The sequence below is a fragment of the Paenibacillus tianmuensis genome, from assembly GCF_900100345.1.
Classification (GTDB): Bacteria; Bacillota; Bacilli; order Paenibacillales; family NBRC-103111; genus Paenibacillus_G; species Paenibacillus_G tianmuensis.
This window is the reverse complement of sequence record NZ_FMTT01000033.1, coordinates 1-57,671: the sequence shown is the minus strand read 5'-3', so window position 1 is coordinate 57,671 and position 57,671 is coordinate 1. Positions and strand designations below refer to the sequence as shown.

Below are 57,671 nucleotides of genomic sequence, written 5' to 3'. Positions count from 1 at the left end.
GTACGCGCTGGACTTGCTGGAGGAGCGGTGCTCGATGCTCCGGCGTTCCGGTCTCCAAACGGTGTTTGCTTCCTATGAAGAGCTGGAGGCTTCGCTGCGGGCGGATTATTTGGTCGAAGGCGCGGATACGGTCGTCTTGTGCGCCGGCGGCGGGGGCGCGGAGCTGTTGAACCAGTCGCTGGGCTGGCTGCGGGACCGGGGCCGCATTGTCATCGTGGGGGACATGCATGCGGAATTATCCCGGGAGCTCATGTTCGTCAAGGAAGCGGAGCTGCGCATCTCGCGTGCGGGCGGCCCGGGGCGGTACGACGCCGCTTACGAGCAGGATGGCGTCGATTACCCGATCGGCTTCGTGCGTTGGACGGAAGGGCGCAACATGTACGAATATATCCGTTTGCTTGGCGAACGGAAGATCGACGTCATGCCGCTGATTTCCAAGAAGCTTCCGGTGGACCGAGTAGGGGAGGCGTACGAATGCTACCTGCGCGCACCGAAGGAAACGCTTGGCGTACTGCTAACTTATTGACCTAAACATAGCGAAGCGGGCGGCATGAGCAAAGCCGGTTCCGGGTTCTTCCGAAGAAGAGGCCTGGAGCCGGCTTTGGTGTTATACAGAAGGATTGTTGCGATTATTTGAAGGCTACGCTTTTCCATGCCTCACCGTTCCAGATTTCGAGCATTTCGGTGGTAATATTATAATATTGAACCCCGACTCCCATATGCCCATGATTCGGACGGTTTTCCGTCGATCCCACCGCGTTAAGCGGCGTGAAGCGGATATTAATTTTTCGATCTCCGGCTTTGTTCACAATCTTGTATGTCTTCTCACTAAGGTGACAATGAATGATATGCGTTTCATTGAATACTTCAATGCAGGTCGGATTGGCTTTCTCATACCCTTTGATGATCGAATCTTGAATCATCGTTCGGTAGCCTCCTGCAGAAATGGCGATCTCATTATCCGAGCATGTAAAGGCGCAGCGGTAAAATCCATTAAGCGATTGATTGTCGCCAAAGTCGATCTTTACTTTTGCAAGTCTTCCGGCGACGATGTCGCAATTCCAAAATACGTTTCGGTATCCGCTCTTGATGTGAACTCCGTAACCAGCGGTTGTGCCTCTCTCGATAATGCATTTATTGAACTCGTTTCCGGTGGATTGATTACTGAAGGCATTTTTGCCATAACCGGTAAGGGATTCATCCGAACCAAACAATATCCCAACGTCTCCGGGTTCGTTAATCTCGCAGCGGTAGAAGGCGTTATTGCCGGCTCCGTTAAGCAAGACGATGCCCTGCTTGCAGTGTTCGATGTTGACGGACACGAACGTATTGTTTTGGGAAGTATCCATTCGTATGGCCGGACCGGATACATTTTCGATTTGAACGGCTTGAAATAATCGCTCCACGACGACATAGGCCAGTTCCAGTCCAATTGTCGCAATCTGATTGCCATTGATATACAATCCGGACATTTCTCCGTATCGATTTCCTTTCTGGTCTGTGCCTTGGCTTGCAAATTTAAACATGCTGATAGGGGCTGTCGCTTTAATTTCGGAGGCATGTCCCACGCCGTAAAAGCTCACGTGCAACGGAACGTTGATGGTTTCTTCTATTAGATAGGTTCCGCCTGGGAAAAATACGGCTTTCTTGTTTTGAGCAGCAAAGGCAAAAGCATCGTTTATCGCTTTCGTACTATCTTTGTCCCCGGTGGGGTCGGCTTTGAAAGAAGCATCAGTGACATTTACGAAATTTGTGCTTGGGACATTTAGCGCGGCGGAGTCGTAAACGGCATTGGTCACCGAACTTCCGTAAACTTTGTCAACGCCGCTTAAAAGACTGGCTCCTGCGACGCCGACTCCGAGCGTTCCTAGGGAGGTTAGCAGCTTTCTTCTACTGATTTGTTTATTGTCGTGTCTGTTGTCGTTATTCATGATTTTAACCTCCAAGCTATACAGTATGTATCTATTATACGAATTTCACTGAAGTATAGATACGAATAGCATCTAAAGAATAGTTAATATTAAGAATATTTAAGGTAAAGATGATTTTCGCGCTATAAATAACAAAACAAGCCTTGCAGCAATGATGCGGCAGGCTTGTTTTACGACTCTCCCTATGAACAATAATGACGATGGATTATACCGTAAGCAATAGTAAAATGATCGAGGTTAGGCTAAAGCACGTATTGATCAGGTAAAGAAACAGCACGACTTGCTTCGGATTCAAGCCGCTGCGCAGCAGCCGGTAATGCGCTTGGCTGGCGTCGGCCTGGTAGATCGGCTTGCCGTTCATCATCCGCTTGAACACGACGAACAGGTTGTCGAAAATCGGTACGCCGAGCGCCAGAATCGGAACGAGCAGCGACAGCACGGTCGCGCCTTTGAACGCCCCGTCCAAGGCGATGACGCCGAGCAGAAAGCCGAACAGCGTCGCGCCCGCGTCGCCCATGAACACTTTGGCCGGGGGCTTGTTGTATTTCAAGTAGGCTAGCGCCGCTCCGACCAGGATGATGGCGATCATTGCCGAATCGGACTGTGCCTTGGCCAGCGCGACAACGAACAGCGTGACCGCCGAAATCGCCGATAAGCCGCCGGCCAGCCCGTCCATGCCGTCCGTAAAGTTAATGACGGTCGTCACCCCGAAAATCCACATGACGGTCAGAAAAAATTGCAGCCAGACCGGCAGGATGACATCGCTTCCGGTGAACGGATTGTTGAACCCGTAAAAGATGACGCCGGAGCTGTACACGATGACGGCTGCGGAAAGCTGCACGATCAGCTTCGGCCACGCGGCAAGTTCCTTGCCGTGGGTTTTGTACCAGTCATCCACCATACCGATGATAAGAATCAGCAGCGATCCGGCCAAAATGGCGGCAGACTGCTTCCAATCGTTCCGCACGAAGCACAAGTAAGTGATCACAAACCCGGCGAAGATCGCGAGGCCGGCCGTCAATGGTATCGGTTCTCTATGTATTTTCCTCTCGTTGTCGACTTTGGGCTTGTCCACAAAATCGATGCGAAACGCCAAGCGGCGCAGCGGGGGGATGAGCAGGAATACGATGGTAAATGACATGAGAAACGCTGCCGCGTAAAGAATAAAAATCCCTCCACATTCCGTCAATATTCGATTAGTTATGATTTCCCATTATATCACACGCCTTGACCGAGACAAAGCGTAGTCATCGGTTTATCAGGATTGCGTCAGGCAGTTTCTTTCTTCTTTTATAACTACTACGCCGGGGGCGAGCTGGACGGTAAGCTGGACGAAATAAAATAGGCCTGTGATGCTGGCAGCTTCTTATCAAAGCTGCTGGTCACAGGCCGTTCTTTTGCTCGTCGGATTATTATTAGCCGACCGCCCGTCCAAGCGGGAAGATGGCCGCCAAGCGTTCGTATTCGCCGATTTGCTCGTCAAAGAGTCCTTGTCCAATCGGCGTCCACACCGCATGCGAGCGGAGAACGTCGATCGCCTCGCCCGTTTGACGTAAGACGACGGTTAATCTCCTTCTTACTTCGCTGTGTTTCTCCCCGGAAGCCAGAAGCTGCTCGTACCATAAGGCAATGCGCGCGAATACGAACAAGCCATGGACGATCCCTTTCACCGGACGGGGGTCGTCCCGCCATGGAGACCGGTAGCGCTCCTTTTCCCCATTGCCGATAAGATCGTCCAGCTCGAACAATTGATCCAAACGCGAATGGCCAAATTCATGGATCAAATTTTCCGCCGTCCACATCAGATCATCCCGGTGCGTCAGAAATAGGCCTCCTTGGAAGCAGGAGTGCGTCAGCCCGCCAATGGAATCGCCCTTCAGCAGCGCGATCATGCGGATATGTCCGACCGCCTCCCCGTACATTTTCGGCCAATACTGCTTGATAAGGCTCATGGCTTTGGCGTAATACCATTGCTGTCCAAGCGAGAGAGAGGAAATCAGCTCGAAAGGCGCAGCCTGCTTGCCGTATTCCTGAATCAGCCGGGGCAGCCCTCCGCCGAGGAATTCGTCCATTAGCGGATCGGCTCCTCCGAACATGACGGTCCGCTCGCTCCACACGTCCAGCCGCCTCAGCCACTTAGACTCTCCATAAGCGGTATCCAGCAATTCCGGCAGCGGCACGGCGGCATCAAGGCGATTCGTGCGGAGGCGGACCGTCTGGCCTGCAGTCTCGAGTTCAACCGTGACCTTCGCGTATTCTTTTCCAAGCGCAAGATGGACGGGATGTCCCGGAAAATACAGACTGCCTCCTTCATCGAGCCGAACGCGAAGACGAGGCAAAGCAATCCCTCTGCTCCATAGCGGAATCAGAAAAAAACGGGGGAATTGTTCAAGCAATGTCCGCGCTTCCTCCACCGAAGGCGGGCCGCCTTGAAAGGCGGGAAGCAGCCTTGTGCTCATCCAATAAATGAGCACCGGATGATTCGCCTCGTGCCAGAGCTCCTCGGTCAGCAGTACTTCCAGATCCCCATTTCCATCTTCTTTCGCCGCTTGCCTGCACGCGATCAAATGCTGTTTTAGCGATTCCAGCCGCTTTTTGCTAACGAAGGCGTAGACAAAATCATTTTTCATCTCCGATGGCGCCAAATACTTAAACATGATTACTGTACCTCCTTCACGGCCGAATTGTCGCCGATGATCCGCCCGGGCTTCGGCTCATCCTGCTCCTTGCGTATGCTGCGATTCAGCACCATTGTAACGACCAACAGTACGCCAAACAGTCCCATGATCCCGAAAAATAACCGGACGGGAATCCATGCGAGCAATGCCCCGGTCAACAGCATAGCGAGGGGCCGGGACGATTCCAGAAGCACCTTCATGAGACTGGAAGCTCTTCCGAGCACCTCTTTGGGCACTTTGAGCACAAACAGCGTTTGCAGCGTCACGTTCGCCAGCGGGCTACCCAGACCGGCGACAAAAACGCACAATAACCCCGCGTACAGCCCGTGCACCCAAGTCAACAGCCCTAAGCCGACAAGCATCAAGCCGATGCCCGTGGCCAGCGCGGCGATGCGCCGCCATTTTTTCACCAAGCCGATAAGAAATACGCCGGCGGTAATGCCCACGAAAAACGCGATTTGCAATAGCGCCAGCTCGGACGAATCGTCCACAATGAGCGGAAATAGCAATGTGGTAGGCGCCAGCATAAAGTTGATGAGCACAATATATTGAATCAGGCTTCGCAGCAGAGCGTGGGAAGTAACGGCTACGATGCCTTCCTTGAAGTCCACGACGAAGCTGCGGCGATTCAAGGTCGTGACGCGGGTTTCGGTCAACCGCTCGTTCCGAATGAGCCAAATAAACAGAAATGAAGCGAAGAACGTCGCCGCGTTGAATATAAAAGCATAGGATGTGCCGAAATACAGAAGCCACGCCCCTATCGCCGGAGCGCTCAGGCCAACGACCGTCTGAACAAGCTGCGCCAAGCTTTGCGCCTGCACCATGTGATCCTCGGGCACCAGCGTACGGATGGCCACGACACGCGAAGGGCCGAAGAAAGCGCTGAATGACGATAACAATACCGCCGCGATGATGAGCATGTAAGGCAGAAGCCAGCCGTTCACCCATAGCAGAACCAGAAGAGCAACAATGCTTCCCCTGGCTATATCGCATAGCATCATGATTTTTTTCTTGCTTCCCCGGTCGACGATAACGCCCGCAAACAAGCCAAACAACAGCAGCGGCACTGTTTCTGCGGCAAGCAGAATCGACATCAGAAGGGCGCTGCCGGTAAGAGTTTTCATTAGCCAAATGAGAGCGATAGCATAGACGCCATCGCCGATGGCTGACACAATCTGGGACAACAGCAGGAGCCGGTAGTTGGGAAGCGCCAGCAAGCTCCGGTAAGAGGGCTGATTGCTCGAATCCTCTTTCGCATGTTCATTGGAAACCAAACGGATCAATTCCTTTCATCCAGGTTAAGGCTCGGCGTCGGACCATGAAATAAAGAAACTGCCATGGTATACCATCTGCAATCCGGGTCGTCGGAAACCAGATTCTCGTCATCGAATTCCGCCTGCAGCTGCCGCAGCCGCTCCATGTATTCCCGAGCTCTTTCCGGAGGAATCTTCGCGTGGACCATGCCCAGGTGAAACGAATCCTGGTTATTTAAGTTGACTATCAAGTTCGATTTCATCGTATCGAGCATATATAAAATGGCGGATACTTTATCCGCCTCGCTGTTATCCCGTCCGAAAAACAGATGAAACGTGTTTGCGTTGGAGGTGTAACATTTTTCGACTACGGAGCCGTTCACCTTTTCGGAATGCAAAGCTATAAAATCTTGTTTCAGCATCGTATCGAGGATATAATTGATCTTCGCCCGGGAAAAACCGAGACGGTCCGACAATTCGCCGGCCGTTGCCGGTGCTTCCATCAAATTCAGAAACACTTCCATTCCGCGGTCTTTGATGAGCCTTTCGGTAAGTTCCGAATTTTGCGTTGTTTTCATGCGGGTTGAAACCTCCTTCAGAGTAACATGGCTAATTCTTCAGAACTGGCTCCAATGGCTGACAACGCCATACGGCTTTCCGTAAACAGATCCCGAGCGAATGTCTTCAACTCCTCCGCGGTCAACGCTTCAATCTCCACTTTCTCCAGATCGACAAAAAAATCTTTGTTAAGCAGCGCATACCGGCCCGTAATTTGCAAGTGCTTTGCATCATTCCCGGGAATTTGCATGAGATTAGTTATCCTTGCCGCTTTCGCCCGCTGCAATTCTTCCTCTCCGACCTCTTCGGTTCGCAATTCCTCCAAAATGGAGCGGATCACTTTGTATACTTCCGCCAACTGATCCTTGCGGCAGTTGACGTTGATCGTCAAGTATCCGCTAAGCGCATAGCTCTGCGCGTAGGCATACACAATATAGGCCAGCTCCTGCTTCTCCCGCAGCTCCACATGCAGCCGCGACTTCAGTCCGGTACCGAGAATGTAAGAAAGCATGCTCATCGCCTGCCGCTCGTGAGAATGAAACGGAGCTCCGACAAAGGAAATGCTTAAGTCGACCCGCGAATGACCGGTCGGGAGACCGACAACGCTCGGTTCGATTTCAATCAGCACATCTTTCTGACGCCCATCGTGCTTCCATTTCCGGAAATAAGAACCTATTTTGTAAATAACCTCTTCCGGCTCTACGCTCCCCTGCACGATAAGCTGGGTATTATTCGGTATGTAATACTGATGTATACGTTCCTCGAGCTGGTTGAATGTAAACTTCCTGATGTTTTCAAGGCTGCCGATCACGAATTGGCCGAGGGAGCGGTTGCCCCAGAGCGCTTGCTCTACCAGTTCTTCCTTGACTTTGCCGGAAGAAAAATACATTTCAGCTTCATGCAAAATAATGGCGCGTTCATGCTCCATACTTTTTTCACTTACATTGTAATTCATCATGATTTGACTAAGCGTCTCGATCATGAGCGGCATGTGCTCCCTTTGCGCCGACAAGGTGCACCGGGTCATTTCCTTGCCTGTGAACGCCTCGTACAAAGCGCCGTTATCCATTAAATTCCCAAGAAGGGAACGGACATAAGGGCTCATATTCGCATAATTAAACGCAATATGCTCAATGAAATGGGAAATTCCGTTGACGTGATTTTCTTCATCCTTTACGCCGTGATTAATAAATAAGCCAATATTCAACGTCCTGGCGTGTGGAATTTTGCGAATGGTGACTTGAAGACAATTTTCAAAGACGGCCTTCGTTACAAGTTCGGAGAACATCTGACCTAACTCCACCCCTTTCCGACGATCTGCTGCTTGCTTTATTGCGGGCCCGCCCATCATAGGGAGAAAGAGCGGCCAGCCGCCTGCCGGCGGCTGACCGCTCCTGCCATGTTCTAGAAGGATACGGAAACGCTAACCTGTACGCCTTGTTCCCCGACTTGATTGGTCTCGGTCGTCTGCATAATCGCTTTAGCCAGCTCCGCGTTACTGATGACGACTTCACCGTTTTCGTTAACCGTAAATGCATCGGGATTCAATTGCAGTTGCTTTTTTTCATTTGCCATTTCGTTCACTCCTTCATCAAATTTAGAAACGCAATGAAAAGACAGACGACGCTACTCGTGCTCCGCTCTCGACCTCCTGTCGGTTTAAACTATTCGCACAATGTATGATGTAAACAAGATCATGAAGACTATGAACTTGTACGAACAACAGCCTGCGGTACGGGGCTCGTGATGTCCATCAGACGCTGCAATCCCGCTTTTTTCGGGGAGTAGTTCCCAAGAGGAATGGCCAGACTCAAAAAGACGTCGCCTTCGGTTAACATCCAACTCCTGCGAACGAACTTCATCAAACATTGATGAACGTCCTCTTTGCTGACATCCATACCCTTTTCTTTAAGGCGGATGGTCACATTCAGACTGGAAATCATATTGTCGCATTCCAGATATACAGCGGTCTCAAACGGAGACAGCAGCGTGGTCGACTGAAGGGCCACCGATCGGGTGTCGACCAGAATCAGGCTTCCTTCTTTCATCACGGAGAAAAACTCGCTCTGCTGGTATTCGGACTGCCATTTCCGGATAGCTTGAGTAATACGCTTTGTGTAGACAGCTGGATGTTGTTCATGGACATAGTCAAAGTCGAAATGATAGGCAATATTCATGCGGTCTTGTGAGGACAAAGAAGGGTAAATGAGTTCGTAAGAACGTAAGGGACGAATATTATGAATCCCGTATTGGTTTGCCGAGGTGTAGTAAGGACTGAAGCGGTCGAGCCGGATCGGGCTGACGCTGCCTGGTGGCATGAGATGGGTCAGGCTGGGAATAAGGTAGGAAGTCTCATCATACTCTTGCGCATTCTCACCGGGAAAACCGTATAGGAAATTCCACAATGGGGTGATTGAAAATTCTGCGCACCATTTGAGCAGCCGTACATTCTGAAGCATGCTCACTCCCTTCCTCATCAGCTTGAGCACGGAAGTGATAACGCTTTCAATACCGGGTTGAACGTAGTGGAAGCCTGCCTGTTGAAAGAGCTGGATCTGTTCTTTGGTCAGATTCGCTTTCGTTTCGTAGAACATATCCAAATCCAGATTCCGGTCTCTGATTTCCGGAAGCAGCGTTTTGAAATAGTTCATGTCGATGATATTGTCCACGGCGGTCATCTTGTTCGTGTGAGCCTGGTACCGTTCCCGCAAGTACAAAATTTCCTCCAGCGCTCGCTCGGCGGACTTGCTGCGGAATTTCAAGGTGGAGCCGTTCAATCCGCAAAACAGGCAATGGGATTTCTGCCCCCACCAGCATCCGCGCGAAGCTTCGAACAGCAGACGCCTCTTTCGCTCGCTCTCGGGCAAGTCGAAGGATTCAAATTGCTCAAAATAGTCGTCGTAGTCGGGGTAAGGAAGGGAATCCATGTCATGAACAGGCACCGCCGAGGACGGTTCCGGGGGAAGCGCCGCACCGAAGTCGGCGCGCAGCGTAATGCCGGGCACCCGGCAAAGAGAAGGGTCACGCTTCTCCCTCAGTGCTTCGATAAATGCAATAAACGAATTGTCGCCTTCGCCTGAACAGACCGCATCCACAAAGTCGTAGGCGTTTAATGTGCCGAGTCCCATAGGCCCTTCCACGTTAGCTCCGCCGAAAATAATAAATTTATCGGGAAATCTCCTTTTCAGACGTCTGGCGAGACTAAGCGCAGCCGTATTTTGCTGAAACACGGTAGTAAATCCGATGACATCATACTTGTGCCAATCGTATTTTTCGACAGCTTGTTCAAGAAAAGCTTCCACACGGCTGCGTATATCCAACAGTCTTTTGAAGGAGCGGTCTGGGGCATCCGGCTTTCTGCGAGCATGAGGGAAGGTTGTAAGAAGATAGTCGCGGTACTCGTCAAAGTTGTCGATGTCGAACAGGGACTGGGTGAATATCCAATCTCCCGCCAGCGCATTGGTCGGGTAGGAAGTATATTCGGAGAGGTGATCATAGGCTTCCAACCCGATGATCGAAGCGAATTCAAGATTCAAATAAAGGCTTTGACATGCGATCCCCCGCTTCTCAAGCGCGGATTGAAGAAGGCCAATTCCGATTGAAGGTCTGTACACGGATGCGAAAGGCATATTAATAAGAACAATTCGCATAGGTCTCACCTGACTTTTACATTATTTACTTTTTACTAAATTGAAACCTATATTATGTTATTTTCTAATGTTGAGAATTATCATAACCCTTATTGTAAACGCTGTCAATAATGTTTTTTAGTGTTAATGGCTGGCGTTTGCCCCATATTTTCCGGCGGCAAGGGCATAATAGCGATGACGAAAGGAGGGATCGCACAGATGAGAGACGACTTGGCCGGCGATACGGAAGCCTGGCTGGACAAGCTGCACGAAACGCAGGAGAAGGATGAGAAAAACCGGGAGCATCAAGGGAAAGGCCATCCCGGGAAGCAGCTGCCGACAAAGCGGAAAAGCAACCAAGACTGATTCCGTACCTGAAAGCCCGCCGGAAGCAACGCTCCGTCGGGCTTTGCGCTGTCGCAGCGTATGATAAGGACGTCAGCTTAGTGTCAGTCAGTTGTCAGATGGTTGTCAGCCGGTACGAGCGCAACCTCCTCTCTCTTCGTGGCGTATAACTTTACGCTACCATGAGAGAGGGGAAGACGGAATGATGAAGAAAATGGCGCTGCTTGCGGCAGGCCTGCTGCTCGCGGCTGCAGGAAAGGCCTCCGCTTACGAGGCGCAGTTGAAGCCGTTCGCGGATCTGGCGCCCAAGGACTGGTCCGAGGACGCCGTATACTCCTTGTCGGCGCTCGGGGTGATCGAGGGCTACGAAGACCTGACGTACCGCCCAAACGATTCGTTGTCCCGGGAAGCGTTCGTCAAGCTGCTCGTGAACGCGGCGCGTCCGGATGCCGGGAAGGTTCCGAGCGAAGCGGGCGCGAAGCTGACGGATGTGCCGGCGGAGCGATGGTCTTATCCTTACATTACTGCGGCGCTGAATAAGCAGTGGATCGATTTTATGCCGGATACGTCGGGTGCGCTCCGTCCGGAACTTGCGGTGAAGCGGGAGGAAGTGGCCGCCGCCATCGGAAAATATTTGCTGAGCCTGGAAACGTCCGATGTCGCGAAGCGCTGGACGGAAGGCGAATGGACGAAGGAGCGGGAGCTGCGACGCTTTTCCGATCATGGGTCCATAAGTCAGAGCTTGGCGCCTTACGTTTATTTTGCCGTCCGTCAAGGGATCATGGAAGGGGACGCGAGCGGGTTTCGTCCCGCAAGCTCTTTGACGCGCAAGGAAGCTGCCGCGACGATTTACCGGCTGCTGAATGCCGGAATCGCGCAGCGAAAGCTTGAAGTGACCGGCTTCTATGCGATCCGTTCGTACCCCGCCATCCAGCGGATGCCGCTGCTCGATCGCGTCGCGTTCGGCTGGTCCCGTTTATCCTACGAGGGCGGCGGAAGCGCGAAGCTGGATACGAAGTCGACGGAGTACCGGTTTCCGGACGGTTGGCAGGAGCCGGTCGATGCCGCCGCTCGGGCGAAGCTCGGCAAGGAGCTGATGATCTTCGCGACCGAGCCGCGCGACCGCGTGCAGGAGTTTCTCCGGGATGCCGCGGCGAGGAAAAGCTTCGTCGAATCGCTGAAATCCGTGCTGTCCGAGACGGGAGAGGCGTTCGCGGGAATTTGCCTCGACCTGGAGGGGCTGAAGGAAGCAGACGCTGCTGCGGACTATGTGGCGTTTTTGCGTGAAGTGAAGGCGGGCCTCGGGAGCAAAACGTTAACGGTAGCCGTGCCGCCGACGTACTACTATAAAGGGTACGACCTGCGAGGAATCGGCGAGGTCGCGGATAGTATCATTTTGATGGCTTACGACTTCACCCATCAAGATTCCGGGCTGCCTTCGGCGCCGCTGCCGCTGGTCAGCGATACGGTGAAGCAAGCGCTCCTCTCCGTTCCTAAAGAGAAGCTGGTGCTGGGCATCTCGAAACAGGCGAATCAGTGGGTTACGACGGGAGGGAAGGTTGCGCTGGCGCAGCCGGATATCGCGGAGGTGGAGAAGCGGATGGCTTCCCCGGGCATTGCATTGAACCGCACTTATCCTTATTTTCTGAAGCAAATCGCTTTTCAAGACGAGCGCGGCAGCCATACGATCTACTACGAGGATGCAGACAGCATCGCCAAGAAGCTGTGGCTGGCCAAGTATTACGGACTCAAAGGCGTCTCGCTGTGGCATATGGGGAATGTGACCGCATCCGATTGGGATACGATAGCGAAGCGCTAAGACGCAATAAGGCAAAAGGCTGCACGCCTGACGGACAGATCGTCGGGCGGCAGCCTTTTTGGCTTGCGCGGGGCTAGAGCCGAGCTAGAGCCGAGCTAGAGCCGAGCCGGGGGCCGCTCTTCTTTTTGCTTTTTACTCACATTCCGCACCCTTGTTTATTTATTCAAAGGATTTTTATTTTTATGCAAAATTTTTACTTTAGTTAGGCTTTAAACAATACATTTCCTGTTATTAAACCCCATAATTGGATTGATTTTAGATGAAAAAATGCTTGAAAATTAATGTATTTCGAATTTCCACGAAGGGTGCGGAATGTGAGTTTTTAATAAAGTGAGAGGGTTTACCGTCGTTTCGGAGAAATCCTCTTTTTTTAATAATACCTATAAGTTTAGTTATGTTGCGGAATTATTAATAAAAACCGTGAACTTTATGATCAATTAGTATACAATATACAAATAAATAGTGTACAATAAATAAGGAATGACATGAAGATAGAAAGGGTTGGGGCATTTCATGAAAACGTCGGAGTACAGCTTCGATACTGCGGCGCTTCTGGCCGGGGGGAACGTTCATTATAATTTGCCGGTTCCGGTTTTGGTTCAAGTCGCGTTGAAGCGGCAGGAGGGGGAGCTGGCATCCAGCGGGGCGCTGCGGGCCTTCACCGGAAAATTTACGGGCCGTTCGCCCAAGGACAAATATATCGTGCAGGAGACTTCCGTCGACGGGCACATCGCTTGGGGAGCCGTCAACCAGCCGATGGCGGAGCAGCACTTCGATCGTTTAATAGCCAAAGCCGCACAATATATGAAGGAACGCGACCTGTACGTGTTTGACGGCTACGCCGGTGCTGACGAAGAATACCGGCTGCCGATTCGCGTCGTGAACGAATATGCATGGCACAATCTGTTCGTTCGCCAGCTGTTTATTCGCCCGACGGCGGAGGAATTGAAGGAGCACCGCGCGGAATTTACGGTAATTGCGCTGCCCGGCTTGCAGGCCGATCCTGCCATAGACGGGACGAAATCCGGCACGTTCATCGCCGTTTCGCTGGAGAAGCGCATCGTACTGATCGGCGGCACGGAATATGCGGGCGAGATGAAGAAGTCGATCTTCAGCGTGCTGAACTATTTGCTGCCTTTCCACGGTGTGTTTCCGATGCACTGCTCGGCCAACGTCGGAGAAAAGGGCGATGTGGCGCTGTTCTTCGGACTGTCCGGCACGGGCAAAACAACGCTGTCCGCCGACCCGAACCGCCGCTTGATCGGCGACGACGAGCATGGGTGGTCGGACCGCGGCGTGTTTAACTTCGAGGGCGGCTGCTACGCCAAGTGCATCGGGCTTACCGAAGAGAAGGAGCCGCAAATTTGGAATGCGATCCGGTTCGGAGCCGTGCTGGAAAATGTGGTGCTGCGGCCGGGCACACAGGAAGCGGATTACCATGACGGTTCCTGTACGGAAAATACGCGGGCCGCTTACCCGCTTGAATCGATTGCGAATGCGGTGATCCCCGGTACGGCGGGGCATCCGGAGGCCATCGTTTTCCTGACGGCCGACGCGTTTGGGGTGCTGCCTCCGATTGCGAAGCTGACGAAGGAGCAGGTGATGTATCATTTTCTGTCCGGCTATACGTCGAAGCTAGCCGGGACGGAGCGTGGCGTGACGGAGCCGGAAGCGACGTTCTCCACTTGCTTCGGGTCGCCCTTCCTGCCGCTGAGACCGAGCGTTTACGCCGAGATGCTGGGACGCAAGATCGACCGGCACGAAGCCCGCGTCTACCTGGTAAACACCGGCTGGTCCGGAGGACCTTACGGGGTGGGCAAGCGGATGAATTTGGCGTACACCCGCGCGATGGTCACGGCCGCCTTGGAAGGCACGCTGGAGCAAGCGGAGTTTACCCCGGACCCGGTATTCGGCGTGCTGGTACCAAGCCGCGTTCCCGGCGTGTCGGATGAAGTGCTACAGCCGCGCAGCACGTGGGAAGACAAACAAGCTTACGACGCCAAAGCCCGGGAGCTTGCCGAACGGTTCGTCAGCAACTTCGGGAAGTTTGCGGATGCGCCTGAGGCGGTTCGCGCCGCCGGTCCTCGTTTGAGTTAAAGCTGAATTTTGAATACACCAGCACCAGCCTGCATCAACGATTTTGTCGTTGCTGCGGGCTTTTTGGCGTTCCTTCTTAGCAGCATCGGGCAGCCGCTCTCACTTTAAGTTGGGATTAAGCGACATTTCACTTTTTTTTCACAAACGGTTGCTACATTGAAAGGGGTAAACCAAGCTACATCGATTTAGAAAGGAGATACGCGGATGGCGTGGCTGCGCTACAAAAAATGGATCATCGGCATCCTTGGCCTCTTGGTGGTCGGAGCCGGAACGTATGTGGTTTTGCAACAAAAACCGAAAAAGTCGGCCGCCAGCGTACAGGACAAGACGGTTGAGGTCAAAAAAGGGGAAATCCGGTCAACGGTATCCGGCACTTCCCAGTTCGAGGCAAGGGACATGCAGAACATTATCGCTCCTGCGGACGGTACGATCAAGACGATGAACCTGACCCGGAACCAGCCGGTGAAAAAAGGGGACGTGCTGGTGGAAATCGCCGATCCGACGCTCGAAACGAACCTGCAGGAGGCGCAAACGAGCCTTCGGCAGATGGAAAATGATTTGAACGATCTGCGGACCCAGCAGGGGAATATGCGGATTACCGCCCCGATCAGCGGCAAGCTGACGTTGCCCGGCAATCTGGACACAGGATCGAACACGACCAAATCGAGCCGTGTGGGCACGATTGCGGACTTGTCCTCGCTCACGGCGAAGCTGCCGTTTTTGCTGGAGGATGCGGCGCAGCTGAAGAAGGGCGACATGCTCGATCTGGCTCCCGACGGCTTCCTGTTGACGAAGACGGGAACGATCACGTCGGTAGGGACATTAACAAGAGCGGACAGCTCCGGCGGCAAGCTGGTCGATGTCGAAGTGGCCGTAGCGAACGACGGGACGCTGGATGCCGGGATGAAAGTGAAAGGGACGGCATCGATCGGTGGACGCAGCGTCGACTCGCAGGAGAAGGGAACGCTCGAATACATAAAAACCGAAACGGTGTTCGCTGGGGCGAACGGCAGCATCCGCGAACTGAAGGTAAAGTCGGGAAGCCATGTGGACAAAGGCGAGCTGCTCGCCGTGATCGGCAGCGATACGCTGCCCGGCGATATTTTAAACAAGCAGTCGGCGATCGAGCGCCAGAAGGCGACGATTGCCAGCCTGGAAGACAAGATAAACAAGCTGACGCTCAAGGCGCCTTTTGACGGGGTATTTTCCACCGATTTTGCCAACAAGAAAACGAATGTGCTGGCGAGTTATCCGGTAGGGGCCAAAGTCGAAGGGACGACTTTGTTCGGAGCGGTGGCGAGCCTTGATTTCATGCAGCTTCCCATTCAGGTCGACGAGCTCGATCTGCCGAACGTGAAGAGCAGCATGAAGGCGGAAGTGACCGTCGATTCGCTACCGGGGCGCAAATTCGAAGGAGAAGTGGCCCAGGTGTCCACAGTCGGAACGACGACCAACGGAGTGACGTTCTACGACGCCGTCGTGGCGGTCAAAAATACGGGCGACCTGCGCTACGGCATGACGGGAACGGCGAACATTTTGATCCAGGACAAAAAGAACATTCTCGTCCTGCCGATGGAGGCGCTCCAGCAGCAAAAAGGCAAACGGCTCGTTACCGTGGAACGGGCGGGCGGCACGCGGGAGGAGAAGGAGATCAAGATCGGCATCCGCAGCAAAACCGATGTGGAGATTACCGAAGGGCTCAAGGAAGGCGACAAAGTCGTCGTGCCCGTGCGGCAGCAGCGGCAAAATTTAAGCCAGACCGAGATCGACAGGCTGCGCCAGCAGTTCCAGGGCGGCCAAGGCGGCGGATTTCCGGGCGGCGGCACATTCCAGATTGCCCCGGGCGGAGGCGGTGCAGGAGGCGCAGGCGGCTCAGGAGGTGGGAATACCGGCGGCGGGAACCGCTCTAACGGAGGCGGCGGTCAGGGCGGCAGATAACGGCGAAAGGAGGAATCCCGGCATGGAACCGATGATTGAGCTAAAGCACATTATAAAGGAATACGAACGGGGCGCGGAAAAGCTGCGCATATTGAACGACCTGTCGCTCACGGTGGAGCGGGGGGACTTCGTTGCCATCGTCGGGCCGAGCGGCTCCGGGAAGTCGACCCTGATGAACACGATCGGCTTGCTGGACGTGCCGACCTCCGGCTCTTACAAGCTGGACGGCGTAGCTACCGAGAAGATGACGGACAACCAGCTCGCAGAGCTGCGGAATAAAAAAATCGGATTTATTTTTCAACAGTTCAATCTGCTTCCGAAACTGACAGCGCTGGAAAATGTGGAACTGCCCTTGCTTTACTCGGGCGTGCAGGCCAAGAAGCGCCGCGAAACGGCGTCCCGGATGCTGGAGCTGCTGGGGATGGGCCAACGCGGCCACCATAAACCGAGCGAGCTGTCCGGGGGACAGCAGCAGCGGGTGGCGATTGCGCGCGCGCTGGCGGTGTCGCCGTCGCTGATGCTGGCCGACGAGCCGACGGGAGCACTGGATTCCAAGACCGGCAAGGAAGTGCTGGAGCTGATTATCCGGCTCAACGAGCAGGGCAATACCATCGTTCTGATCACGCACGATTTGCATATCGCCGAGAACGCCAAACGCGTGGTGTCGATCCGGGACGGCTTGATCGTCCGTGACGAGCGACTGGCGGAAATTCCGGCCGGAGCGGCGGGTGTAACGGCATGAGAACGACGGAACTGATCACCATGGCGTTGCGAACAGTGCTTTCCAATCCGATGCGCACCATGCTCACCATGCTCGGCGTGATTATCGGCGTCAGCTCCGTCGTCACGCTCGTTGCGATCGGACGGGGCACGTCCGACCAGATCGAGAAGCAGTACGAGAATCTGGGCACGAATATGCTCGTCGTCAACGTGCTGGGGACGGGGCGGGCGCAGCAGCTCGATTACAACGATCTGATGCAGTTGGAGCAGCTGCCGGAGTTTTTCTCGATCGCCCCGACGATCAATAAAGCGAGCTCCAATATCAAGTACGATCGGACGCAGGAGAAATATACGGTGACCGGCACGAACAACCGGTACTTGGACATTATGAAAGGGCAGCTTGAGACCGGACGCTTTATCGTCGATGCCGATCTCGAATTCCGCAACCCGGTTGCCGTGCTTGGCAGCGAGGTGTCGAAAACGTATTTCGGCACGCTCGATCCGACCGGCGAGCAGGTCAACATCGACGGCGTCGTCTTCACGGTGGTCGGCAAGCTGAAAAGCAAGGGCACCGGAGCGGGCGGCACATCGATGGACAGCGCGGTATTCGTCCCGCTCACGACGGCGCAGCGCGCTTTCAAGCTCGGCAATATCCGGACGACCTATGTCGATACACCGACGAAGGAAGACATCTACAAAGCGCAGGATACGATGAAGCAGTATTTGACCTATAAATTCAAAAGCGACCAAGGCTTCAATCTCATCAATCAGGATGAGCTGATGAACGCGCGGGTCGCCGCATCGAGCACGCTGACGAATCAGTTGATCAGTGTGGCCTGCATCTCGCTGCTGGTCGGCGGCATCGGCATTATGAACATTATGCTGGTCACGGTCAGCGAGCGGACGCGGGAAATCGGCATCCGCAAGTCGATCGGGGCGAAGCGGCGCAACATTCTGATGCAGTTCCTCGTCGAGGCGACGGTCATCAGCGGCATCGGCGGCCTCATCGGGCTGCTGTTTGGCAGCGGTCTGGCGCTTGTCTGGCCGATGATCAATCCGAACCAGACGACAAAGCTGTCGATGGATATCGGCTTGTATGCGTTCCTGTTCTCCGTGCTTGTTGGCGTCGTGTTCGGCTTGTACCCGGCGAACAAAGCGTCCAAGCTTCGTCCGATCGACGCGCTCCGCTTCGATTAATCTTGTCATCCGGTTTTTACTAAAGGAGGAAGCAGCTTTTGAAAAGCTTAAAATTGTTAACGAAACCTTCCCGTACGGCTTGGCTCGGAGCGCTGGCGATAAGCGCCGTGTGCCTGTCGGCTTCCGGGCCGGCCGTTTATGCGGGAAAGCCGGGCGTTTTTGTAGCGAACGACACTTACTTTACACTGGAGAACGCATCGCTTGCTGCGGGCGGCGATTCGCCCTTGATGCAGTTTTCGCTGAAGCTTCATAACGGCGGCAGCGGCGCGGTCGATTTCAACGGCTACGGCGTCCGGGTGGTGGACGAAGCGGGGAACCGTTATCCGGCGCGTCTGGGCAGCAAGCAAAGCGCCCGCGTCCAGCCGGGCAAGGAGCAGACGTTCGATTTTTACTCCCAGCTTGCTCCGGGCGTCAAGGCCGAGGGGCTGAAGGTGGACCTGTACGCCTGGGACGGCAGCGGGGCCGATCAGACGCGCGACATCGGCGCGCTGCCTGTGGCGGGCTCGCTCCACGGGGGAGTATCGGCGGCTTCGCAGACCGTCGTGCGGCTTAAAGACGCAGACCCTGCAGCGAAAGAGGATGCATTCCTTTCGTTCGTGCAAGGGGACGGCTTTCGCGTCGTCGAGAACGGCAAGACGTATCTGTATGTGAATCTGTATGTGACCGGCAGTGGCAAAACGGGCATAACGCTTCCGTCAGGCCTTCAATACCGGCTGCTGACGTCCGACGGACGAACGATTGCCGCGGGCCTTTCCGGCTCGGACGGTTCTTCGCTGCTGCCGAACGAAACCGTTCAGCGGATGGTAAAGGTCGAGCTTCCCGAACCTTCCGTCGGCCCGTTGACCTTGCAATTGGTTGTGTCGGATGCGGGCGAGGATAAGGTGCTTGGCAGCTTGCGGCTCGGCGCGCTTCCTCTGGCGGTTAAGCTCGGCAGCGAGAAGCCGCTGGCCCGATATGGAACAGGCAGCGGACTGACGCTCATCGCCGAGAAAGCGACGGCCACCCGTCAGGAAGACGGCATGCTCGTACAATCCGCCGTGACGGTGCGCAGTGACAGCGATCGGATGATCGCGATACCTGCGCTGACCGGAGCTTACCAGTTCGGTAAATACGGCTCCATAGCGGCTTCGGAAGCCCGCTCCTCGCGCGACGCTTATTTGGCGCCGAAAGCCGCGATAACGTTCAGCTACACGGCGCTGCTCCCGTCCGGCGTCGAGCCGGACGCAGCGGAGCTTGTGGTCCGCGTGAAGGAGGACGCGGCTGCGGCAGGGACAAGCGCCGCTTCGGGAACGGCAGCATCCGGCAGCGGCGCTTCCTCCGCCAGCAGCGGGAGCACGTCCTCTGGCGCGAATACGGCCAATAGCGAGGCTGCCAAAACTGCCAGCAGCACGGGAACAAGCGCAACCGTCACAACGTCAGGATCGTCCGCCAGCGGCTCTGCTTCGGGCTCGTCCTCTGCCGGAGGAAGCACGGGTGGCACCAGCGCCGCAAGCGGCACGAGCGGACAGACGAAGACAGGGACAAGCGGAAGCGGTACGACAAGCTCCCCGTCCAACACGGCATCCGGCTTGAAGACGGACGGGCGGCCGGTTATGGTCGTCGGCCTCCAAGGCATTGCGCAGCAGTACAATCCGACTCTGGCGGCCAAGAACTACGAGTACGGCACGCCGCTGCCCCTTGCGGCAAGCAGCCTGATCGACTCCAAGCTGGACATGTCGCTTGTTGAGCTGCATTTGCACGAAAATACCGATTACGGGTACAAAACGGCTATAGCCAAAGTGAAGTACACGAACCGCGGCAGCTCGGTCCTGACGCTTCCGGACATCGGCACGGAGCTGCTGAACTTGCAAGGGCTGGCGTTCCCCGGTGTCCGGCAAACGTCCGCGGCTTCCACCATTATGCCCGGAACGAGCTATGTCGTAGCTTATTCGTTCATGGTGCCGGCGGACGAAAAAGGGGACAGTATCGCCTTCCGGGTGACGGACCCGAAAGTGATCGCGCCAGCCAAGCTGAATCTTGGCACGTTTCGTGTCGCCGCACAGCGGGAAGAGGAGTACGGCAAGATCAGCTTTTATCCGTTCGACGTCAACATCGATGCGAACAATCTGGCGACGACTTACAGCCAATCGGCCGGCTATTCGTATCATCTGAACGTGTCGCTAACGATCGAGCAGCGGGAGCCGGTGATCGTCGACCAGAACTTTTCGAAGATGGAGTTCGAGCTAGTCGACGGACTCGGCCGGGTACTCGGCTCTCAATCCGCCGGCTTCACCGGCACGCAGAAGCTGATCTCCGGCACACAGCGTATTTCGTTCACGAACATCAAGGCGGAGCAGATCGAATCGGGTGTGACGATCCGCGTATATGAGACAGTCGATACGCCGAACGGACCGGCCAAACGGCTCGTACGGGAGTTTCAACCGTAAATAGATTCGCCCCCGTGTCGGACAGAGGGTAAACAAAAAAGGCATCACCAGCCGTGCCTACCACAGCTGGAGGGATGCCTTTTTTTCAGCGACCGGGTGGATACTCGCCCGCGTTTATAAAAAATCACAAAAAAATAACTTGAATCAGACCGAAAAATCTGTTTTGATGGAAAAGTGACTACCAAATATACCCTTTGCTTACAAAAAAGGATTGATTTCGACTCGTGCCTGCAAGTCCGAACGATTCATCCGCTTCGCTGCGGAATGAAGAAGACAAGCTATTTTTTTCTGCGGAACAGACGGGCGGCTCCTTTGCCGAGCTCCGTAAACAGGATCATGACCGACAGCGCGCCGAGCATATACGGGACGACAAGCGGAATGGCGCGCAAATCGGTAATATGCACCCAACGCAAAAAAAGGGGGTACAACAGCAGCAACGCAACCAGGATTACAATTTTCACGGGCATTCGCCTCCGGGGCTGACATCGTTTTCGACAATGAAATAAATTTCGCTGTTCAAAGCATCAAAACCTGCCGTACGGAGCGAGTGGTAAATGATCCCAATGGCCGTTTCAATCCGGGTACACCCGCTTCATTTCTGAATTTGTTAAATTTAGCAGACGTTCAATTATGGATTGACGGATGACTACCCTCATACTATGATAACATTATCGCTTTAAAGCATGTACACGTTAAACCCAGGAGGTCCGAAATCATTTGAAAACATCCGCTAAACTGTTATCCCTGCTGATCGCTGTACCGCTCATGATCGCAGGCTGCGGGACCAAAGCGCCGGCGCCCGCCAATCCGTCCGGAGGTGGAGACGCTTCCAAGCCTCAGGACAAGAAAGTTGTCAAAATCGGCATCTCCCAAATTGTCGAGCATCCGTCGCTCAACGCGACGCGCGAAGGCTTCCTGGCCGCGCTTAAGGACAACGGCTTTAAAGACAAAGAAACGATGCAGGTCGACTATCAGAATGCGCAAGGCGACTCCACGACCAACCTGACGATCGGGCAAAAGTTCGCCGCCGACAAAAAAGATCTGGTATTCGCCATCGCCACGCCGTCGGCCCAAGCCGTGGTTCAGAACGTAAAAGACGCGCCGGTGCTGTTCGGGGGCGTAAGCGATCCGGTGTCCGCGAAGCTCGTTAAAAGCCTGGACAAGCCGGGCGGCAGCGTGACCGGCGCCGCCGATACGCATCCGGACGCTATTCCGAAGCTGATCGACTTCATCGCTTCCGATTTCCCGAAGGTCAAGAAGATCGGAATCGTGGCGAACGAAGGCGAAGCGAATGTCGCGTTCATGGTGAAGACGGCGGAAGCGGCGTTTGCGAAGCATAACATTCAAGTCGTCAAAGCGTCAGTTACGAACAGCTCCGAAGTGAAGCAGGCCGCTGAATCGCTCGTGGGACGCGTCGACGCGATCTACATCACGCTGGATAACACGGTCGTAAGCGCCGTCGAATCGATTATCAAGCTGGCAAACGACAAGAAAATTCCGTTCTTTTCCAGCGATCGCGATACGGTAGAAAAAGGAGCTCTCGCCACCTACGGCTTCAAATATTACGATCACGGCTACCAAGCGGGCAAAATGGCCGTCGAGATTCTCAAGAACGGGTCCAAGCCGGGCGATATGAAAGTCAGCTATCCGGACAAGCTTGACCTAATCATCAACCTCGATGCCGCCAAACAGCTGGGCGTAGAAGTAACCGATTCTATGAAAAATAAAGTACAGGATAAGAAAAACCTGCTCAGCGGTTCGGCAAAATAATTTCGTAAGACCCAAGCAGAGTGACCTTCCGAACGGATCAAAGGTCACTTTTGCATTTCTTCGCAGGAGGATGGACGTATGTATGAGGCATTTACAGGTTCTCTGGAACTCGGCATGCTGTATGCTGTTATGGCGCTCGGCGTGTATGTGACGTTTCGCATTTTGGATTTTCCTGATTTGACGGTGGACGGCAGCTTCACGACCGGCGGCGCGATTGCCGCGGTCATGATCTCTTCCGGCGTCTCTCCGTTACTTGCCACGCTGGCTGCCTTCGGAGGCGGTCTCGTAGCCGGAGCGTGCACCGGACTGCTGCATACCAAAGGCAAAGTGAATGCGCTGCTGTCCGGGATTTTGATGATGATTGCGCTGTATTCGATCAATCTTCGAATTATGGGGAAGAAAGCAAACATTGCGCTGCTCGGAGAAGATACGCTGCTTACCGGCGTGTCCCTGCTTTGGGTGATGCCGATCGTCGTGCTGGCTATTAAATTCGCTCTGGACTGGTTCCTGCACACGGACCTGGGCCTTGCACTCAGAGCAACCGGAGATAACCCCCGGATGATCCGCAGCTTCGGCGTGAACACGGACAATACGATCATCGTCGGCGTCAGCTTGTCGAACGGACTCGTGGCGCTCTCCGGCGCCTTGATCGCGCAGTATTCCGCTTTCGCGGATGTTTCCATGGGGATCGGCATGATCGTGATCGGGCTTGCCTCGGTCATTATCGGGGAAGCGCTGTTCGGCGCGAAGACGGTCATCCGCGCGACGTTGGCTGTCTTGCTGGGCGCTATCATCTACCGGCTGATCGTGGCACTGGCGCTTCGCGTCGGGCTGGAATCGACGGATATGAAGCTGATGACCGCACTCATCGTTATTATTGCCTTGACGCTCCCGATGGTGCGGAGCAAGCTGCGTCAAAAGTCGGTCATCCGTCAACGGGCGGCCGATCTCGAACATTCCCGCGCACGGAACGTTTCGGCAGGGGGTGGTCGATAATGTTACGCGTCGAACATGTTTCCAAGCTGTTTAACCCAGGGACGCCGGACGAAAAGCTCGCCTTGTCGCATATTAACCTCCAATTGAAGGAGGGCGATTTTGTAACGGTGATCGGCAGCAACGGCGCCGGCAAGTCCACGCTTATGAATATCATCTCGGGCGTGATGACGCCGGATCTCGGGAAGGTCGTCATTGGCGGAAACGAGGTCGAATCGATGCCCGAGTATCGCCGCAGCGCATGGATTGGCCGGGTGTTCCAAGACCCGATGGCCGGTACTGCGCCGACGATGACAATCGAAGAAAACCTGGCCATGGCGTATAAGCGCAGCGAGCGCAGAGGGCTCGCCATCGGCGTTACGGGGCACAAGCGGACGATGTTCCGCGAGCAGCTCAGCCGGCTCGGCATCGGGCTGGAGAACCGGCTGAACGCCAAGGTCGGTCTGCTCTCGGGCGGGGAGCGGCAGGCGCTCAGCCTGCTGATGGCGACCTTCACCGAGCCGCGCATTTTGCTGCTCGATGAGCATACCGCGGCGCTCGATCCTTCGCGGGCGGAGCTGATTACGTCGCTGACCGAGCAGATCGTCGCCGAGCTGAAGCTGACGACACTCATGGTGACGCACAATATGGATCAAGCAATCCGGCTCGGCAACCGGCTGATCATGATGGATAAAGGACGCATTATTTTGGATGTGCCGGAGCGGGAGAAGCGGGGACTGACCATCGAAGGGCTGCTTCAGCAGTTCGAGCGGATTCGCGGCGTCAAGCTTGCGGACGACCGCGTCGTGCTCGGTTAAGGCAGGCGGACGCAACTGGGAAAGCAAAAAGAAAAACGCCCAGCGCAACAGGCGAGGCGTTCCATATCATCGATTAGAACATATCAGCCATCGAATCGTTAAGGTTCGATGGCTTTTTTACAATGTTAACTCTTGCGGCCCTTCAGCAGAAACAGGATGGCGAATCGGGGAAGCACCAATTGCCGTCTCCAGCGGGAAGGCTGCCGCAGCAGGCGGTACAGCCATTCCAGATTCAGCTTTTGCCAGACGACCGGGGCGCGCTTGACTTTACCCGCGATGACATCCAGACTGCCGCCGACGCCCATTGCGAGCCTGGCAGATAACCGGTTTTTGTATTTGAAGATCCATTTTTCGGCCCGCGGCGCGCCCATGGCTACGATGAGCAGATCGGGCTTCACGCTTGCGATCTGCTCCACGAGCTGCGGTTCGTCGTCAGCGGTGAAGAAGCCGTTACGCCGGCCGGCGACCTTAAGACCCGGGTATTGAATCGCGATCAGGTCGACGGCTTTCTTGCTTGTTTCTTCGTCGGCTCCCAAGAAGTAGAACGACCATCCGTGCTCGTGGCCGAGCGCCAGGAGCCGGAGAAGCATCTCGTAGCCGGTCACGCGCTCGGGCACCGGCTCGCCCTTGTAACGCGAAGCCAGGACGATGCCGATGCCGTCGGGGGTAATCATGTCGGCCTGTTCGACAATTTGCCGCAGCTCGCTATCTTTTCTTACATTCATCACAATTTCGGGGTTGGCCGTAATCAAGTGAAACAGCCGCGGATCGTTGCGGTCCAGCCGGCGGTGCAGCTCGCTTACGGTTTCGTCTAAAGATAATTTAGAAAATGGTACGCCTAAAATGGAAACGGTTTGCATCAGTATCCCCTCTACGTTCATTTCCTCCATCTTACCACAGATTCGCCGGGAAGAAGAATCTTTCGCTAAATTGCGACTAAAAAACAAACCATGAGATAATCAAAAGTAAAATCCCAGTAAATTTAAAATATATTAATATAAACTTAATAAAGAAAATATTTACAAATCTACCTGTCTGATTTATAGTTGATATAAGCCATTTTTGAAAGACTTTCGTTCTCGCATGAATCTGGGTGTGAAAAAAAAGCTGGCCAGCTCGCCCTGGTTGCGAAATCGATCGACAACAGGAATGGTTCGATTATCCCAATCGTGAGAGAAAAGGAGGCATTTCGTTTTATGAAAAAGAAATATATTGTTATTGTTCTGTCCTTGTCCCTGGTTTCGGCAGGTCTGTTGTCTGCCTCTGCCGGCGCTTCCACTACGGACGCGCAAACAACAACGAACTTTGCTTCTATTGACAGGGAGGAATTTGTAGAGCCTGCAGCAATTCCTGCTGTAGCTGTAGCAGCAGCACGTCTTGCCGCTACACCTGCAGTGAGAGCGGCGGCATCAACCGTGGCCAGCGCTGCGGTTGGTTGGGCTGTCGGGAAGGGTCTGGATCGCATTTTTGGTTCTAGCAATCCAGCACCCCACATCCAGGAATCGGACATCTTGTTCGACAACTAGTCGTAGGTAAAAGTATAACGTTTATCGTTATTTAAAGTCTGGAAGAGAGATTACGTTCATTTGCAGAACGATTCTCTCTTCCTCTTCATCCATTACTATATTTTTAACGGAAAGGCGGTGCCTTTCGTGAAAACCGGAAAGCTTCAGCGGGGTGCGCTCTTATTCCTCCCCTTCTTGTTAGTCGGATTTATGGTGTTTCACTTCAGCATCATTTTCATGCATGTTCTCCCATTTAATCCGATGACATCCAAGTTCAATGGTTTGGTTAGATGGTACACCTCGACTGTTTTTTATCAAAACTGGCATCTGTTCGCACCTGATCCGATTAGTACGAACTATACGATCTATATGCAAGCCAAGCTGCAGAATGCCAATCATGAGCAAGTAGAGAGCGAGTGGATCGACCTCACCACTCCAATGATTACTTCCAATTGGGAGCAGTACATTTCTCCTGTGAACCGCCTCATGCGTTTTGGTACGGATTCGTTTATGCAAACAGTTCATCAAGATGAACTAGCGGAAAAGTTAGAAGTGAAAAAACAAAAATTTAATAAACAAGATTTAACGACTTCTAAAGAAAACCAAAAGATACTGGAAGATTTCCGTTCGCAAGGAATTGATCTGATGTACCGTATGGGATACTCTAATGTACCAAAATATTTTCCGAATCAACAGGTGGATTCCATTCGCATGCGTGTCACCTTTGCAAAGGTTAAACCATTCTCAGAACGCAACAATCCCGACTATAAGACGGTTCCCCAATATGTGGACTACCATTGGAAGGATTATATCCCGGTGATTCCCTCCATTTAAAAGCTGCTCACTACCTTAAAAAGAAGGTGCTTTTGCATGCAAGCTATTGCAAATGTAAACCGTTCTATCTGGCTGCGATGGTTTTATCGCGAAAACTTTTTGATAGGAACGTCTCTTGCCAGAATTGGCTTTGGTCTCGTTCTTCTTTACATGTATTTGATCCATTATTCGCAGCGCTATCTTCTCTGGTCCGATCAAGGCTTAATTGATCACGCTACTTATTTAACAACGACGAAAGGATTTTCGTTATCGTTATACACATGGAGCCCTTCGATGCTGTATTTCGATATCGTGTATCATATAGGGATCATGGTCACGATCCTCTATGTAATCGGTTGGAAAGGCCGATTGATGTCCATTCTTTTCTTTATTTTTACGTATTCGCTTTTGGACCGGAATTATCTTATTGGAGATGGCGGCGACAATATTCTTCGCATCCTTCTTTGCTATATGATCTTTGCCAATACAACAGCTTACTTTTCCGCGGATGCCGAAAAGTATTGGAAGAAACGTTCGGTAGCGGAAGAGGGGACATGGTACAAGATCAAAGCTGTTTTTCACAACTTTGCCGTACTGTTCTGCATCGTCAACCTGTGCATCATGTATCTGACTTCCGGACTATATCAAATCATGGGTGAAATGTGGCATAGTGGAACTGCTGTATATTATATTATGCAAGTGAATCAATTTAGCCATCCTTTCTTTCGAAACCTGATTTTACAGAACGATTTCTTCATCGTTCTTTTCACTTACTCATCTGTGATCATCAAGCTTGCTTTTCCGTTCTTGCTGTTTAACCGATACACCAAATACTTCATTGTGTTTTGTGTCGTTTCTTTTCATTTAGGCATCGGCATCGCCATGGGACTTATCACCTTCTCGCTCATCATGTGCATAATTGATTTTATGCTCATATCGGATGAGGAATATAAGAAAATACACCGCAAGCTGATTCGTTTGCGGCGGCTCTTTCTTCTTGCGTTTCGGACACGAACGCGCAGCTTTGGGAGGAAGTCGATCCCGCAAACACATCACGTTATCGTGTTTTATGACGGGTGGTGCCCCTTCTGCCAAGCTTCGATTCGCAATCTGAGAAAGCTCGACTGGTTCCGGCTCCTTCATTTTGTATCGTTCCGCGAGCCGAATGTTTGCAACACCTTTCAACTCGATTTGAATAAATTAGAAAAGCGAATGCACAGCAAGCGGAAGACAGAAGAAAAGTCCCACGAAGGCATTTATGCGTTCATCCAGATCAGCAAGCGGCTTGTCCCGCTTTGGCCGCTTGTGCCGCTGCTTTATTTGGCTGCGATTTGTGGGATCGGACAAAAAACGTATGATTTTATCGCATCCCGTCGATCGATCATTCCAGCAGGCGGCTGCGACGACACATGCTATTTGCCAACAGCACGCACATCCATTAAATCCTAATACTAAAAAAAATGACTGTAAAAAAAGGAGCATCATGAAACCATTGTATCGGATCGAATATCATTTCATTAAAACATACCGGGTTGATTATACGTACTTAAACAAACAGGATTCGCCCGTTTCTTTATGGCTGTCTTTACCCGCTGACAGTATGACGCAGCGTAACATTCGGATATTGCAGCAAACGGCGCCTAAAGAATTGAATTTGCTGCCAACAGGCAATCAGCTGGCTTACTATGAACTGCTTCCGGGCGAAAACGTCGCTTTCTCCTGCTTATTCGATAGTTATGAAACCCGGTTGGTTCCATTCGATCCAAACAATAACAAGGATAATAAAGCAGAAGTACCGGAATTAACCGAGGACGAACGCCTGTTTTATTTGCGTTCAACTCCACTCGTTCCCTTGACGGATGAAATTCGTCAAGAAGCCATCCGGATTGTTGGGGATAGCAAGGAACCGATTGAACAGGCGCGAAAGCTATTTTTTCATTTGGTTCAACACTATAAATATATTTATCCCCCGAAGGAACGGGGAGCGTCTGCTATGCGTCGAAATCAACGGGGAGATTGCGGCGAGTTTTCTTTCTTGTTTGCCGCTTACTGTCGTTCGCTTCATATTCCTTGCCGCACTGTTTTCGGTTCTTGGGCGACAGGCAGGCTTAGGGCGCACGCTTGGAATGAATTTTTCGTAGAGGGTGTAGGCTGGGTCCCCGTAGATGCAAGTGTCCAGGTCAGTATGAAAAGTCAATGGAACAAGCTGGCATTCGTAACCGGGTACGGAGCGAGAAATACCAAGCACTATTACTTTGGAAACTTGGAAGGTAAACGGATTGTTTTCAGTCTGGACCCCAACGTGCCTCTGTTCCCACCGTTTCCGGAAGGATCTCAGCTTGCGGCAACGAGTCAGGAGCAATTGCTAAACATAGGTGAAGAAATGTTTGCCTGGGGGTTTCAGGCCCAATACGGAACTGCGCCGTATTTGCAGCCTGCGTACACCCAATTCACTTCTCCCGTTGCTCCCGGCCCAACCACGGAGGATTATTTAGGCTCGTGGCATGTCAAGGAAACCGGTCTGATCCAGGCCTTATCCTTGAAGCTGAAATATGCAGCCTTTATTGCGTCTATGCTATGTTGGGGCACCTACTACGTTTTGTCTTGGACTTTTGCCAAGCTGGAATGGCTTAATTTATTCTCAACCTTGTGTTATTGCTTGTTTCTGCTTGTGTCGATTCTTAGAAAAGAAGCTTATTATGTGATGTATATTCTGTTTGGGCTCATGCTGCTTAGCGCGCTTCGAGGATTGAGTCTTTTTGTAAAATAAGGAGTTTTTCGATGATGAGCGATTATGGTCGACAAACGAGGCAATGGTGGGACGCGGGGGAACGGGTGAATATTGGAAGGGTAATCGCCCATACCCTTATCGGATCGGTGATGAGCTGGTCTTTATTCATCGTTTGCTTCGTCGGGTTTCAACTTCTTAAGCCGTCACTGGACCCGTTGTTAAACCAGATTTGGCAAGCCGCATCACTTCCGATATCGGAAACAAGCGAATTAATCATGCATGGATTTCAAATTTTTTGCAATTTTCTTGTTTTTCATTATATCGTTCGTCGATCCATAAAAAAAGCAGGCCGCGTGGAATTTAAGGGTAATCTGATCGCATGCATGCTCATTAGTCTCATTCCCTGGTTGTTTTTTATCGCAACCAGTCTAAGTTCTGCGAAGCAACCATCCTCTCTTGGTCCCATCCAAATCTTTGAGCTGATGTTGTATTTGCTAAGTTTCGTACTTGCGGTTTATGTACCCTATAAATATAAACAGCTTACGCCGGTTGAGGCTGTACGGGAGGATCAGGTATAATTTCCCTTGGAGAGTCTGCTTTCCATGGTGAAGACGGGACTCGGCGGGTAGAATGGGAGGAGAAATCGAGTGACTTATCCGATACGGGTACGCGCCTGCGCGCTTATCCTCCGGGACGACAGCGTGCTGCTGATCGAATTCACAGATGCAAACGGACTTCATTACAACTTGCCTGCCGGAGGCGTCGAAGCCGGGGAATCGGTAACCGAAGCGGTGATCCGGGAAGCGCGGGAGGAAGCCGCCACAGAGGTTGAGGTCGGACCGCTGGCCTTCGTGTACGAATACGCCCCGCATCGAAGCGATCACGTGTATGGCGCGACGCACAGCGTCCATCTGATATTCGATTGCAAGCTGAAGGAAGGGTCCATGTCCGCAATGCCCGCGAGCCCCGATCCGAATCAAACGGGCGTACGATGGATTCCGCTTTCCGAGCTGGACAAGATCGTGCTGTACCCCAACCTAAGAAAGCAGATTGCCGATTATGCCGCAAGGCGTACCGGCACGCCGGGATTCATCGAGGAGCATCAGCTCGACAAGTACCCGCTTCCTTCTTCCTAAAACAGCGAAAACCTGACGGTACACAGCCTCAAGCGGGCTGTCCGTCAGGTTTTCTTTTTCCCCCGCTTCGTTAGCTTACAAAATGCTTGGCAGCACCTTGATTTCACGATCCAGCTTGGGCAGGAACGAATAATTCGGATTGAAGGTGAAAATCCGTTTCATCTGGCAGGACAGCATAACCACGGCCGTCATTGCTTCGCTCAGCGAGAAGCGGTAGTTCGGAAAATCGATAATGAGATGTTTCGCTTCCCGCTCCAGCTCCGGCGTTCCCGGTACGATCGTCAGCACGCCTTGCTGGACCGCTTTTTCCATTGTGTTCAAGAAGAACTGCGCATCCGAATAGTCAAAATGATTGCGCAGCCATTGGTGCGTTTCGAAGATCACATAGTTCGTCGTAGCCAAATGCCGGTCCATATCATCCAGGTCGAAGAACAGCGACCGGGCCTTCAAATAATACGGGTCCTCCGGATTCATAAACGCCATCAGAGCGGACTGCTCCAGAAAGACCGCCTGCTGCAAGGCTGCGGAATCATGCGCGATCAAAGCTATGCACCTCCTCGCCTTTATACCGTTCTTTCCGCTTCGTCAAGCTGTCGAGCTGCAGCAGCGGATTTTTTTCCTTCTGCTCCATCGTCGCTTGAAACGTCATTTCATGGGACCGTACGGCAAAATATTGGTCGATCATATAGTGAACCACGGCGCTGACGGTCGTCTGTTCGGCTTCGGCCATTCGTCTGCACTTATCGTAAACCTCGGGCTCCAGCTCGATGGCGGCGGTCTCGACGGCTTCCCTCTCCGTCGAAATGAGCTGGGATGCGGCGGATTTCCATTTCCTCAGCTGGCTTTGCATGAATTCCTTGGAACTGCTCACGGGCGTCACCTTCCACAACACAATTTATACGGGCTTGAATGCGCAAGCCGACTTCTTTATACTGTTCGGCGAAAACCGCTGTTTTTAGGGGCTTTTCGCACTAGTGTTGAATCGAGCGGTTAGTTCAGAATCCAATCTTTCCCTGTTATTCTCGTGTATGATAGTATTACTATAAAATAACGCAAAAGGGGAACCGGCCTTGAAAGAGAAAACAATCCTTGATATCAGAATATTCGAAGAAAGAGGGGAGCACCCAAGTGTTTTCCCCAGTAGTTATATCGGAACTTTGTATGTAACGGATAAATTAATCCACTCTATAAGTGATCGCTATGCGAGAAAACTAAATGAATTAGGCTTTATCACCGGGGATTATGACCATGTCTATATTGCGATCACCCCGTTTCTGGATGAGGGATGCATTATGGAATCGGAACTGCGGCCGAAGAAGTGGATGAAAATGTTCTATATCGGTTATCCTCCTGCCGCGTTCAATCAACAAAGCGAAGACGAGAAAGAGCATTGTATTACCAAGCTGATCACGAAGATACTGAAAAATATCGCCAAAGATGCGGAGCAGTCCCAACTGGTCGAGAACGTCCAGCATTTGCTCTTACGAGATCAAAGCGAATTAGAAATCATTCATCTGACAAAAGAAACCAAGACATATAAAGTCACGGTGAGTTATCAGATCAGACCGCTGCGCAAGGCATCCAAAGCCATCATCGAATATTGGGATAAGAGCGCGAATGTGAAAAGGAAATGCGCCTTTCAGGATTTGAAAATATACAGTGATATCTTTTATCTCGTATCCTCCATCACTGTAGCAGAAGGGGTAATCATGCTGAAGCCTCGCACGTCAGCAGCAGCGCAGCAGCACATCCGATCGTATGCGGCGCCGATTACGATCACGATTGGCGATATTCCGATTTGCCATGAACAATAAGCAAAGAGCCTTCATCCGCTTGCATCGGACTAAGGCTCTTTTTTCGGGAACACCCATTCTGGCAATCAAGCCTTTCCGCCCGCCCACACTTGTTTTTCGAGCGCGTTCATCCTTTGAACACAGTTATTTAACCGTTTGGTCCGATTTTGAACATCATTTGCTCAAATTTTTCGTGTAACGTTAGCGAGTACGGCCCCTTTTTCGGCGAATCCCCCCGCAAAATAGGGGGGGCGGGAGAATGCTATAGTATCTTTACCGGCAAAAGGAGCATTGTCTGCATGAATTCTTGGAAAGTACTGGTCGCCGACGATGACCCGAACGTCAGGGAGATCATTCGGCTTTATTTTGAAAAACAGCACATCAGCATGATTGAGGCGCAGGACGGCGAGGAGGCGCTTGAGCTTGTCGAGAAGGAAGCGCCGGACATCGTGATTCTCGACGTCATGATGCCGAAGATGGACGGCTTCGAAGCATGCCGCCAAATTTTGAAACGATTCGATATTCCCGTCATCATGCTTACGGCGAAGCGAGAAGAATTCGACCGGGTGCTCGGGCTGGAGCTCGGCGCCGACGATTACGTCACGAAGCCGTTTAGTCCGCGGGAGCTTGTGGCGCGGATCAAGGCGATCTTCCGCCGGATGCAGCGCCGCAAATTTCCGGGAGAACCGGTCGCCATTACGTTCGAGGGATTCTCGATCAACACGGAGCGCCGCGAGGTGCTGGCCGGGGAGGAGCGGATCGTTCTTCGCCCGAAGGAGTTCGATCTGCTGACGCATCTGGCCCGGTCGCCGGGGACGGTGTATACGCGGGAGCAGCTGCTGGAGCAGGTGTGGGGCTACGAGTTCATCGGAGATATCCGGACGGTCGACGTGCACGTGAAAAAATTGAGGGAGAAGCTGCTTCCGTACCGGAGCGACTGCATTCATACGGTGTGGGGCGTAGGGTATAAATTCGAGGTCCAGAAATAATGCTTGGCATCGGCAAAAGCATTTTCCGCCGGTTGCTGTTTGGTCATATGTTCACCATGCTGCTGGGCCTGTGCGTCGTCGGGTTTCTGCTTTCGTTGCTGACCAAGGGTTATATCGTAAATTCGCAAAAGGAAGAGCTGCTGCGCAAGGCGAAGCGGGTCAACCTGGCGGTTCAAACCGTTGTCGTCCCGGACGATCGCGTCAAGGAGCTGCTGCTGTTCTTCGACCAGACGTTCGACGCGCGTATCTGGCTGTTCGACCGCAACGGTAAAGTCGCCGCCACCTCCAGCAAGGACGAGGTGTACGTCGGCAAATCCGTCGATCCTGCCGTCGTCCGCAAAGTCTTGAACGGCGAAGAGGCACAGCTGAACGAGCCGCGGTTCGAAGGGCTCAAGGAGTCGATGCTATCCGTCGTCGTCCCGTGGGGCAAGGACAATGAGGTATACGGAGGAATCGTACTGCACGCCTCGGTCGCCGGAATGAACGAAACGATCACGTTAATGCGCGAAACGATCCTGTGGGTCACGCTCGTGGGCGTGCTGCTATCGGCGGTGACAGCGTCGTATTTATCGTGGTCCATCTCCCGGCCGCTGCAGCGGATCGACAAGCTGGCGCTGCGTATCGGACACGGGGATTACGGCGAGCGGATTGAGATTTCGTCGAACGACGAGATCGGAGAGCTGGCCGCCACCATCAATCAGATGGCGGACAAGCTGCAGCGGACGGACGAAGACAAGCGCAAGCAGGAGCAAATCCGCCAGGACTTCCTGGCGAACGTATCCCACGAGCTGCGGACGCCGCTGACGGCCATGCAAGGGTTTCTGGAGGCGCTTCAGGATGATCTGATCGACGATGCGGCCAAGCCGAAATATTATGACATCATTTACAAAGAAACGCTCCATATGAACCGGTTGGTGGATGACATCGCCGATCTGATCAAGCTGGAAAACGACGAGATCGCCTTATCCCGCAGCCCGGTGGATGTGCAGCAGTTATTTGCGCACATCGCCGCCATGTTCGGACCGGAAGCCGCGGAGCGCAACACGACGATCGAAACGCGGGCGGAAGAGGGACTGCCGGACGCGTATGCGGACCGGGACCGCTTCGAACAAATTATGAAAAATTTAGTGAAGAATGCCGTGAAATTTACGGAAAACGGCAAAATCTTGCTGAGTGCCCGTGCGGAAAGCGAGCTGCTTGTCATTCAGGTGGCGGATACCGGCATCGGAATTTCTCCCGAAGATCAGGAGATGATCTGGGAGCGCTTCTTCAAGGTGGACCGCGGCCGGAGCAAAAAAAGCAGCGGCACCGGGCTCGGACTGGCCATTGTCCGGGAACTGGTAGAGCTGCATGGCGGGACGATTACCGTCCGCAGCGAAGTCGGTCAAGGAACCGTATTCGAGTTCCGGCTGCCGGCGGCTCAGAACGCAATACACGAAGGAGGAAGACAACATGTTAAAGCGATTTGATACGCTGTACGGCATTGATTTGGGAACTTCGAATACGGTGATTTACCAGCATGGGAAAGGCATCGTGCTGCGGGAGCCGTCTGTGGTGGCGATCCGGCAGGATTCGGGCGAGATGGTGGCGGCCGGTACGGAAGCGCAGGCGATGATCGGCCGGACCCCGGGCAATATCGACATCATTTACCCGCTGATGGACGGGGTGATCGCCAACTTTGACATTACGAGCGCGATGCTTCAGCATTTTATTAAAAAAATTCAAGGCCGGGCCCTCTGGTTCCGCAGCTCGCAAGTGTACATCTCCGTACCGTGCGGCATCACGAACGTGCAGAAGCGCGCCGTCGAAGAAACGATGGTGCACAAAGGCGCCAAGAAGGCGGTAGCCGTGGAAGAGCCGCTGGCCGCGGCGCTTGGGGCCGGGCTTCCGGTCGACCAGCCCATCGGCAGTCTGGTGCTTGATATCGGCGGGGGAGCGAGTCAAGTGGCCGTGCTGTCGCTCGGAGGCATCGTGGTCAGCCATACGGTACGGCGCGCAGGGATGTCGCTCGATCGGGATATCATCGAATACGTCAAAAAGACGTACAATCTGGCGATCGGCGAACGGACCGCGGAGGAGATCAAGAAGCAGATCGGGTCGGTCGTCGAGCGGCAGAAGGACAAGGCCATCGATATTAAAGGCCGGGATCTGATCGACGGTCTGCCCCGGTCGCTCCGCTTGACCTCCGGCGAAATTTTCGGACTGATGGACGATTTTCTTGCGACTATTTTGGACGCGATCCGGGTGACGCTGGAGCACTGTCCACCGGAGCTTGCCGGGGATGTGGTAGAGCGGGGCATTCTTCTGTGCGGAGGCGGCTCGCTGCTTCACGGACTGGTCGAGCGGATTCAGGCGGAGACCAGCGTCCCCGTCCATCTGGCGGCGGAGCCGCAGGATTGCACGGCGCTTGGAGCGGGCATGATGATCGATTTTAAGCGGGAGGGCTGGAGCCGCGGGACTGCTATCCCCGATCGGAATGCCGCCGTGCAGGCGGAAGAGGAGCCTCTGCGGCAGGACGCCTAGAAAGCGGCTCAGGCTCAGGAGCTGCTGCGCGGGCGAGACATAAGCCGTTGACCGTTGATGGAATTGCCGCTAAGCTATGAAAAAAGCTTGGGCTCATAGGGAGGCGGTTGTCATGGCGGTAAAGCGGCTGGGCTGCTTGCATGGGCATCATTCGAATATCCGATATTTGGAGGAAGGCCTGGATCACGAGGCGTTTTCCTGCCTGCACTTTGTTGATCCCGGCGCGATCCATTGGCTGACCCGTGCGGCAGCGTCAGAAGAGGCGCGGCAGGTGCAAGCGAAGCTGCGCGGCCAACTGGAGTGGATTGCGGGCTGCGGGGTAGACGCCATTGTCATGACGTGCACGAATTATATCGCCGCGCTGTCGCCCTTGGAGCAAGCGCTCGAAGCGACGGGCGGGATTCCGGTTATCGCGATCGACGAGCCATGGTTTGACGAGCTGCTGAAGCTTGGAGACGAGGCGGTCGTCGCTTTCACGAACCCGGCCACCGTAGAAGGAACGATGGAACGGCTGCGTGCCCACGCCAAACTGCAGGGCAGAGAGTTTAAGTCGCAGACGGCGGTGTCTGCCCCGGGCTGCTTCGAGATGTTGCTGCAAGGACGGGAAGCGGCGTATGCGGAGCAGGTTGAAGCGTTCCTGCTGGGCTTGATACAGAGATCATCCGCCCCGGTCGCAGCGGCTCAATTATCGATGACGGACGCGGCTGCACGGGCCGAAGCGGCGTCCGGTGCTCGGGTGCTGTCGCCGATGCAGGCGCTTCGCAGCAGGCTGGAGAGGCTGCGGTAAGGAGATCCGGTGTTGTCATAGTTATGTAATAAATCCATGGTACATTTTTCTTGTAACACTACATACGACCATAGCCTGTAGGAGGAAATGACCATGAAGATGAACAAGCTCGTATCGGTCGGCATTGCCTGCGCCATGCTGCTCGGCGGGGCGGTATCCGCAAGTGCCGCGCAGAAGCCGAGCCAGACTGCCGCGAAGGAAGCTAAGGCTCAGCATAAACAAGCCACGGCGTCCCTGCAGGCCGAGCAGCTCGCGCAGCTACAAAAGACGGCAGCGGGTCTCGGGATCGCGACCGATGGCAAAACGGCGAAGGAGCTGAAGGCGGCCATCCAAGAGAAGCGTAAGGCGCTCGCCGAGCAGAAACGCGCCGATGCGCTGGCCAAGCGGAAAGCCGAGGCGGAGAAGCTGGGCATTTCCACCCAAGGCAAAATCGCCCAAGAGCTCGCCAAGGAGATTCAAGCGAAGAAGCAGGAGCAGAAGGCAAGCAAGCTAGCGAAGAAGCAACAGCAAAAAGCGAGCAAGCCAACGAAGAAGAGCAGCTAGTCGCAAGCTACTCTCATCCAAGCCCGCAAAGGTCTGCCCAAGCGCCATCTCAAAGATGGACGCGGCGCAGATCTTTTTTCTATTAGATGGTCGGCGCGGGCTTCTCTCTGTTTGACACCGGCCTCCTCGTTCAGGCATGATGATAGAAACAAGCTGAAGAGAGGAGCCGCGACCATCGTGAACCGGGTACTGCAAGGAGGCGTCCGCTTTTACCGCAAATGGATTTCGCCGCTGAAACCGCCGACCTGCCGGTTTTACCCGACCTGCTCCGCCTACGCGCTGGAAGCGCTGGAGAAGCACGGCGCGGCCCGCGGTTCGTGGCTTACGGTGAAACGGATCTGTAAATGTCATCCGTTCCACCCCGGGGGAGTGGATCATGTCCCTTGACACGGACGGTTCATTTTCGATATATTTGGCTTAATGATCCAATGAACGGATAAGTACTTTGACGGAAGCCGCACAGAGAGCCGGAGACGCTGAGAACCGGTCGGCCGATGCGAAGGAAGATGGTCCGGGAGGATATGGGGGCGAGTCATGCTCGCGGTCGAAGCCGGCCGCAGGCGGTAAGCTTTCATCGTAGCTCCGGCGTTAACGGATGGTCAGCGATTGACCGTTAAGCCTCGAACGGCGCTTTGGTTCGCCATGCGTCCGAACGGGGGAAGTTGGGTGGTACCGCGTGAGTTCGAAGCTCTCGTCCCATAGGGATGAGAGCTTTTTTGCATTTTCAATCCACTAGGAGGTCATTTGAACATGTCTGAAACCAACAAAAGCTTTTACATCACGACACCGATTTATTACCCGAGCGCCAAGCTGCACATTGGCCACGCGTATTCGACGGTGGCGGGCGACGTCATGGCACGATACAAGCGGCTGCGCGGGTACAACGTCATGTACTTGACGGGCACCGACGAGCACGGACAGAAGATTGAGCGCAAGGCGCAGGAGGCGGGCAAGACGCCGCAGCAGTTCGTCGACGACATCGTCGCTGGAATCAAGGACCTGTGGAAAAAGCTCGACATCTCGTACGACGATTTCATCCGTACGACCGACGCGCGCCATAAGCAGGCCGTCGAGAAAATTTTCACGAAGTTGATGGAGCAGGACGATATTTACCTTGGCCATTACGAAGGCTGGTACTGTACGCCGTGCGAGTCGTTTTTCCTCGAAAACAAGCTGGTCGACGGCAAATGTCCGGACTGCGGAGGGCCGGTGGAATGGGTGAAGGAAGAGAGCTACTTTTTCCGGCTCAGCAAATATGCCGATCGGTTGATTGAGCATTACGAGAAGCATCCGGAGTTCATTCATCCGGAATCCCGCCGCAACGAGATGATCAACAACTTCATCAAGCCCGGACTGGAAGATTTGGCTGTCTCCCGGACGACGTTCGACTGGGGCATCCGTGTGCCGGGCAACCCGAAGCACGTGATCTACGTCTGGATCGACGCGCTCTCCAACTATATTACCGCGCTCGGCTACGGCAGCGAGGATGACAGCCGCTACCAAACGTACTGGCCGGCGGACGTGCACTTGATGAGCAAGGAGATCGTGCGCTTCCATACGATCATCTGGCCGGCGATGCTGATGGCGCTCGGTCTGCCGCTGCCGAAGAAGGTCATCGGCCATGGGTGGCTTGTGACGAAAGATGGCAAAATGTCCAAATCCAAAGGCAACGTCATGGACCCGGTCACCTTGATCGACCGCTACGGCCTAGATGCACTCCGTTATTACTTGATGCGGGAAGTGCCGTTCGGCTCCGACGGCACGTTTACGCCGGAAAGCTTCGTGGAGCGGATCAACTTCGATCTGGCGAACGACCTCGGCAATCTGCTTAGCCGGACCGTGGCGATGATCGATAAATATTTCGGCGGCGAAGTGCAGCCGTATGTCGCCGGAGCGACTGAATTCGATGCCGCCGTACTGGAGACGGCCGAAGCGACGGTAGCCAAAGTCGAGGAAGCGATGGAAAAAATGGAGTTTTCCGTAGCACTCGCTTCGATCTGGCAGCTTGTCAGCCGCACGAACAAATACATCGACGAGACGCAGCCGTGGAACCTGGCGAAGGACGAGACGAAGCGGGAGACGCTCGGCTCCGTGCTGTACGTGCTGGCAGAATCGCTGCGCATCTCGTCCGTACTGCTTCAGCCGTTCATGACCGAGGCGCCGCGCCGCATGTGGCAGCAGCTCGGCATCGAAGTCGGCCCGCTCACCGTATGGGATACGGTGCACGCATTCGGGACGCTGCCTGCCGGGACGCGCGTGGCGAAGGGCGAAGCGATGTTCCCGCGTCTGGAGGCGGACAAGGAGATTGCGTTCATCGCGGAATCGATGAGCGGCGGAACGGTTCCTGCGGCGGAGTCCGAGGAGCCGAAGGCTGCGGACGCGAAAGCGGAGACGGCAGCCGTACCGGCGCCGGAGGCTTCGCCTGAAATCTCGATCGACGATTTCTTCAAAGTCGACCTGCGGGTGGCCGAGGTCATCGCCGCGGAACCGGTGAAGAACGCCGACAAGCTGCTGAAGCTGCAGCTCGATCTCGGCTACGAGCAGCGCCAGGTTGTCTCCGGTATCGCCAAATATTACACGCCGGAGCAAATGGTCGGCCGCAAAGTCATCTGCGTCACGAACCTGAAGCCGGTCAAGCTGCGCGGCGAATTGTCGCAGGGCATGATTTTGGCCGCATCGCAAGGAGACCGGTTGACTCTCGCGACAGTTTCCGATTCAATTCCGAACGGATCTGTGGTAAAGTAAGGGTTGTTCACGTGAACAATCGATAGATACCATGGTGGGAGGCTTCTTGTATGCAGAAGAACGACGGAATGAATTACGCGCCGCAGGGGAAACCGAATCCGGTCGTGAAGCCGGGCGAGTTCGCTTTTGCCGCGATAGGGCTGGATCACGGCCATATTTACGGCATGTGCAACGGCCTGATGGAAGCGGGAGCCGATTTGGTTGCCGTCTACGACCCGGACCCCGCGAAAGTCGAAGCGTTCGTCAAGCGGTACCCGCAAGCCAAGGCCGCCGCTTCGGATGGAGAAATCCTGCGCGATCCGAGCATTCAACTCGTAGCGGCAGCGGCCGTCCCTTCGGAACGCGGAGCGCTTGGCGTTCGTGTCATGAGCGCGGGAAAAGACTATTTTACCGACAAGACGCCATTCACCGCGTTATCGCAGCTTGAAGCCGCCCGTGCGAAAGTAAAGGAAACGGGCCGGAAGTACATGGTCTATTACAGCGAACGGCTGCATGTGGAAAGCGCCGTGTTCGCCGGAGAGCTGATTCAGAAGGGCGCTATCGGGCGCGTCGTGCATGTGATGGGCTGGGGCCCGCACCGATTGAATGCGCCGAGCCGTCCGCAGTGGTTTTTCGAGCGGGAGAAATACGGCGGCATCCTTTGCGACATCGGCAGCCATCAGATCGAGCAGTTCTTGTTCTACACCGGCGCCAAGGACGCCACGGTCGGTAGCAGCCGGATAGCCAACTATAACAACAAGCAGTACCCGGAGCTGGAAGACTTCGGAGACGCCACGCTGACCGGCGATAACGGCGCGACCTTCTACTTCCGCGTCGACTGGCTGACCCCGGATGGTCTGGGTACCTGGGGCGACGGCCGGACGCTCATCGTCGGCACGGACGGGTATATCGAGCTGCGCAAATATATCGATATTGCCCGGGATAGGCAGGGCGACCACGTGTATTTGGTGAACAAGGAAGGCGAGCGGCATTTCTCCGTTCGCGGCGAAGTCGGCTATCCGTACTTCGGGCAGTTGATCCTCGATTGTATGCACCGGACGGAAAACGCGATGACGCAGGAGCATGCCTTCAAAGCGGCCGAATTGTGCTTGAAAGCCCAGCAGCAAGCGGTTCGCGTCGAGTAGCTTACAACGTATAGATCGAAATACCCCTTTGCCAACAAGAGGCGCAAAGGGGTATTTTTGGCTTTATCGTAATTTCTACATTTACCGTTGACAAGCGGATGGGCGGGGCGTATAATCGTCGTTGTTAATGAAAAAAATTACGATTTACGTCTCGGAGGGTAGTATCTCATGAAGCCAACATTCATCAAACGGGCCATCCTTCCCGTGATCCTGGTTTTGCTGATTTCCACGCTGTTGTCCGCTTGCGGAGGACGTTCGCAGCCTGCGCTTGTGAACGGCAAGATCAATATCGCAGTCAGCTTTTATCCTTTATATGATTTTGCCTCCAAAATCGGCGGAGATCATGTCAACGTCGTCAATCTGGTACCGGCCGGCGTCGAGCCCCACGATTGGTCGCCGAAAAGCCGCGACATCCAGAATCTGACCAAATCGGACTTGTTCGTCTATTTGGGCGCCGGCTTCGAGGGTTGGGTAAAGGACACTCTCGGCAGCTTGAAGAAGGACAGCAAGACCGTTGTGGTCGAAGCAAGCCGCGGCATCGAGCTGATTCCCGCCATGGAAGAGGAACACGGGGATGAGCATGGCCACGACGAGAAGAAAGAAGAAGGCAAGGATGCTCACGGTCACGATCACGGTAATACGGACCCGCACGTATGGCTGAGCCCGCTCAATGCCAAGCAGCTCGCCCTCAACATCAAAGACGCGCTGATTCAAGTCGACGGCGTGCACAAAGCCGACTACGAAGCGAATTTCAAGAAGCTCGCCGACCGGCTTGACCAACTGGACGGCAAGTACAAGAGCGAGCTGGCCAAGGTATCCAAGAAGGATATTGTCGTGACGCACCAATCGTTCGGGTATTTGGCCAAAGCCTACGGACTGAACCAGAAGGCGATTATGAGTCTTGCTCCGGATGCGGAACCGACGTCCAAGGATATGAAAAATATTTTGCAATTCATTAAAGACAATCAAGTCAAATATATATTCTTTGAGGAGCTTGTATCCGATAAACTGGCCAAGACGCTTGCGAAGGACGCCGGAGTCGAAACGCTTGTCCTCAGCCCGGTCGAAGGGTTAACCGAAGAGCAGGCAACTAAAGGTGACGATTATGTGTCCCTGATGGAAAACAATTTGAATAATTTAATAAAAGCATTACAATAAGAAGCGAGACCTTCCGTATAAGGAGCTTTGTCATGCAAACGAATGCTGGCTTTGGGTGTCATCAACAGATCGTGACGATCGATGAAATCTTTTTTTCTTATGAAAATAAATCCGTGATCAGCGGCTTGAACTTTTCGATTCTGGAGCGTGATTTCGTCGGATTGGTCGGTTCCAACGGCGCAGGCAAGACGACGCTGCTCAAGATGATTGTCGGGCTGCTGAAGCCGGCCCGCGGCGAAATCCGTCTCTTCGGCCAGCCGGTCGGCCAATTCCGCGACTGGGAGCGCGTCGGGTACGTGCCGCAGAAAAATGCGTTGAATCCGCTGTTCCCCGCTACGGTCCGCGAAGTCGTGACCTCCGGGCTGTTCGGCAAGAAAAATATGTTCCGCCGTCTGACCAAGCAGGAGCGCAGCAAAACGGACGACGCGCTCTACGCGATGCGTATCGAAGACCTGGCGGACCGGCGGATCGGCCAATTGTCCGGCGGCCAGCAGCAGCGGGTATTCCTCGCCCGGGCGTTAATCAACAACCCGGAGCTGCTTATTCTGGACGAGCCTACCGTTGGCATCGACGCCGAGACGCAGGCCGGCTTTTTCCGCATGATTCGGCATATGCACCAGCATCATCACATCACGTTTATTATGGTAACGCACGATATGGATATGATCCAATCGTATCTCGGGGAGGACTCGGTGCAGAAGAGCGGCGGCCTATCGTTCTACGTCAAGCATACGCACGAGCCGGAAAATTGCCGCGAAACCGATCTGACCCACTCGATGCAGCAGCTTAGAGAGACGATTGAAGTATAACCCTGACCGGATAGCGACGGCAGGATGCAGCGGGAAGATAGGAGAGAACTGGCTTTGGACATCTTTAGCGAATACTTTTTTCAGCGGGCGCTGATCGGCGGCTTGTTAATCGGCTTGACCGCTCCGCTTATGGGCGTATTTCTCGTGCTGCGCCGCTTGTCGATGATCGGAGACACGCTTGCGCACGTATCGATCGCGGGTGTCGCGCTCGGATTTCTGATCAACGTTTACCCGACCGGCGTCGGGCTGCTGTTCGCCTTGCTGGCCTCGTTCGGGATCGAGCGGCTGCGCAAAGCGTACAAGACCTACGCCGAACTGTCGATCGCGATTATTATGTCGGGCGGCGTTGCGCTCGCCACCTTGCTGTTCACGATCGGCAAAGGCTTCAACATTAACGTTATGAGCTATTTCTTCGGCAGCATTTACACGCTGGACAATACCGACCTCTGGGTCGTCGGCGGCGTTGCGGTCATCGTCGTGGCCTTCGTGCTGATCAATTACAAAGAAATGTTCCTGCTTTTCTTCGACGAAGACGCGGCCGGCGTAAGCGGTCTGCCGCTGCGCTTCTATAATATTATGATCACGATGCTGACGGCGCTGGTCATCAGCGTCTCGATCAAAATCGTGGGGGCGCTACTGGTTTCCTCGTTACTGACGATTCCGGTCGCTTGCAGCCTGCTCGTCGCCCGCAGCTTCAAGCATTCGATCTTCTGGTCAATTCTATTCTCCGAGCTTGCGGTCGTTGCCGGGCTTGTCTCCGCAGGTGTATGGGATCTGGCGCCGGGAGCGATGGTCGTGCTGCTGCTGATCGCAATGCTCATCGGCATTTTGACGGTAAAACGGGGACTTCGCATGTAGCAAGAATAAAAAAGGAGGGTGAACGGTAGTCGTGGAACTTAACATTTGGATCGCGCTGTGGGCTGGCTTCGCTTCTTTCATATCGCCCTGCAGCCTGCCGCTGTATCCTTCGTATTTGTCCTACATAACCGGCGTTTCCGTCGGGAAGCTCAAGGATGAGCAGAGTGCCAAAGAAATCCGGTTCAAGCTGATTACCCATACGCTCTGCTTCATTCTCGGGTTCTCCATTATTTTCTACACGCTGGGACTTGGGGCGAACGTCATTGCCAACGCCTTCCTGGATTACCGTGATTTGCTCCGGCAAATTTCGGCGATCATGATCTTTGTGATGGGACTGTTTCTGATCGGCATTTTTCAACCGCAGTGGCTTATGCGCGAGCGTAAGCTACAGTTCAAGTCGAAGCCTGCCGGTTACCTCGGCTCATTGCTGATCGGTATCGGCTTCGCCGCAGGATGGTCGCCCTGCATCGGCCCGATTTTGTCCGCGATGCTGATGCTGGCGGCAACCGAACCAAATTCCTGGCTGCCGCTCGTTTCCGCTTATTCGCTTGGCTTCGCGATCCCGTTCTTCGTCCTTGCGTTCTTCATCGGATCGACCAAATGGATCTTGAAGTATTCCGCCACCATGATGAAAGTAGGCGGAGCCGTGATGCTTGTCGTGGCCGTGCTGCTGTACACAGATCAAATGACCCGGATCACGATCTGGCTGCAGGGCATTACGCCTTCCTGGATGGGCTAACGCTCAGGTAAAATAATCGATCTTCGCTTGCGGAAAATGGGCGAATATGCGTTCGCTGATGAATTCGCGCAGCGCCGTGGCCTGTTCGTCAGGATAAACATACTTGCCCTGACCCCATCGGCCCCATTTGTATTTCCGTTTGGCTTCGTCCATCTCCAGCTTTGTCTTCGGATAGCGCTGGCGGATAATGTTTTTGGCTGTTTTCGTAAACCGGTGTTGAATCAATTCGAATGTCAAATCAGAGGTCGCTTCCGACGGAAGGGCCTCTTTCAATTTGTGCAGCAGTTCGCCGTAGCCTTCTTCCCAGCCTTCGTGCCAGATGATCGGAGCGATGATGAAGCCGAGCGGATATCCGGCCTTGGCGACTTTACCTGCCGCCTCGATGCGCTCGTAGAAGCTGGAGGTTGCCGGTTCGAAGTGTTTGATGACATAATCCGCATTGACGCTGAACCGGAACCGGGTATGACCATTATGCTTGGCATCCAGCAGCGGTTCCACGTGGTGAAATTTCGTGACGAACCGAAGTCTGCCGAGCGGTTCCCGCCCCATAAATTCGATATATTCCTTGAGTGAGCCCGAGATATGCTCAAGCCCGACCGGGTCCGATGTACAGGCGGCCTCGAAGCGGGTAATTTCCGGCGCTCGTTCTTCGATATACTGCTTGGCTTGCTTCAAAATATCGTCGGTATTGACATAGACCCGGATATAAGGCTTCGCCCCGAGCGTCGTTTGCAGATAGCAGTAATGGCAGTGCGCCATACAGCCTGTCGCGATCGGGATGGCATACTCGGCAGACGGCTTGGACGTATCGAATTTCAGCGTTTTGCGAATTCCGACGACCAGCGTCCGTTTGGCAATCCGGTATTTTTCCAGATCGCTCTCGCCCGGAAGGTTTGTGATCCGGTTGTGGGAGGTCGTCATGCGAATCGGAAGTCCTTCCTTCAACGCCCATTCGTGGATTCGCTTACCTTTGGGGTAGTCCAAGGCGTCGGGCTCAAAATAGACGAGCTCCGGGACAAACACTTGCGTCTGGCGGATCGGGGGTGCGAGCAGCTCCGTGGCCATGTGCGAGATCCCTCCTGATGGTACGAATCGTATCGGACTTGCTTACGGAATGCGGCTGTGATATAGTTAAAAACGCTTATAACGACCTTAGGATGCTTCATTCGCGATGTGCGCACACATGGGAATTTGCCGCGCTGCACATGAGGTTTTGTCCTTCACAGCAAAGTCTTGCTTTGCATAAATCAAACGGTGTATCATAATAGTACCGAGATTCGTCTTTGGAACACGGGAGGAACGCGGAATGGCTACGCCCAGTATGGAAGATTATTTGGAACGCATTTATAAATTAATCGATGAGAAAGGGTATGCGCGCGTTTCCGATATCGCCGAAGGACTTGAGGTCCATCCTTCTTCGGTGACGAAAATGATTCAGAAGCTCGACAAAGACAACTACTTAATTTATGAAAAATACCGTGGACTCGTGCTGACATCGAAAGGGCAAAAGGTCGGAAAGCGGCTGGTGGACCGCCATCACCTGCTGGAAGAATTTTTGACGATGATCGGCGTAGCGGAAGAAAATATTTATAAGGACGTCGAGGGTATCGAGCATCACTTGAGCTGGGACTCCATCACATGCATCGAAACGCTGGTTGAATATTTCAAGCGCGACACGACCCGCGGCGAAGAGCTGCTTCGCCTCAGAAAAGAGCTGGAAGAATCGTAAGTCTCCGAAAATTGGGGGGCTTTTTTCTTTTTCAGGCATAAGGACAATTTGTCCCCTCATACATACTCTTGGAGAGACTTTGCGGGAAGAGGGGATGCGGGGTGAGAATCAATGCCGTATTTGAAGGCGGCGGCGTAAAGGGAATCGCGCTTGCGGGGGCCGTATCGGCGGTGGAGCAGCTCGGACATTCGTTTCATCAGGTGGCGGGGACGTCCTCCGGGGCCATCGTCGCCTCGTTAGTAGCGGCGGGATATCGTGCGGACGAGATGAAGGAGGTTATCGAAGCGACGCCTTTTCGTACGTTCCTGCAGCGCTCCCGGATCTTCGATACGAAGCTGATCGGCCCGTTGACCCGTTTGTTTATCAAAAAAGGTCTGTATTCCGGAGAAGCGCTGGAGCACTGGATTCATAAGCTGCTGCTGGCCAAGGGCATCCGCACGTTCGGCGATCTGAAGCCGAATCAGCTTCGCATTATCGCCTCCGACATCTCCAGCCGCAAATTGCTCGTCCTGCCGGACGACATCGCCCATTACGGCATCGATCCCCGCCGGTTCATGATCGCGAAAGCCGTTCGGATGAGCACGGCGATTCCTTACTTCTTCGATCCGGTGATCATCCGCAAATCGTTCGAGCACCGTCTGCCCGGAGAAAAATTCATCGATCAGTTCGTGTACATCGTGGACGGAGGACTGCTGAGCAACTTTCCGCTGTGGATCTTCGATTCGACGGAAGCGCCGCCGATCGATCAGATGATCCCGACCATCGGCTTCCAAATGGTGGGCCGCGGCACCGGGCAGCCGAACGCCATTCACGGTCCGGTCAGCATGATGCGGGCCTTGTTCTCGACCATGCTGGAGGCGCACGACGACCGCTATATCCAGGAGACGAACCGGTTCCGTACGGTTCAAATTCCGACGCTCGGCGTCAGCATCACCGACTTCGACATATCGACCGAGCAGAGCCTGAAGCTTTTCGAATCCGGGCAGCGGGCGACGCACTCATTTTTCTCGCATTGGAAGATGACTGAGTACAAGCACAACTACTTGACCCACGTCTGCCGGGTTCCGAACCACTACTCCAAGAAAGCTTGAAAAAACAAAAGCGGCAAGCGCTCTTAGGAAGAGGCTGCCGCTTTAAAAGTATAACGAAATCAATGGTATTTGGGCGGTTCGTCCGAGCTGTCCTTATTGCCTTGAATGACGCGGAACGTGGCGTTGCGCCGCTTTCCTTTTTGAAACCGGGAGGAGGACGGCCCTTTCGGTTGTCTCCATCGGCTCGGCGGGAACTTGTACAGGAAGAAAATCACGCCGAATACGAGAATCGGAATAATAAACGTGCCCGGATTGGACAAGACGCTAGCCAGTATCCCGATGGCGATCAAGCCGAAAATCACGTAAGCGACCGTGCTGTTACGGTTTCTCATGCAGGACCCCTCCTTGTCTAAGATTAAATTTGCCGGTCGAGCTCCCGCATCCGGTTGAAGGAGGCAATGGATACTTCAACTTGGGAATCGTCCGGTTCTTTGGTCGTGAGCAATTGCAGCCACAGACCTGGATAGCCGAGGAAACGAAGCACCGGAATGTCCCGCAGGCTGTTGGTGAACCGCAAAACCTCGTAGGACACGCCGATCACAAGCGGAAGCAGCACGATCCGTTGAATGATACGCTCCAGAAACGAATCGTATTGAAAGAACGAGTAAATGACGACTCCGACGAGGACCGTAAAGACGATGAAGCTGCTGCCGCACCGGTAATGCAGCGTGCTGAACTTTTGCACGTTCTGGACGGTGAGCTCCAGGCCCGCCTCGTAAGCGCTAATGACTTTATGTTCGGCTCCGTGGTATTGAAATAAACGTTTGATCATCGGCGTAAGCGAAATAAAATAAATATACCCGACAAGCAAAATAATCTTGATCAAGCCTTCGATCAGGTTATGCCCGATCTGGTTCTGGAACAAACTTCCGAACAGCATCTGCTCGATGGTTGGCGGCACAAGCGTGAACACGAACTTGCCGAACAAAAAGGATAAAATCCCGACGACTGCCACCCCGAGAATCATGGAAATTTTACCAGTCAGCGATTCCTTCTTCTCTTCCTTAACCACACCTTCTTCCTCGGCAAACACCTCCGCCGAAAAATTCAAGTGTTGCGCCCCTTTGGCGCTCGCTTCCACAATACCGACAATTCCCCGGATGAGCGGGATCTTCTTCAGCGCCTGGACCCAGCCGATTTCTTTTCTGGGTACCTCAAGATAATGGATGGTATTATCTTTTCGGCGTACCGCCGTAACGTTCACCTTCTGGCCGGCAAACATGACGCCTTCAATCACGGCTTGGCCGCCGTAAACAGCATTGGGTTGATTCTTCTCCGACAATACGATACACCTTCTTCTACTATGAATAATTAACAATAAATGATGCCATATCTGTATTTTAGCGAATCCGCAGTCATATTGCCACTTGTTTATCAGTGGAACTTTTGCACATACTAGTGGATATCCGAAATCGAGGGAGGATTTGGGCATGGATCGCCGAAGCGATAAGAAGCCCCGTACGAATCGATGGAATTTCGCGGTATATATCGGCTTTTTCGCCGGGCTGATCTGGGGCGGGGTGCAAATACTGGCCAACTATTTTCATTTTACTTCGCTATCGCCGGGATTTTTGCTTGAGCCCTTGTACAAGCATTCTTACCTAATGACATGGCGGGGATATTTGCTGGGGTGGCTGGCATTTATCGCCTTGTCCGTCGTTTCCGCTATATTGTATGCGATGTTATTCGCCAAAGCGTTAGGTCCGTGGTACGGGGTCGGATATGGCGTCGCTTGGTGGGCGTTCTTGTTCCTGTTGCTCGGACCGGTGACCGGGATGATGAATTGGATTGCCTATCTGGATTTGAACACGGTGGTGACCCAAGCGTGCCTGTTCGTGCTATGGGGATTGTTTATCGGCTATTCGATCAGCTTCGAATTTACGGACGAGCGGGAGCGGGAGCCTTTTGCCGGCGGCCGGGACGAGCCGGAGTTAACATGAACTCGTGCGGCTTGCAAACTGTCGCAGGCTGTACGCTTTCGCATCTTCTGTGCGTTGATGTGCATTACGTATAACCCAAACATTGGTAAACCGCTTTATTCGGCCGCCTGAGCCCGCAAAAAAAAGTTCTCAAACCGGGGAAGGTTATGGTAAAATGGCTAAGTGTGTGCGGATTTATCAGGTTGGGAGGTTTCACGGATGAAGCACATTTTGTTGTTGAACGGGCCAAATTTGAACATGCTTGGCATCCGGGAGCCCGGTGTCTACGGGAGCTTGTCGCTTCAAGCGATAACGGACAGGCTGACCAGGCTGGCGGAGGAGCTCGGGGTCGGATTGGAATGCTACCAGTCGAATCACGAAGGGGATCTGATCGACCGCATTCATGCCGCCTATGGACAGAAAGCCGGCATCTTGTTCAATCCGGGAGCGTTCACGCATTACAGCTATGCGATCCGCGATGCCATCAGCACTGTGGGCATCCCGACGGTTGAAGTACATATTTCGAACATTCATAAAAGGGAAGCTTTCCGCCATGTATCGGTAATCGCCCCGGTAGCCGTGGGCCAAATCGCGGGTTTCGGCGCGAACAGCTACGAGCTGGGCTTGCGTGCGCTGGTCCAGTATATTGATAGTGCGGAGGGATAACAAATGCAACAACAACGAATCGGGCGGCTGCGCAGCCTCTTGGAACAAAAAGGCTTGCCGGCGCTGCTCATCACAAATGCGACGAACCGGAAATATATGACGGGCTTCACCGGATCGGCAGGCTACGTGCTCATTACGGCCGATCGGGCCGTACTGCTGACCGATTTTCGTTACGTGACACAGGCATCGGAGCAAGCGGCCGGCTACGAGATCATCGAGCATGGACCCAAGGTTGTGGAATCGATTAACGATCTGCTTCGCAAGTGGGGCATTGCCAAGCTTGGCTTCGAGCAAACCGACCTCAGCTATGGTACCTACAGTATCTACGCCGAAGCGCTCGGCGGGATCGAATTCGTGCCGACCGGCGGGCTGGTCGAATCGCTGCGCATGGTCAAGGACGACGAAGAGATCGCCATCATGCAGCAGGCGGCCGATCTGGCTGACCGCACGTTTGTCCACGTTCTCGGGCTGCTGAAGTCCGGGGTCAAAGAGCTGGACATTTCACTCGAAATCGAGATGTTCGTGCGCAAGCATGGCGCCGCTTCGACTTCGTTCGAAACGATCGTCGCTTCCGGCGAACGCTCAGCGCTGCCGCACGGTAAAGCCAGTGACAAAATTATCGGGACCGGCGAATTTGTAACGCTCGATTTCGGAGCCTATTACAAAAGCTACTGTTCCGACATTACCCGTACGGTCATCGTCGGTACGCCGACGGATAAACACCGCGACATCTACAAGATCGTTCTCGAAGCGCAAATGGAAGCGCTCGAGCGCATCAAGCCGGGAATGACCGGCAAGGAAGCGGATGCCGCTGCACGAGATATTATCAGTCGATACGGCTACGGTGACCATTTCGGCCATGGCACCGGTCACGGGCTCGGGATGGAAGTTCACGAAGCGCCGCGGCTGTCGGTGCAGGGCGATGTTGTACTGACTCCGGGCATGGTCGTTACCGTGGAACCGGGCATTTATTTGCCTGGCTTCGGTGGCGTTCGGATCGAGGACGATATCGTCATCACGGAAACAGGCAATCGGAGGTTAACGCAATCCAGCAAAGACTTGATTGTGATACCATAACTTGATGCAACTTGGTAGCGACAAACCAAGGCGAAGGCAAGGATAGGTCCGATGATTCGGAAACTGGTTCTTACAAGGCTTGAGGCACTGTCGTCTGCTCACATTTTAGGGAGGTTTTTGTAGTGATTTCAGTTAACGATTTTAAAACAGGCTTAACCATCGAAGTAGACGGCGATTTGTTCACCGTTGTCGATTTCCAGCACGTTAAACCGGGTAAAGGCGCTGCCTTCGTCCGCTCCAAGCTGAAAAACCTGCGCAACGGCAACACCGTCGAGCGTACGTTCCGCGCCGGTGAGAACGTGAGCCGCGCTCACATCGAAAACCGCCAAATGCAATATCTGTATGCCAGCGGCAAAGAGCATACGTTTATGGATACGGAATCGTTCGACCAAATCAACTTGGAAGAAAAGCAAATCAAATGGGAACTGAACTTCCTGAAAGAAAACATGAACATCAACATCATGAGCTACCAAGGCGAGATCCTCGGGATCAACATGCCGAACAGCGTTGAGCTGAAAGTTATCGAAACCGAGCCGGGCATCAAAGGCAATACGGCGCAAGGCGCGACCAAGAACGCGAAAGTCGAAACCGGCTTGAACGTTCAAGTGCCGCTCTTCATCAACGAAGGCGACGTGCTCTTGATCGACACCCGCGAAGGCCAATACATCTCCCGCGCTTAATATGAGCGGCGGAAAATCCTTACCTTTCTTCGGAGAGGTAAGGATTTTTTATTAGTAGGTTCAGGATAACGAAATCTAAAAGAGGGGGTCATACTTATGAGAGTTGTAAACGCGATGATGGACGACCTTAGCGGATGGCTGGAACTTGCTTCAGAAGTCGAATGCTTATTTGGACCAATGGTAAGTGATCCAAAGTTTATCCAAGCATTGGAGAAAAATATAAATCGAAATAGTGCCTTTTGTGTTAGGGAAAATGATGGATTGCCAGGGGCAGTCTTGCTCGGAGGTGTTTTATTTTCTTCGTCCGATGCCCCAAACTATAAAATTGGATGGTTAGCCGTTTCAGCGCGAGCGAGAAATAAGGGAATAGCTACAGCGTTGCTAAGGCATATTTTGGGACTTACTGATGTTCCAGCAGAATTTACCGTTACTACGTTTGGTGACGATATTCCAGACGGGAGACCTGCAAGTAAGTTATATCAAAAGTTTGGCTTCGTTCCATTAGATACGTTGATTCCAAATGGTCCAGAAGGAGGGGGTCGTCAAAAATTCAAATTGATTATTACTTAATAGCTCCTTCAACTGTCCCTGCGCGCGTTGCAGCTCTGCACGGCGGGTTTTTGTTTAAAAGAGTAAGGATGGAATAAGGAGTGACGATATTATTGCCTACGTTGAATTAGACCGCTATAACCTTGATATAGAACCGATTATTGAAACGAAGTCTCTAAAGGATTATAGGTGCGGTCTTAGTAAGATCGGGCAGATTCAGTTAGCCGTCGCAATAGATTTGGCAGAGAAGAATTTATATACTTACCTATTCTCCAGAGTGTCTCTGGTTTTTTTTATTTTGATAATTTATTTTATTCAAATATTTGTAATTTTACATTTTTTTTGTACTCGTTTATTGGTAATGATGAGATAAGCTTCTATAGAAATATTTTACAACTGGTGCTACACTGAAATTAGTCGTATTTTATATAATTTTTTAGTGCTCCAAGAATTAAAATCTGGGGGTGTACAGATGCACATTGAGTATGTTGAGATTCAGAATTATAGAAAATTAAAATCATGCCGAATAGAATTCACAGATCAAACGACAATATTTGTTGGAGCCAATAATAGTGGAAAAACTTCGGCTATGGATGTCTTAAGAAAATTTTTAAGCGAAAAAAACGATTTCACTGTAAATGATTTTACATTATCCAATTGGATTGAGATTAATGTTATAGGAAAAAAATTAATTAATAGTGAAGAAATGATCGGTTCTCTTGCAGAGGAATTAGGGAAGCTCGTACCTACTATGGATGTATGGCTGTACGTTGAAGACCATGAAATTCATTATGTTGCTCATCTAATCCCATCCTTGGATTGGGGCGGAGGATTGCTTGGTGTTCGATTAAGACTTGAGCCTAAAAATATTGAGAATCTATTTAAGGATTTCATTGATTCAAGTAAAACTGCAAAAAATACGTTGAATGCTATAATATCTACCGAAGGTAATAGCTCGATATCATTATGGCCTAAAGATCTTCGGGATTATTTGAGTAGAAAGTTCCAGACACATTTTGAAATAAAGTCATACATTCTTGACCCTGAAAAGCTTTCATTACCTGAAAACGGTGTTGCTCGACCTCAAATATTGCCCTTAGGTAGTGGCCCCATTGAAGGTGACCCATTTAAAAGATTATTTTTAATACACAATATTAATGCACAGCGAGGATTTACTGATCCCACTAATAAAGCTAATGAAGATGATGAATCAACGAGCCGTAGAGCAGGCAGTTTGTCTGCACAATTAAGGAAGTATTATAATAAACACTTAAGTCCGACAAATTTACCTGATTCAGCTGATATCGGCGCTTTAGAGGCCATTGATGTAGCTCAAAGAACTTTTAATGAAAAATTACGTCATGCGTTTAATGATGCGCTTTATGAATTGGAGAGCCTTGGATACCCTGGTTTTTCAAATCCAAAGATAACGATTTCAACTAAAATTAAACCCGCTGACGGACTTAATCATGATTCAGCAGTCCAATTTGAGTTGACGCCTGAGAATAATCAAGATAATTATTTTCCATTGAGGTTACCTGAACTTTACAACGGTTTAGGCTATCAAAATTTAATATCTATGATTTTTAAGTTGATGCAATTTAGAGATGAATGGATGAAGGTAGGAAAGCTGGCCAAAAATACTTCGAGCGGCCAAGAAGATTTTTTTATACCGCCGCTGCATATTGTATTAATTGAGGAACCTGAAGCACATCTTCATATGCAAGTCCAACAAGTATTCATTCGACAAGCTTATAAAGTGCTATGTAATCATAAGAATTTAAAAGATGAGCAGAGTTTGAAGACTCAGTTAATTGTAAGTACGCATTCTGGTCATATTGCTCATGAAATGCCTTTTTCTAGCATACGCTATTTTCGTAGAAAACCAATATTATCACAAAATGAAGTACCTACGTCTACTGTTGTTAATCTTTCGAATGTGTTTGGTAAAAAGGAACCTGAAACAGAACGTTTTGTAACCAGATATCTTCAACTAACTCATTATGATTTGCTTTTTGCAGATGCAGCTATTCTTGTAGAAGGTCCGGCCGAGCGAATGTTACTCCCGCACTTTATTCGTAGCCATTTTGAAGAATTAAATCAAATGTATATTTCTATATTGGAAATTGGCGGAAGCCATGCACATACTTTAAGACCATTAATAGAAGCATTAGGTTTAACAAGTTTAATAATAACTGACTTAGATTCAGCAAATTCAAAAAGTCACAAATCTGTCCCTCCATCTCGAAAAAAAGATTTGGTAACAGGGAATGATACATTGAAATCTTGGGTGCCTTGCAAAACAAATATCGATGATCTCCTTGATTTAAAACCAGAGGAGAAGGTTAAGCGGTATGAAAATATCCATTTTTCGGTTCGAGCTGCTTACCAATCACCAATTAAAGTCCTAATGGTTCCTGATGGTCCAGAAGTTGAAGCGCTACCTTATACATTTGAAGATGCACTGGTTTTTGAAAATTTAACCCTTTTTAAAAACGCCGATGGTAATGGGCTGATAAAAAAATTTAAAGACGCAATTAATAACTTAAGCTCAATTGATCAATTAGGAGAAACATTCTTTGATGATTTGAGGGAGGGCAAGAAAGCTGATTTTGCTTTACAACTTATTTATCGAAAGGATCTTAGTGATCTTAAAGTACCAACTTATATAAAAGAGGGACTTACATGGTTAAGGGAACAAATAAAAAAGAATCAATGGGATAACAGTCTTAATCTAAACTCTGTTGAAAGTGCAGCAGAAGAAGTGGTGGGAGTCTAAATGGTTCATATAGAACAAATTGAACATAATCATATCGATGATCATATAGATGACGAGATCATTAAGTGTCTGGATCTTGAAAATCCTCAAAGCTTCTTCTTATTTGCTGGGGCGGGATCAGGGAAAACAAGATCTCTAGTAACTGCTTTAGAAAAAATTCGAGAAACTAGCTATCAACAATTACGATTAAAAGGTCAAAGAGTGGCGATTATTACATACACGAATGCTGCCTGTGAAGAAATTGGCCGTCGGTTGGATTACGATCCGCTGTTCTCTGTTTCTACAATTCATACTTTTGTATGGGAATTAATTAAAGGTTTTAATAAAGACATAAGTGAGTGGCTATACGCAAACCTAACGCATCAGATTACAGATTTAGAAGAAAAACAAAGAAATGGGCGTCCAACAAGCAGAGCATTTGTGGTTCGTCAAAAAAATATCGAGGCTAAACAAAAGCGTATCAATAATTTGAAAAAAATTAAACAATTCACCTACAATCCTAACGGTATTAACCAAGGTAAGGAATCATTAAATCATTCCGAAGTAATAAGTATCGGAGCTTACTTTTTAAGCAAGCCGTTAATGCAAAAAATATTAATTAAGAAATTTCCTATTCTTTTAGTTGATGAGAGTCAGGATACCAATAAGGAGCTTTTAAATGCTTTATTTGAGGTTGAGCGGAAAAATAACGGTACCTTTTCGTTAGGTCTATTTGGCGATACGATGCAAAGGATATATTCTGACGGAAAAGAGGATCTTGGAATTAATTTACCCGAAAATTGGAAAAGGCCTGTTAAGAAAATGAACCATCGTTGTCCGAAAAGAATTGTTAAACTGATAAATAGAATTCGTTCTGCTGTTGATGATCAAGAACAGAGGCCAAGAACAGATAAGGAAGAAGGGCATGTCCATTTTTTTATTTTGCCATCAACAGCAGATAGAATAAAAACAGAAGAATTAGTTGCACAACGAATGGCACAAATCACTGAAGACGAAAAATGGATAGATGTAGATTACATGACCCTTATTCTGGAACATCATATGGCAGCAACAAGACTAGGTTTTTCGGAATTGTTTCAGCCACTGCATAAAATAGACAAATTGAAAACCGGACTATTAGAGGGCTCGCTACCGGAGTTGAATTTTTTTACAGAGATCATTTTACCAATCTTCAATGCTCATAAAGTTGGTAACAAGTTTGCTATAGCAAGCATTGCTCGGAAATATTCTAGACTTTTACGAATACAGAGGAATGAAAGGGATCAATTGTTACAAATTAAAAACGTACAGGATGCCATTAATCAGCTACTGTCGCTCTGGAATGAGGATAACGACCCACTTTGTATTGATGTCTTACAATGTGTCGCTAGACTAAACTTGTTTGAAATTCCCGATAGCTTGTATTCTTTCGTTAAAGAAGAAAAAAGAGAGCAGAATGTAACAGAAGATGGTGATAATGATCGGGGTAATGAGTTGATAAATGCTTGGGACGAGTGTTTAAAAGCTCCATTCAGTCAAATAAATGAATACGCCTCTTACATAACAGGCACATCAAATTTTATGACTCATCAAGGAGTAAAAGGACTTGAATTTCCTCGTGTAATGGTAATTATTGACGATCATTCCGCAGGAGGATTTCTTTTCAGCTATGAAAAGCTGTTTGGAGCAAAGGATAAAACAAAAGCAGATGCTGAAAACGAAAATGTGAATAAGGATACAACCATTGATCGAACAAGACGACTGTTTTATGTTACATGCAGTCGTGCTGAAAAGAGTTTGGCTATTGTAGCTTATTCGGAAAAGCCGGAAGAGGTTAAGAAACATGTTCTAAAAGAAGGTTGGTTTGAAGAAAGTGAAGTAGAGATTATTTCGTAAAGATATTTTGGTAGTGTAAATCTTGAGTCAGTGAAATTTTGAGAGGCAAGCAAAGTTATTAAAGTATACTGCTTTTAAGGATGATAAACATTGAGCACTTGGAGAAGGAAAGCATTAGAGTTATTTTATAATATTAGATTCACTTTCCTCCATAGAGACGCGAGTATATATTCCTTAATTTTTGAACTGAGGAGAAAAGTTGTTCAGTCACACAAAGATAATGACATTGAATATCTTGACAAAATTTATTACTATGCGGAGTGGTGTTTTAATCAAGAAAAACGAAGTTACTATATTTGGAATGCAATATGTGTGGGGTTTTATGAACACCTTGTTGAAGATGAAATTGTTCGTCATGCGATACCTTACAGAATTAGACCCTATATTTTTGAACAAGTACAACCACTATTAAAATGGAGACTAGAAAAAAATGAAGAAGTATTTAAGGAATTACTGCAACAGTACAACAAGATTAACAATACTAATTTTGAATGCTAACATGGCCTGAGTCTCTCTGGTTTTAAGATTGAAAAAGATTAATCGTCTAGGGCGTGTCTGAAAACTCATGATAGTGGAACTACTTCAACAAAATCATGGCAGAAGCCAAAAAAGCAAAGCTCAAAAAGTTTCGAGAAAGTTTATCGTAGCGTGTTGCGATCCCACGGAATTGTTTGAGTTTGTTGAAAAAACATTCCACAACATGCCGTTCTTTATACTGGTAAAAGTCGCATTCCCAAGGATTTGCCGTATTCGATTTTGGAGGGATGCAGAACGTTGCGTCTTGGGATTCGATATACGTTCGAATGTCATGGGTGCCGTAGGCTTTATCGGCTAAAACAACGCTTCCGGACAGTGTGACGCCAGAGAGGACTTCAACCGCCACCGTGCAGTCATGGATATTG

At 51.9% G+C, this 57,671-nt stretch carries 56 protein-coding genes (1 of these 56 running past the window's edge); 40 read left to right on the top strand and 16 right to left on the bottom strand.

Annotated features, from left to right (window positions below):
- Window positions 1-526, top strand: the 3' portion of a protein-coding gene (locus BLO51_RS19430) for a zinc-dependent alcohol dehydrogenase (protein ID WP_090674512.1). The gene continues 473 nt to the left of window position 1, outside the view; the window shows 526 of its 999 coding nt (coding positions 474-999); its start codon lies beyond the left edge, outside the window; it ends in the stop codon at window positions 524-526.
- 103 nt (window positions 527-629) lie between these two features.
- On the opposite strand, the gene BLO51_RS19425 is transcribed toward BLO51_RS19430, so the two are convergent.
- The 8 genes from BLO51_RS19425 to BLO51_RS19395 form a co-directional block, all read right to left on the bottom strand.
- Window positions 630-1,931: a glycosyl hydrolase family 28-related protein gene (locus tag BLO51_RS19425; RefSeq protein ID WP_090674511.1), complete on the bottom strand. Its 1,302-nt coding sequence runs from the start codon at window positions 1,929-1,931 to the stop codon at window positions 630-632.
- Between the two features lie 205 nt (window positions 1,932-2,136).
- Window positions 2,137-3,072 (bottom strand): MraY family glycosyltransferase, encoded by a 936-nt coding sequence (locus BLO51_RS19420; protein ID WP_174551277.1) that lies wholly within the window; start codon window positions 3,070-3,072, stop codon window positions 2,137-2,139.
- Window positions 3,073-3,346: 274 nt separating this feature from the next.
- Window positions 3,347-4,588: an aKG-HExxH-type peptide beta-hydroxylase gene (locus BLO51_RS19415; protein ID WP_090674509.1), complete on the bottom strand. Its 1,242-nt coding sequence runs from the start codon at window positions 4,586-4,588 to the stop codon at window positions 3,347-3,349.
- A gap of 2 nt (window positions 4,589-4,590) precedes the next feature.
- Window positions 4,591-5,883 carry an MFS transporter gene (locus BLO51_RS19410; RefSeq protein WP_217266760.1) on the bottom strand — a complete coding sequence of 431 codons (1,293 nt, stop codon included), beginning with the start codon at window positions 5,881-5,883 and terminating at the stop codon, window positions 4,591-4,593.
- 5 nt (window positions 5,884-5,888) lie between these two features.
- Window positions 5,889-6,440, bottom strand: a complete 552-nt coding sequence (locus tag BLO51_RS19405) for a helix-turn-helix domain-containing protein (protein WP_090674506.1) — start codon at window positions 6,438-6,440, stop codon at window positions 5,889-5,891.
- Window positions 6,441-6,457: 17 nt separating this feature from the next.
- Window positions 6,458-7,708, bottom strand: a complete 1,251-nt coding sequence (locus BLO51_RS19400; protein ID WP_167670265.1) for a M16 family metallopeptidase — start codon at window positions 7,706-7,708, stop codon at window positions 6,458-6,460.
- 116 nt (window positions 7,709-7,824) lie between these two features.
- Window positions 7,825-7,995 (bottom strand): hypothetical protein, encoded by a 171-nt coding sequence (locus BLO51_RS29345; RefSeq protein ID WP_167670264.1) that lies wholly within the window; start codon window positions 7,993-7,995, stop codon window positions 7,825-7,827.
- Window positions 7,996-8,123: 128 nt separating this feature from the next.
- Window positions 8,124-10,070: a RiPP maturation radical SAM C-methyltransferase gene (locus tag BLO51_RS19395; protein WP_090674502.1), complete on the bottom strand. Its 1,947-nt coding sequence runs from the start codon at window positions 10,068-10,070 to the stop codon at window positions 8,124-8,126.
- Window positions 10,071-10,268: 198 nt separating this feature from the next.
- On the opposite strand from BLO51_RS19395, the gene BLO51_RS19390 reads away from it, so the two are divergent.
- The 7 genes from BLO51_RS19390 to BLO51_RS19360 all read left to right on the top strand — a co-directional run bounded on the left by BLO51_RS19390 (window position 10,269) and on the right by BLO51_RS19360 (window position 20,591).
- Window positions 10,269-10,415: a DUF4023 domain-containing protein gene (locus BLO51_RS19390; protein WP_082420707.1), complete on the top strand. Its 147-nt coding sequence runs from the start codon at window positions 10,269-10,271 to the stop codon at window positions 10,413-10,415.
- 181 nt (window positions 10,416-10,596) lie between these two features.
- Window positions 10,597-12,213, top strand: coding sequence for a glycosyl hydrolase family 18 protein (locus BLO51_RS19385; RefSeq protein ID WP_090674501.1), 1,617 nt, complete (start codon window positions 10,597-10,599; stop codon window positions 12,211-12,213).
- Between the two features lie 513 nt (window positions 12,214-12,726).
- Window positions 12,727-14,310, top strand: a complete 1,584-nt coding sequence (gene pckA, locus BLO51_RS19380; protein ID WP_090674523.1) for a phosphoenolpyruvate carboxykinase (ATP) — start codon at window positions 12,727-12,729, stop codon at window positions 14,308-14,310.
- A gap of 204 nt (window positions 14,311-14,514) precedes the next feature.
- The gene (locus BLO51_RS19375) at window positions 14,515-16,248 is read left to right on the top strand and encodes an efflux RND transporter periplasmic adaptor subunit (RefSeq protein WP_090674499.1); all 1,734 of its coding nucleotides are present in this window, start codon (window positions 14,515-14,517) and stop codon (window positions 16,246-16,248) included.
- A gap of 22 nt (window positions 16,249-16,270) precedes the next feature.
- Window positions 16,271-16,990: an ABC transporter ATP-binding protein gene (locus BLO51_RS19370; RefSeq protein WP_090674497.1), complete on the top strand. Its 720-nt coding sequence runs from the start codon at window positions 16,271-16,273 to the stop codon at window positions 16,988-16,990.
- The gene (locus BLO51_RS19365) at window positions 16,987-18,165 is read left to right on the top strand and encodes an ABC transporter permease (RefSeq protein ID WP_090674495.1); all 1,179 of its coding nucleotides are present in this window, start codon (window positions 16,987-16,989) and stop codon (window positions 18,163-18,165) included. Before BLO51_RS19370 ends, BLO51_RS19365 begins: the two co-directional genes overlap by 4 nt.
- Window positions 18,166-18,203: 38 nt before the next feature.
- A complete protein-coding gene (locus BLO51_RS19360; RefSeq protein ID WP_090674494.1) occupies window positions 18,204-20,591 on the top strand; it encodes a hypothetical protein in 2,388 nt (795 codons plus the stop codon).
- A 278-nt stretch (window positions 20,592-20,869) separates the two neighbouring features.
- Here BLO51_RS19360 and BLO51_RS19355 read toward each other — a convergent pair whose 3' ends face one another.
- Complete coding sequence (locus tag BLO51_RS19355; RefSeq protein ID WP_174551276.1) at window positions 20,870-21,058, bottom strand: hypothetical protein; 189 nt, start codon at window positions 21,056-21,058, stop codon at window positions 20,870-20,872.
- A gap of 250 nt (window positions 21,059-21,308) precedes the next feature.
- Here BLO51_RS19355 and BLO51_RS19350 point away from each other — a divergent pair, with 250 nt between their 5' ends.
- The 3 genes from BLO51_RS19350 to BLO51_RS19340 all read left to right on the top strand — a co-directional run bounded on the left by BLO51_RS19350 (window position 21,309) and on the right by BLO51_RS19340 (window position 24,151).
- Window positions 21,309-22,361 carry an ABC transporter substrate-binding protein gene (locus BLO51_RS19350; protein WP_245719741.1) on the top strand — a complete coding sequence of 351 codons (1,053 nt, stop codon included), beginning with the start codon at window positions 21,309-21,311 and terminating at the stop codon, window positions 22,359-22,361.
- 78 nt (window positions 22,362-22,439) lie between these two features.
- Window positions 22,440-23,357, top strand: a complete 918-nt coding sequence (locus tag BLO51_RS19345; protein ID WP_090674490.1) for an ABC transporter permease — start codon at window positions 22,440-22,442, stop codon at window positions 23,355-23,357.
- On the top strand, window positions 23,357-24,151 hold the full coding sequence (locus BLO51_RS19340; protein WP_090674488.1) for an ABC transporter ATP-binding protein: 795 nt from the start codon (window positions 23,357-23,359) through the stop codon (window positions 24,149-24,151). Before BLO51_RS19345 ends, BLO51_RS19340 begins: the two co-directional genes overlap by 1 nt.
- Before the next feature lie 125 nt (window positions 24,152-24,276).
- Here the strand turns inward: BLO51_RS19340 and BLO51_RS19335 are convergent, their stop codons facing one another.
- The gene (locus tag BLO51_RS19335) at window positions 24,277-25,011 is read right to left on the bottom strand and encodes a WecB/TagA/CpsF family glycosyltransferase (RefSeq protein WP_174551275.1); all 735 of its coding nucleotides are present in this window, start codon (window positions 25,009-25,011) and stop codon (window positions 24,277-24,279) included.
- A gap of 336 nt (window positions 25,012-25,347) precedes the next feature.
- On the opposite strand from BLO51_RS19335, the gene BLO51_RS19330 reads away from it, so the two are divergent.
- The 6 genes from BLO51_RS19330 (at window position 25,348) to BLO51_RS19305 (ending at window position 30,336) form a co-directional block, all read left to right on the top strand.
- Window positions 25,348-25,677, top strand: a complete 330-nt coding sequence (locus tag BLO51_RS19330) for a hypothetical protein (RefSeq protein WP_090674486.1) — start codon at window positions 25,348-25,350, stop codon at window positions 25,675-25,677.
- A 126-nt stretch (window positions 25,678-25,803) separates the two neighbouring features.
- Window positions 25,804-26,490 carry a DUF5819 family protein gene (locus BLO51_RS19325; RefSeq protein ID WP_143006927.1) on the top strand — a complete coding sequence of 229 codons (687 nt, stop codon included), beginning with the start codon at window positions 25,804-25,806 and terminating at the stop codon, window positions 26,488-26,490.
- A gap of 273 nt (window positions 26,491-26,763) precedes the next feature.
- Window positions 26,764-27,918: a DCC1-like thiol-disulfide oxidoreductase family protein gene (locus BLO51_RS19320; protein WP_245719740.1), complete on the top strand. Its 1,155-nt coding sequence runs from the start codon at window positions 26,764-26,766 to the stop codon at window positions 27,916-27,918.
- A gap of 34 nt (window positions 27,919-27,952) precedes the next feature.
- Window positions 27,953-29,239: a transglutaminase-like domain-containing protein gene (locus BLO51_RS19315; RefSeq protein WP_167670263.1), complete on the top strand. Its 1,287-nt coding sequence runs from the start codon at window positions 27,953-27,955 to the stop codon at window positions 29,237-29,239.
- A gap of 14 nt (window positions 29,240-29,253) precedes the next feature.
- A complete protein-coding gene (locus BLO51_RS19310) occupies window positions 29,254-29,778 on the top strand; it encodes a hypothetical protein (RefSeq protein WP_217266758.1) in 525 nt (174 codons plus the stop codon).
- Between the two features lie 69 nt (window positions 29,779-29,847).
- Complete coding sequence (locus BLO51_RS19305; protein ID WP_090674477.1) at window positions 29,848-30,336, top strand: NUDIX domain-containing protein; 489 nt, start codon at window positions 29,848-29,850, stop codon at window positions 30,334-30,336.
- A gap of 75 nt (window positions 30,337-30,411) precedes the next feature.
- Here BLO51_RS19305 and BLO51_RS19300 read toward each other — a convergent pair whose 3' ends face one another.
- Entirely contained in the window at window positions 30,412-30,879 is a 468-nt protein-coding gene (locus BLO51_RS19300) for a type II toxin-antitoxin system VapC family toxin (protein ID WP_245719739.1), read from the bottom strand.
- Window positions 30,866-31,207, bottom strand: a complete 342-nt coding sequence (locus tag BLO51_RS19295) for a hypothetical protein (RefSeq protein ID WP_090674476.1) — start codon at window positions 31,205-31,207, stop codon at window positions 30,866-30,868. Before BLO51_RS19295 ends, BLO51_RS19300 begins: the two co-directional genes overlap by 14 nt.
- Before the next feature lie 199 nt (window positions 31,208-31,406).
- Here BLO51_RS19295 and BLO51_RS19290 point away from each other — a divergent pair, with 199 nt between their 5' ends.
- From BLO51_RS19290 to BLO51_RS19230, 13 genes are all read left to right on the top strand, one after another.
- Window positions 31,407-32,150, top strand: a complete 744-nt coding sequence (locus BLO51_RS19290; RefSeq protein WP_143006926.1) for an RNA methyltransferase — start codon at window positions 31,407-31,409, stop codon at window positions 32,148-32,150.
- Window positions 32,151-32,428: 278 nt separating this feature from the next.
- Window positions 32,429-33,118, top strand: a complete 690-nt coding sequence (locus BLO51_RS19285) for a response regulator transcription factor (protein ID WP_090674472.1) — start codon at window positions 32,429-32,431, stop codon at window positions 33,116-33,118.
- A gap of 47 nt (window positions 33,119-33,165) precedes the next feature.
- Window positions 33,166-34,587: a sensor histidine kinase gene (locus tag BLO51_RS19280; protein ID WP_342672423.1), complete on the top strand. Its 1,422-nt coding sequence runs from the start codon at window positions 33,166-33,168 to the stop codon at window positions 34,585-34,587.
- Window positions 34,571-35,641 carry a rod shape-determining protein gene (gene mreB / locus BLO51_RS19275; protein ID WP_090674469.1) on the top strand — a complete coding sequence of 357 codons (1,071 nt, stop codon included), beginning with the start codon at window positions 34,571-34,573 and terminating at the stop codon, window positions 35,639-35,641. Before BLO51_RS19280 ends, mreB begins: the two co-directional genes overlap by 17 nt.
- A gap of 112 nt (window positions 35,642-35,753) precedes the next feature.
- Window positions 35,754-36,428 (top strand): hypothetical protein, encoded by a 675-nt coding sequence (locus BLO51_RS19270; RefSeq protein ID WP_090674467.1) that lies wholly within the window; start codon window positions 35,754-35,756, stop codon window positions 36,426-36,428.
- Window positions 36,429-36,521: 93 nt separating this feature from the next.
- Complete coding sequence (locus BLO51_RS19265; RefSeq protein WP_090674465.1) at window positions 36,522-36,971, top strand: hypothetical protein; 450 nt, start codon at window positions 36,522-36,524, stop codon at window positions 36,969-36,971.
- 177 nt (window positions 36,972-37,148) lie between these two features.
- Window positions 37,149-37,358 (top strand): membrane protein insertion efficiency factor YidD, encoded by a 210-nt coding sequence (gene yidD / locus BLO51_RS19260; protein ID WP_217266757.1) that lies wholly within the window; start codon window positions 37,149-37,151, stop codon window positions 37,356-37,358.
- Window positions 37,359-37,721: 363 nt separating this feature from the next.
- Window positions 37,722-39,716: a methionine--tRNA ligase gene (metG, locus tag BLO51_RS19255; RefSeq protein WP_090674463.1), complete on the top strand. Its 1,995-nt coding sequence runs from the start codon at window positions 37,722-37,724 to the stop codon at window positions 39,714-39,716.
- Between the two features lie 50 nt (window positions 39,717-39,766).
- Window positions 39,767-40,840: a Gfo/Idh/MocA family protein gene (locus BLO51_RS19250; RefSeq protein ID WP_090674462.1), complete on the top strand. Its 1,074-nt coding sequence runs from the start codon at window positions 39,767-39,769 to the stop codon at window positions 40,838-40,840.
- 168 nt (window positions 40,841-41,008) lie between these two features.
- Window positions 41,009-41,998, top strand: coding sequence for a metal ABC transporter substrate-binding protein (locus BLO51_RS19245; protein WP_090674460.1), 990 nt, complete (start codon window positions 41,009-41,011; stop codon window positions 41,996-41,998).
- A 32-nt stretch (window positions 41,999-42,030) separates the two neighbouring features.
- Window positions 42,031-42,807, top strand: a complete 777-nt coding sequence (locus BLO51_RS19240; RefSeq protein WP_090674458.1) for a metal ABC transporter ATP-binding protein — start codon at window positions 42,031-42,033, stop codon at window positions 42,805-42,807.
- A gap of 54 nt (window positions 42,808-42,861) precedes the next feature.
- The gene (locus BLO51_RS19235) at window positions 42,862-43,665 is read left to right on the top strand and encodes a metal ABC transporter permease (protein WP_090674457.1); all 804 of its coding nucleotides are present in this window, start codon (window positions 42,862-42,864) and stop codon (window positions 43,663-43,665) included.
- 31 nt (window positions 43,666-43,696) lie between these two features.
- On the top strand, window positions 43,697-44,404 hold the full coding sequence (locus BLO51_RS19230) for a cytochrome c biogenesis CcdA family protein (RefSeq protein ID WP_090674455.1): 708 nt from the start codon (window positions 43,697-43,699) through the stop codon (window positions 44,402-44,404).
- A 3-nt stretch (window positions 44,405-44,407) separates the two neighbouring features.
- Here BLO51_RS19230 and splB read toward each other — a convergent pair whose 3' ends face one another.
- The gene (gene splB / locus BLO51_RS19225; RefSeq protein ID WP_090674453.1) at window positions 44,408-45,469 is read right to left on the bottom strand and encodes a spore photoproduct lyase; all 1,062 of its coding nucleotides are present in this window, start codon (window positions 45,467-45,469) and stop codon (window positions 44,408-44,410) included.
- A gap of 241 nt (window positions 45,470-45,710) precedes the next feature.
- Here splB and mntR point away from each other — a divergent pair, with 241 nt between their 5' ends.
- Window positions 45,711-46,133 carry a transcriptional regulator MntR gene (gene mntR / locus BLO51_RS19220; protein ID WP_090674451.1) on the top strand — a complete coding sequence of 141 codons (423 nt, stop codon included), beginning with the start codon at window positions 45,711-45,713 and terminating at the stop codon, window positions 46,131-46,133.
- Between the two features lie 101 nt (window positions 46,134-46,234).
- Window positions 46,235-47,224, top strand: a complete 990-nt coding sequence (locus tag BLO51_RS19215; protein ID WP_090674449.1) for a patatin-like phospholipase family protein — start codon at window positions 46,235-46,237, stop codon at window positions 47,222-47,224.
- A gap of 59 nt (window positions 47,225-47,283) precedes the next feature.
- On the opposite strand, the gene BLO51_RS19210 is transcribed toward BLO51_RS19215, so the two are convergent.
- Window positions 47,284-47,556 (bottom strand): hypothetical protein, encoded by a 273-nt coding sequence (locus BLO51_RS19210; RefSeq protein WP_090674447.1) that lies wholly within the window; start codon window positions 47,554-47,556, stop codon window positions 47,284-47,286.
- A 23-nt stretch (window positions 47,557-47,579) separates the two neighbouring features.
- On the bottom strand, window positions 47,580-48,506 hold the full coding sequence (locus BLO51_RS19205; protein WP_090674446.1) for a DUF1385 domain-containing protein: 927 nt from the start codon (window positions 48,504-48,506) through the stop codon (window positions 47,580-47,582).
- Between the two features lie 148 nt (window positions 48,507-48,654).
- Here BLO51_RS19205 and BLO51_RS19200 point away from each other — a divergent pair, with 148 nt between their 5' ends.
- The 8 genes from BLO51_RS19200 to BLO51_RS19165 all read left to right on the top strand — a co-directional run bounded on the left by BLO51_RS19200 (window position 48,655) and on the right by BLO51_RS19165 (window position 57,267).
- A complete protein-coding gene (locus tag BLO51_RS19200) occupies window positions 48,655-49,164 on the top strand; it encodes a YqhR family membrane protein (protein ID WP_090674444.1) in 510 nt (169 codons plus the stop codon).
- A gap of 198 nt (window positions 49,165-49,362) precedes the next feature.
- Window positions 49,363-49,809: a type II 3-dehydroquinate dehydratase gene (gene aroQ / locus BLO51_RS19195; RefSeq protein WP_090674442.1), complete on the top strand. Its 447-nt coding sequence runs from the start codon at window positions 49,363-49,365 to the stop codon at window positions 49,807-49,809.
- A gap of 3 nt (window positions 49,810-49,812) precedes the next feature.
- Window positions 49,813-50,886: a M24 family metallopeptidase gene (locus BLO51_RS19190; protein WP_090674440.1), complete on the top strand. Its 1,074-nt coding sequence runs from the start codon at window positions 49,813-49,815 to the stop codon at window positions 50,884-50,886.
- 122 nt (window positions 50,887-51,008) lie between these two features.
- Window positions 51,009-51,566: an elongation factor P gene (gene efp / locus BLO51_RS19185; RefSeq protein ID WP_010497515.1), complete on the top strand. Its 558-nt coding sequence runs from the start codon at window positions 51,009-51,011 to the stop codon at window positions 51,564-51,566.
- Window positions 51,567-51,662: 96 nt separating this feature from the next.
- Window positions 51,663-52,136 (top strand): GNAT family N-acetyltransferase, encoded by a 474-nt coding sequence (locus BLO51_RS19180; RefSeq protein WP_090674439.1) that lies wholly within the window; start codon window positions 51,663-51,665, stop codon window positions 52,134-52,136.
- 451 nt (window positions 52,137-52,587) lie between these two features.
- Entirely contained in the window at window positions 52,588-54,894 is a 2,307-nt protein-coding gene (locus BLO51_RS19175; protein WP_090674437.1) for an AAA family ATPase, read from the top strand.
- A complete protein-coding gene (locus BLO51_RS19170) occupies window positions 54,895-56,769 on the top strand; it encodes a UvrD-helicase domain-containing protein (protein ID WP_090674436.1) in 1,875 nt (624 codons plus the stop codon).
- A 90-nt stretch (window positions 56,770-56,859) separates the two neighbouring features.
- Entirely contained in the window at window positions 56,860-57,267 is a 408-nt protein-coding gene (locus BLO51_RS19165) for a DUF7674 family protein (protein WP_090674433.1), read from the top strand.
- Window positions 57,268-57,346: 79 nt separating this feature from the next.
- Here BLO51_RS19165 and BLO51_RS19160 read toward each other — a convergent pair.
- A partial coding sequence (locus tag BLO51_RS19160; RefSeq protein ID WP_143006925.1) for a transposase occupies window positions 57,347-57,671 on the bottom strand: 325 nt, incomplete at its 5' end.

Excerpts from the sequence above, each read along its gene's own strand:
- BLO51_RS19265 (WP_090674465.1), top strand. The coding sequence starts at position 36,522 with ATGAAGATGAACAAGCTCGTATCGGTCGGCATTGCCTGCGCCATGCTG.
- BLO51_RS19420 (WP_174551277.1), bottom strand. The coding sequence starts at position 3,072 with ATGTCATTTACCATCGTATTCCTGCTCATCCCCCCGCTGCGCCGCTTG.
- BLO51_RS19335 (WP_174551275.1), bottom strand. The coding sequence starts at position 25,011 with ATGCAAACCGTTTCCATTTTAGGCGTACCATTTTCTAAATTATCTTTA.
- splB (WP_090674453.1), bottom strand. The coding sequence starts at position 45,469 with ATGGCCACGGAGCTGCTCGCACCCCCGATCCGCCAGACGCAAGTGTTT.
- BLO51_RS29345 (WP_167670264.1), bottom strand. The coding sequence starts at position 7,995 with ATGGCAAATGAAAAAAAGCAACTGCAATTGAATCCCGATGCATTTACG.
- BLO51_RS19395 (WP_090674502.1), bottom strand. The coding sequence starts at position 10,070 with ATGCGAATTGTTCTTATTAATATGCCTTTCGCATCCGTGTACAGACCT.
- BLO51_RS19170 (WP_090674436.1), top strand. The coding sequence starts at position 54,895 with ATGGTTCATATAGAACAAATTGAACATAATCATATCGATGATCATATA.
- BLO51_RS19250 (WP_090674462.1), top strand. The coding sequence starts at position 39,767 with ATGCAGAAGAACGACGGAATGAATTACGCGCCGCAGGGGAAACCGAAT.
- pckA (WP_090674523.1), top strand. The coding sequence starts at position 12,727 with ATGAAAACGTCGGAGTACAGCTTCGATACTGCGGCGCTTCTGGCCGGG.
- BLO51_RS19310 (WP_217266758.1), top strand. The coding sequence starts at position 29,254 with ATGAGCGATTATGGTCGACAAACGAGGCAATGGTGGGACGCGGGGGAA.
- BLO51_RS19400 (WP_167670265.1), bottom strand. The coding sequence starts at position 7,708 with ATGTTCTCCGAACTTGTAACGAAGGCCGTCTTTGAAAATTGTCTTCAA.
- BLO51_RS19375 (WP_090674499.1), top strand. The coding sequence starts at position 14,515 with ATGGCGTGGCTGCGCTACAAAAAATGGATCATCGGCATCCTTGGCCTC.
- BLO51_RS19175 (WP_090674437.1), top strand. The coding sequence starts at position 52,588 with ATGCACATTGAGTATGTTGAGATTCAGAATTATAGAAAATTAAAATCA.
- BLO51_RS19330 (WP_090674486.1), top strand. The coding sequence starts at position 25,348 with ATGAAAAAGAAATATATTGTTATTGTTCTGTCCTTGTCCCTGGTTTCG.
- metG (WP_090674463.1), top strand. The coding sequence starts at position 37,722 with ATGTCTGAAACCAACAAAAGCTTTTACATCACGACACCGATTTATTAC.
- BLO51_RS19270 (WP_090674467.1), top strand. The coding sequence starts at position 35,754 with ATGGCGGTAAAGCGGCTGGGCTGCTTGCATGGGCATCATTCGAATATC.
- BLO51_RS19365 (WP_090674495.1), top strand. The coding sequence starts at position 16,987 with ATGAGAACGACGGAACTGATCACCATGGCGTTGCGAACAGTGCTTTCC.
- BLO51_RS19315 (WP_167670263.1), top strand. The coding sequence starts at position 27,953 with ATGAAACCATTGTATCGGATCGAATATCATTTCATTAAAACATACCGG.
- BLO51_RS19240 (WP_090674458.1), top strand. The coding sequence starts at position 42,031 with ATGCAAACGAATGCTGGCTTTGGGTGTCATCAACAGATCGTGACGATC.
- BLO51_RS19320 (WP_245719740.1), top strand. The coding sequence starts at position 26,764 with ATGCTGTATTTCGATATCGTGTATCATATAGGGATCATGGTCACGATC.
- BLO51_RS19415 (WP_090674509.1), bottom strand. The coding sequence starts at position 4,588 with ATGTTTAAGTATTTGGCGCCATCGGAGATGAAAAATGATTTTGTCTAC.
- BLO51_RS19180 (WP_090674439.1), top strand. The coding sequence starts at position 51,663 with ATGAGAGTTGTAAACGCGATGATGGACGACCTTAGCGGATGGCTGGAA.
- aroQ (WP_090674442.1), top strand. The coding sequence starts at position 49,363 with ATGAAGCACATTTTGTTGTTGAACGGGCCAAATTTGAACATGCTTGGC.
- BLO51_RS19285 (WP_090674472.1), top strand. The coding sequence starts at position 32,429 with ATGAATTCTTGGAAAGTACTGGTCGCCGACGATGACCCGAACGTCAGG.
- BLO51_RS19405 (WP_090674506.1), bottom strand. The coding sequence starts at position 6,440 with ATGAAAACAACGCAAAATTCGGAACTTACCGAAAGGCTCATCAAAGAC.
- BLO51_RS19355 (WP_174551276.1), bottom strand. The coding sequence starts at position 21,058 with ATGCCCGTGAAAATTGTAATCCTGGTTGCGTTGCTGCTGTTGTACCCC.
- BLO51_RS19280 (WP_342672423.1), top strand. The coding sequence starts at position 33,166 with ATGTTCACCATGCTGCTGGGCCTGTGCGTCGTCGGGTTTCTGCTTTCG.
- BLO51_RS19390 (WP_082420707.1), top strand. The coding sequence starts at position 10,269 with ATGAGAGACGACTTGGCCGGCGATACGGAAGCCTGGCTGGACAAGCTG.
- BLO51_RS19190 (WP_090674440.1), top strand. The coding sequence starts at position 49,813 with ATGCAACAACAACGAATCGGGCGGCTGCGCAGCCTCTTGGAACAAAAA.
- mreB (WP_090674469.1), top strand. The coding sequence starts at position 34,571 with ATGTTAAAGCGATTTGATACGCTGTACGGCATTGATTTGGGAACTTCG.
- BLO51_RS19385 (WP_090674501.1), top strand. The coding sequence starts at position 10,597 with ATGATGAAGAAAATGGCGCTGCTTGCGGCAGGCCTGCTGCTCGCGGCT.
- BLO51_RS19370 (WP_090674497.1), top strand. The coding sequence starts at position 16,271 with ATGGAACCGATGATTGAGCTAAAGCACATTATAAAGGAATACGAACGG.
- BLO51_RS19345 (WP_090674490.1), top strand. The coding sequence starts at position 22,440 with ATGTATGAGGCATTTACAGGTTCTCTGGAACTCGGCATGCTGTATGCT.
- BLO51_RS19245 (WP_090674460.1), top strand. The coding sequence starts at position 41,009 with ATGAAGCCAACATTCATCAAACGGGCCATCCTTCCCGTGATCCTGGTT.
- BLO51_RS19425 (WP_090674511.1), bottom strand. The coding sequence starts at position 1,931 with ATGAATAACGACAACAGACACGACAATAAACAAATCAGTAGAAGAAAG.
- mntR (WP_090674451.1), top strand. The coding sequence starts at position 45,711 with ATGGCTACGCCCAGTATGGAAGATTATTTGGAACGCATTTATAAATTA.
- BLO51_RS19200 (WP_090674444.1), top strand. The coding sequence starts at position 48,655 with ATGGATCGCCGAAGCGATAAGAAGCCCCGTACGAATCGATGGAATTTC.
- BLO51_RS19340 (WP_090674488.1), top strand. The coding sequence starts at position 23,357 with ATGTTACGCGTCGAACATGTTTCCAAGCTGTTTAACCCAGGGACGCCG.
- BLO51_RS19210 (WP_090674447.1), bottom strand. The coding sequence starts at position 47,556 with ATGAGAAACCGTAACAGCACGGTCGCTTACGTGATTTTCGGCTTGATC.